The following is a 57,671-nucleotide window of genomic DNA, read 5'->3' as shown; positions in this document are numbered from 1 at the left end:
GGAAAAGGGCTTGCGACGGCTGTACATCTTTTTAATCCGGAGGTGATTATTGTCGGAGGTTTGCTGGCCGAAGCCGGACCGTTTATTTCCAATCCGATTGAACAGGCGATCAATAAATACTGCTTGTCCGATTTCAAGAATTCCCTTTCGATCCATATTTCAAAACTTGGCGCAAAAGCAAGGCTGCTGGGTACGCAGGCTCATTTGTTTGAACATTTGATCAGCAAAGAGTTTTCATAATTTTTACAATCCGAAGCGTACCGGATTTTTCGTAAACAGAAATCCGGTACGCTTAATCCAAAACTTTCCGCACTGCGTTCATGATCGTTTCCGTCGATCCTGTTCCGGCAGCAATGTAGGCTTCATTGATTTTTCCGGCTTTTATTCTTTCCTCGGGACTTTTGATCCACTTCTCGAACACTTCTATTGTCTGCCGGGAGTCGGAAACAGCAACAGCGCCTCCTTTTTGTATCAGATCGGTTGCTTCCTGAAACTTGTGGTATTTTTTATCGCCGAATGCAACCGGCAATCCGAAGGTTGCTGCTTCCAGGATATTGTGCAGGCCGGAACCGAACGAGCCGCCGATGAACGCCATATTTCCGTACTTGTAAAGTGACGACAGCATTCCGATGTTATCGATAAATAGATAATCACAAACTTCAATGGATTGTCTGGTTTTCAGCTCGGAATAGAGAATGGAAGTGCCATGCAGGCTTTTTCGCCAGTTTTCAATCTGCTCGGCATTGATTTCGTGCGGCGCAATAATGGCTTTCAGCGTTCCTCTGAAATGATTTAAAACCGGAACAAGCACCTGCATATCCGCTTCCCAGACAGAACCTGCAACAAGGCAGGGCTTCTGACAAACAAAGAAATTCAATCCCGGCAGGTCTGCCGCATTGGAAGCGATCATTTTTACACGGTCGAAACGGGTATCTCCTGCTATGGAGGAATCAAGGATGCCAGCCTGATGAAGCAAATTCAGGGATTCCCTGTTCTGTACAAAAATATGATCAAAGCAACCGAGCATTTTCCGGAAAAACCCGCCATATGGCTTGAAAAAGATTTGCTGCGGACGGAAAATGGCAGAAAAAGATAAAACATAAGCCCCGCTTTTCCTGAGAAGGCTCAGGTAATTGAACCAGAATTCGTATTTGATAAAAAAAACAATCTGCGGTTTTACCACATGGATAAACCGGCGCGCATTGGACAAAGTATCAACCGGAAGATAGCAGATATAATCTGCTCCGGCGTAATTTTTCCTGATCTCGTAACCCGAAGGTGAAAAGAACGTCAGCAAAATAAAATGCTCAGGATAACGGCTTCTGAAAGATTCCATCACGGGCCTTCCCTGCTCGAATTCGCCAAGCGAGGCGGCATGGAACCAGGCTACGGGCCGGCCATTTACGCGCTGCTGAAATGATTTTTCCAGTTCGTCCAGCAGGCCTTTCCGACCGGCAACACCCCGCTTTACTTTGCTGCTGAACAAGGCCGCAACCTGCATGATAACGGCAAAAAGACCAATTGCAATCTGGTATAGAAATGAAAACAAGGTATTCTGATTAACAGGAGTTTATACAAATAAATTAATATCAAAAATCACCTGGAGCTGGATTTTTGGCGGGCTTTTTTATTTCTTTCTTTAGTTAAAGAACATAAATGTACAAAAAACCGTTAAAGTACTGTAAACATGCAGTGGGCTTAGCTATTTATTTTGTACATTCACTGTTCATACAACACATACAAAACAACCAAGATTTTTTGATATATGATGCGTATAAAATTTCTACTTTCAACACTTGTTCTGTTTACGCTATCAACAGAAATATATGCCCAGCGCCGGGCAAAGGTCGAGGACAATGAAGAGAGTTACCAGTCTTTTACATCCGTAGGTATTACGACCAACACGAATTCCGGCATTCTTGGCGGAGCCGTATTCCGGCAGTCGTCGGCGCTTTCTTCCAAGTTGTTTGGCAAAAACCAGTACCGCTACCTTGCCGTGGAACTTGTAAATGTAAAGCACCCCAAAGAGCTTGCGCAGCAGGATTTTGCAACCGGTGCCCGGCTTGTAATCGGAAAAAGAAATTACCTTTTTGTGCTCAGACCGGAATACGGAAGGGAACTCACGCTTTTCAACAGGCATGAGGATGAAGGGATTTCCATCAGCGCAATTTTGGCAGCCGGACCGTCAATCGGCCTTGAAAAACCTTATATGATTCAGTATCAGTCTGCTGACGGCACCGTTACAGAACCCTTCGATCCGCAGAAACACATGACAAGTACTTCCACTACGGGAATTGTTGGTGCCGGAAGCTTTTTCCAGGGCTTTGGCCAGACCAAAATTGTTCCCGGCGTGCATGTAAAAACGGCCATGAGCTTTGAACTGAGCGCTTTCCGTGATAATGTTACCGGTGTGGAAATCGGTTTCATTGCGGAAGCTTTTTCAAGAAAAGTTAATATCATGGCTTTTGCCGAAAACAGAAGCTTTTATACATCCGGATATTTAACTTTGTATTTCGGAAGTAAAAAACGATAATATAATTTCCAATTGATGAACGGCACGATCTGCGCGGTTTATCATATTTTACACAGATATGATTGAATTACCGGTAATTCCCTCGGAAAGAAAAAAAAGACCTGACTGGCTGAGAGTCAAACTTCCTGCCGGACCTGAGTTCCGCAAAGTCAGACAACTGGTTGATAATTATAAGCTGCATACGATTTGTGAAAGCGGAAGCTGCCCGAACATGGGCGAGTGCTGGGGAGCCGGAACAGCGACTTTTATGATCCTGGGAAATGTGTGTACGAGAAGCTGCAGTTTTTGTGCAGTGGCAACAGGCCGTCCCAATGAATATGACGCAGACGAGCCCCGCCGTGTAGCCGAAGCAATCAAGCTGATGCAGGTTAAACATGCCGTAATTACATCGGTAAACCGGGACGAACTAAAAGACAGAGGTGCTGAAATCTGGTATCAGACTGTAAAACTGGTAAAGGAAAACACACCGGAAACCACGATTGAAACCCTGATCCCGGATGTGAAAAACAACTGGGATGCGCTGGTCCGCATGATTGAAGCCGGTCAGGAAGTTGTGTCTCACAACATGGAAACGGTTGAACGTTTATACCGTGCGGTACGTCCGCAGGCCAAATATGCCAGAAGCCTTGAACAGATAAAAAGGACAAAGGAATTCGGCAAACGTACCAAATCGGGTATTATGCTCGGACTGGGCGAAACGCGTGACGAGGTTTACAAAGCTATGGACGACCTTGCCGCCAACGGACTTGATATTCTTACTTTGGGACAATACCTGCAGCCTACAAAAATGCACCATGAAGTAATTGAATGGGTTACTCCTGAAATGTTTGAAAATTACAAAGAGGAAGGTCTGAAAAGAGGTTTGAAATACGTTGAATCCGGGCCGCTTGTCCGTTCAAGTTACCACGCGGAACGCCATGTAAATGTGCCGATCTGACTAAGAAACTTATCTTCTGAAATGAAAAACCTTGCTTAAAGCTGTTAAGCAGGGTTTTTTATTTTGTCAGAATTCATTTTGTATGTACACCCATTGTACCTGACATGGTTTTTTCCAGCCTTTTTATTTGGTTAATGACTCAAAAAAATTCAATTTTGTTTTTTAATTCATACACTAACAGCATAGTTCCATTCGGAATGAACAATTAACATTTTCAACTTTATGCCATATTTATTCACCTCGGAGTCCGTGTCTGAAGGACATCCTGACAAGGTAGCCGATCAAATATCAGATGCTTTAATCGACAATTTCTTAGCCTGGGATACCAACAGTAAAGTAGCCTGCGAAACCTTGGTAACTACGGGGCAAGTTGTTCTGGCCGGCGAAGTTAAGACCAACACTTATCTGGATGTTCAGAAAATAACGCGTGAAGTAATCAGGAAAATCGGTTATACAAAGAGCGAATACATGTTTGAAGCCAATTCCTGCGGAATTTTGTCAGCCATTCATGATCAGAGCGCGGATATTAATCAGGGAGTGGATAGAGCTGTGGCTTCTGAAAGCTTTGAAGAAAAGGCCAATGCACAGGGCGCCGGCGATCAGGGAATGATGTTTGGCTATGCTACCCGCGAAACGGATAACTACATGCCGCTTGCGCTGGACCTTGCACACAAGATCCTTCAGGAAATGTCGTTCATCCGGAATAATGAGCCGTCTCTGATTCCTTACCTGCGTCCGGATGCAAAGTCACAGGTTACGATTGAGTACAGCGACGAAAACGTTCCCTTGCGCATTGATACGATTGTGGTTTCCACGCAGCACGACGATTTTGATTCGGAAGAAACCATGCTGGCGAAAATCAAAGAAGATGTGATCAACCTTGTGATTCCCCGCGTAAAAGCAAAGCTTAAGCCTGAATTGCAGCATCTGTTTACTGACGACATTACTTTCCATATTAACCCGACCGGCAAGTTTGTAATCGGCGGGCCGCACGGAGATACGGGACTTACGGGCCGCAAGATTATTGTGGATACGTACGGCGGCAAAGGCGCTCATGGCGGCGGTGCATTCTCGGGCAAAGATCCTTCCAAAGTGGACCGCTCGGCAGCATATGCCACGCGCCATATTGCCAAAAATATGGTTGCTTCCGGCCTTTGTGAAGAAGTGCTTGTACAGGTTTCGTATGCGATTGGTGTGGCCGAGCCCTGCGGACTGTATGTGAATACTTACGGAACATCCAAAGTTGCTGATCATGATGGTGAGATTGCCGCCAAAATCGGTGAAATTTTTGACCTTCGCCCTTATGCCATTGAGCAGCGCCTGAAACTGCGCAACCCGATTTATTCGGAAACGGCTGCATACGGACATATGGGCAGAAAAAACGAGATTGTGAAGAAATCCTTCAAAGGTGCAAACGGGGAAGAAAAGGAAGTTGAGGTAGAATTGTTTACCTGGGAAAAGCTTGACTTCGTGGATGCCATCAAGGAAAAGTTTGCGATATAGATTATTTAATTGATAAAAGTCAGGGCCGGCAAATTACCGGCCCTGACTTTTTTATTGCCCAAACATACCCTTAACTCAACAGAAAGGTGCTTTTACTAAACTGGCCCATTACATTTTGATAATCAGGCTAATAAATGCGACTTCCTACCGTTCTTTAATAACGTATATATATGAGCCCCAATACCTTTCTGTTTCCTTTCTTATGCAATACCAAAAAATCAAGTTTGTCAATGTAGAAAAAAGCACCTTTTTTCCAACACTCCGACAACGTGTAGACCAGTACTTTGCTTCCAATGAACTTTGCAAATCGGGAGGAAAAAAGATTTTGTACAAGGCTTTTTTTATGCTCGGTCTTTATCTCATCCCTTATTTGCTGATCCTTTCAGGTTATTTTTCCGGTTTGGGCATGGCTGTGCTGGCTATTATAATGGGCTTTGGCGTTGCCGGCGTTGGTATGTCCGTTATGCACGATGCCATTCACGGATCGCTGGCAACTTCCAATATCCTGAACCGCTTTTTTGGTGCATCCATTTATCTGCTTGGCGGAAATGCCTACAACTGGGAAGTGCAGCACAACAGGCTGCATCATACGTATACCAACATTCATGAAGTGGATGAAGACATAACGGGCAAATTTCTGCTAAGACTTTCTTTTCAGGAAAAGCAGAAGTACATTCACCGCTTTCAGCATATTTATGCATTTTTTCTGTACAGCCTCATGACCATTTCCTTTCTATGGAAAGACTTCAAGGAAATTTCCTTATTTAATAAAATGTCAAAATCAGGAATGACCAAGCCTTTTCCGAAGAAAGAACTGGTGCGGCTGATTTTTACAAAGCTGGCTTATGTTGCTTTCATCTGCGTCATTCCGCTTTGTTTTACAACGCTGACTTTCGGAGAATGGCTGGCAGGTTTTTTCATCATGCACTGCACCGCAGGAATGATCCTGAGCACTGTTTTTCAGATGGCGCACGTTGTGGAAGGCGCCAATCAGCCTGCTCCCGACAACAGCGGCAGCATAGAGAACGCATGGGCCGTTCATCAGTTGCAGACTACATCCAATTTCGCCGGGAAAAACCGGATTTTGTCATGGTATATCGGCGGGCTGGATTATCAGATCGAGCACCATTTGTTTCCGTCAATCTCGCATATTCATTATCATGCCTTATCGCCGATCGTCAGGCAAACGGCGATTGAATTCGGGCTGGATTACAATGCAAAGCGGAATTTCACCAATGCACTCGGCTCGCATGTAAGAATGCTGAAAAGCATGGGCAAAAAGCATATTTAAGCCGGGTCCACAAGTTCACTTTCACTGGCAATCTGTTCGATCATTTTCATTTTTTCAAAATCTTTCGGTCTTGAAAAGAATGTATAAATGGCAGGAATGACGTAAAGCGTCAATACAAGTGAAAACAGCAGCCCGCCCATTATTACGATTCCCATGGACATACGGCTCCTGCCGGCAGAACCAAGCGCCATGGCAATCGGCAAAGCGCCGAGAATGGTTGCCAGACTTGTCATCAGAATGGGCCTGAAACGCAACGTTGCCGCTTCGAGCACAGCCTGATGTTTATCCATTCCTTTTTCACGAAGCTGGTTGGCAAATTCAACAATCAGGATTCCGTTCTTTGTCACCAGTCCAATGAGCATGATCATTCCGATCTGGCTGAAAATATTCAAGGTCTGATCAAAAAACCATAGTGAAAAAACGGCGCCGCCAATAGCCAGCGGAACAGTGAACATGATGATGAAAGGGTCCACAAAGCTTTCAAATTGTGCTGCCAGAATAAAGTAAATCAGCACAAGTGCCAGAAAGAAAGAAAACATCGTATTGGAAGAACTTTCGGCATAATCCCGTGAAGATCCGCTTAACGAAGTTTGTATGGCCTCATCTTTCAGTTTGTCACGGATACGGTCCATGGCTGCAATGCCGTCACCGATTGTCTTTCCCGGTGCCAGTGCGGCCTGTACCGTTGCACTCATGTAACGGTTATAGTGAAAAAGCTGCGGCGGGCTGCTTTCTTCTTCCGCCCTGACGATGTTATCCAGTTGTACAAGGCTGCCCGATCCGGTTTTTACAAACATGCTTTTCAGATCCAAAGGCTCGTCCCGGTTTATACGGTCATATTGCCCGATCACCTGATATTGTCTTCCGTTCATTGTAAAGTATCCGAACCGCTGGCCAGCAAATGCAAACTGCATGGTTTGCGCAACATCCTGAACCGAAACACCGAGCGACTTGGCTTTTTCACGGTCAATAACGATCTGCAGTTCCGGCTTGCTGAATTTCAGGTTTACGTCCGTAATTGCGAAAGTCGGGTCGTTGGATGCTTCTTCCATGAATTTCGGCAGGTACTCGCGCAACTTTTCAAAGTCGGGAGCCTGAATGACGTACTGGATCGGCAATCCGCCGCGCGAGTCCACGGATATGGTTTGCTGCTGAACGACAAAGGATTTTGCATCCGGCATTTGTTTCAGTTTCTGGTTAATGTAATCGGCAATTTCCTGCTGTGATTCTTTCCTCAGCTTTTTATCAACCAGTGCAATCCTGCCGCTTCCGGTATTGGCAGCGCCCAGTCCTGAATTTCCGGGCGAAGTAATCAGCATCAAACCTTTTCTGCCCGGCATGGAATCCATCAGCATCTGACCTACATTTTGCACATAGCGGTCTGTAAATTCAAAAGAAGAACCTTCCGGCGCCGTCATATTGATGCGGAACCAGTTCCGGTCGTCCAGCGGCGCAAGTTCAGACTGCAAGCCTTTGCCGAAAAACCAGATCATGCCCAGCGTCATCGCAACCAATGGAATAGCAACCCAGCGCATTTTCAGGAATTGTGCCAGTGCATTGCCGTAATTGTCTGTAATGCGTTCAAAGAAAGGTTCTGTTTTCTCGTAAAACCAACTTTTCTTATGCGTCTTTCTGACAAGGTAAGCGTTCAGCATCGGTGTCAGTGTCAGCGAAACAAAGGCAGAGATCAGAACCGCAGCTGAAATGACAATACCAAATTCTCTAAACAGCTTCCCGACAAAGCCTTCCATAAAAATCACAGGAAGAAAAACAGAAGCCAGCGTAATGGAAGTGGACAATACGGCAAAAATAATCTCGTTCGCTCCTTTGATGGCCGCCTCGATCGGGCCCATCCCCTGCTCTATTTTCTTGAAAATATTTTCGGTAACTACAATTCCGTCGTCAACAACCAATCCCGTCGCCAGTACAATGGCAAGCAGCGTCAATACATTCACCGAAAATCCCATGATGTACATCACGAAAAAAGTTCCGATCAGCGAAACCGGAATATCGATCAGCGGACGGAAAGCAATGAGCCAGTCACGGAAAAACAGATAAATAATAATCACGACAAGCACAATGGCAATCAGCAGCGTTTCACCGACTTCCTCAATCGATCTTTCTACAAAAATGGTATTGTCAATCAACGTATCCAGCTGATAATCTTTCGGCAATTCCTTTTTGATATCGGCCATGCGCTTGTTCACTTCTTCCGCAATGTTCAGATAATTCGCGCCCGGCATGGGTGAAATGGCAAGTCCGATCATCGGGACATTGTCCAGCCGCAGGATTGTTTCTTCATTTTCCGGCCCGAGCTGCGCATTTCCGATGTCTTTTAAATGAACAGTCTGCGTAGCCGAACTCTTGATGATCATTTCATTGAAATCCTCTTCAGTACGAAACCTTCCGATGGTTTTTACGGTCAGTTCGGTATTGTCTCCGGCCAGCTTTCCGCTTGGCAGTTCCACATTTTCCTTGTCCAGCGCCAGTTTGACATCCTGCGTAGTAATGCCCAGCGAAGCCATTTTCACAGGGTCCATCCAGATGCGCATCGCATACTTTTTCTGGCCGAAAATCCGTATTTCGCTTACGCCTTCTATCGTCTGAAGACGCTGTGCAATCACATTTTCCGCATAATCGCTCACTTCCAGATGTGACCTGGTGTCACTTTTAAAAGTAAGAACAATGATCGGTTCCGAGTTGGCATCGGCTTTACTGACGACAGGCGGGCCGTCGATATCCAGCGGCAATGTTCTGGAAGCGGAACCCACTTTATCGCGCACGTCATTGGCAGCGCGTTCCATATCCACGCCGATATCAAATTCTACGGTAATCTGGCTTGTACCCTGGCTGCTCGTCGAGTTAATGGATTTGATCCCTTCAATGCTGTTCAGCTGTTTTTCGAGCGGCTCCGTTATCTGCGATTCAATAATGTCCGCATTGGCTCCGGTATAACTCGTCCGAATGGAGACCACAGGCGGATCAATGGAAGGAAACTCCCTCATACCAAGAAACTTATACCCTAGAAATCCAAAAAGGATAATCAGCAGGTTCATGACAATGGCAAGAACCGGGCGTTTGATGGAAAGTGTTGAAATACTCATAGTAAAGAGTTAGAACCTGCGGACATGCCGTTGCAGGCAAATATGCTTTCGATATTAATTTACCTTAACTGCGGTATTCGGTTTGATGGCAATGATGCCCGAAGTAATCAGAGAGTCGCCCGGATTCAGTCCTTCAATCACCTGAATCCTTTTATCCGTACGTAAGCCCGTCGTTACCAGTGCTTCCTGTGCCTTTCCATTCTTGACAATAAAAACTTTTTTCCCTTTCAAAACCGGTACAATGGCTTCGGTCGGAATCATCATGGCCGATCGGTTGGCTTCAAGGTCCGCCAGCACTTTCACAAACATGCCGGGCACAAACCTGCCGCCCGGGTTTTTGGCTACGGCCCTTACTCTCAGCGTACGCATGTTTTCGTCCACTTTCGGATCAATAGCAATAATGCTGGCGTTATAAGTTGCCGGGTCGCCGTCCAGACTGAATTTTACAACATTTCCAACCTTTATATTAGGCGTATATTTTTCAGGAACAGTAAAATCTATTTTCACCGGATTACTTTGGACGATCGTCACAATGGAAGTTCCCGGTGCGAGATACGCACCTTCGCTGATGTATTTAAGCCCGATCCTGCCGCTGAAAGGCGCACGGATTTCCGTTTTTTCCAGCTGGGCTTCGATAACTTCCTTTTCAGCTTCCAGTAACCGGATGTTATTGGAAGTAACATCGTATTCTTCCAGGTTTATCGCTTCTACATTCAAAAGTTTTTTCTGACGTTCCTCTATTTTCTTGCTGAGTTCCTGATTGTAAGCGACTTTCTGCAACTGTGCTTTAAGCTCCCGGTCGTTTATTTTGGCAATAAGCTGTCCTTTACTGATCAGAGATCCTTCCTGAATATCGAGTTTTACAAGCCTGCCGGAAATTTCAGACATCAGATTTACTTCTTCATTCGGAAGCACTGTTCCGGAAGCAAATATCTGGTTTTCAATCGATTCCCGACCCACGACAAACACATTCACAGGAATGCCGCTGCCTGCGCCGGAACTGAGGTTCTTGCCATTAGCACCCTTTTTATCATCGGAGATTTTATTCTTTTCGGGTTTGGAAAAAACAAACAGCTTTCCCAAAACGAGCACAATAATGATCCCTGCAACCAGTATTATTGTACGCATAGATTAATTAAGATAAATTTCGTGCAATTGATTGTCAAGTAAATACATTTCTGTAAAACTACTTTTTAAAGATACTTCATATTGCATAAAGTGCCAACGAGTTACTTTTATACTTTCATTTGCGGTATTATCTTCCTTTTGCAGCAGTTTCTTTTTTCCTTTTGATAAAGCACCGCTTCCGTTTATTGATTTACCATAACGCTTCAATGATGTGAAGTATAACTTTGGACAAAAAGGAAAATGTCAACCCATGACAATTCATGACAACAATTGATAATCCATGACAACAAATAACAATTAATGTTTAAGTACAACAAGGCTTCAACAAACCAGCCTTTGTATCTTCAGAATAGCCTGCGCAAATGCTTCCATATCCTGCCTGTCGCCTAACAGGGCGTGCTGTAAAATCCAGACGGCGTCCGTTGTGCATGCCTGCTCGGCAGCAGGGCAGAAAACCTGGCTGTAATCTACCGTTTCCGGAATGGCGTAGCACATGAAGTTTTTGTTCCGGAAAAGTGGCTGCTTGTACAAGGGATGCGGATATCCTTTGAAACATGGAACGCCTTCCGCAGCCAGCATTTCAGCAAACTGGTTCTTTGGAAGATTTCCGAACCTAGAAGCGTCGTATTTGAAAATGTAAATATGATAACAGTGTAGAGTAATTTTAGTACCTCTTTTTAAAGGCAAAATACCACTGATTTCATTAAGCAAAGCATTTAGATAAAGTCCGTTTTCATTTCTTTTGCGCGTTTGTTCATCCAGCCGTTTCAGCTGCTGTGAGAGCAGCACGGCCTGCATTTGCGTAATCCGGTAATTGCAGCCCGGATTGTAATGATCATACCACTGGCCGCCCTCAATGCGCCCGACATTTCGCAGCGAATGCATCATTTTAAATAGTTCGTCATTATTTGTAATGACAATCCCGCCTTCTCCGGAAGTAAGGTTTTTGGAAGACTGAAAACTGAAACTGCCTGCATCGCCGATTGTTCCCAGCTTTTTGCCTTTGTACTCGGCTCCGTGTGCATGCGCGGCATCTTCAATTACTTTCAGATTATAGCGCCGGGCAATAGCCATAATCGCATCCATATCGCAGGCCAAGCCTCCGAAATGCACGGCAATAATTGCCTTTGTTTGCGGTGTAATGGCTTCTTCAATCGCTGCCGGGCTAATATTGTATGTTTCAGGATCAATGTCTGCGAATACGGGCACACAATTGCACTCGATTACGGAAGTGGCCGTTGTAATAAAAGTATAAGGCGGAACGATGACTTCATCGCCCGCCTTTACACCACAAGCCATCAGAGCAATACGTAATGAAACGGAGCCGTTTACACAGGTTACTGCATATTTACTTCCGCAAAATGCCGCAAATTCAATTTCAAATTTCCGGACTTCGTCACCGCAGTCCGGATTTCCCCATTTTCCGCTTTCGACAACAGCAGCTACGGCATTTACTTCCGCGTCGCTGAAAACCGGCCATTGAAAATGTTTGTTCACCGTTTTCGGACCGCCGTTTATTGCCAGTTCCTTATTCGAATAAGCTGACTGCACGTTGTTGAAACCTTTTTATTTTAGTAACCACATTTTGGAAAACTGATCATCCACGGCAGGCGTAAGTGACGAAACGCCCTCGTCGTAAGCCGATTTGTTCTGGCCCAGTTCATTGCCCGGATAACGGTAGCGCTCCGGAAAAGGAAAGCCACTCAGCCGTCCGTTGTTGAAAATATTCGGAAGCCGGGTTCTGCGCAGATCGAGGTATGCTTCGGCGGAAACCATAAAAAGACTGATCCATTTCTGATCCGCAATTTTTGCCAGCTGCCCGGCTTTGTCTGCAGGAAGTGCAATGGCCGGCTGTGCAAGATACTTCGCCACAGCATCCGCGCTTACGCCCCAGCGAAGCAGGGAATTGGTGACTCCTTTACGGTAATAAGCATCTGCACCTCCTGAAATAAGCCCTTTTGCAGCAGCCTCGGCCAATATAAACTGCACTTCATCGCTGTTCATGACCATGGCTTTTAACAACGGATGTTTATCTTCCCGAAACAGTTTGGAAAATTTGGAAACCTTGAAATTGCCAACAGTCCCACCGGCAGCTATATCGTAATGTCCGTTTCCGTTTTTCCAGTCGCTGAGCATTCCGGCTATAAATCCGACATAAACTTTATTGGAATCAATCAGAATGTCTTTTGTGGCATAGGCTGCAATGTCTTTGTTTTTACGGTTGATGTATTCCCACGTTGATGTGTAAGTATAGCCGTTGGGATCGGTTGTTGTAAAACTTACGCCATTTTTTGCAGGATCGCTTGTCCAGGGTTTTTCCACCGGCGCAAACCAGATCTGCATACGCGGATCATTCAGTTCGGTAAGTTTATCGACCAAGGTTTTGGCTGGTCTTCTGGTATCAAAATTATCGATTGTTCCCCAGTTTAAAGGTCCGCCTGTCCAGGAATTGCCATTATCACCGCCAACTGTCCCGATATAGGATATGGATGCATTTTCTGTCGCCTCGGAAAGTACAGGTTCGTTTGCCAGTGCGGAAATCATTGCAGCGGCATCCGGCAACTTGGCCGATGCCCGCATCAATAGTCTTAGCTTCAATGAATTTGAAAATTTCTGCCATTTTGCCTTATCTCCGGCAAACATCAGATCATAGCTGCCGGATATGGTTTCAGTTCCTGCCGCCATCAGGGCATTTGCTTCATCCAGTTCTTTCAGCAATCCGGTATAAATGTCCGTTTGTTTGTCATATTTCGGATAAAGAATGCCTTCGCGTGCTTTAAGCGCCTCAGAGTAATATACGTCTCCGTAAAAATCCGTCATGTAGGAAAAAAGCAGCACCCGGAAAATCTTGAAAATGCCTTGATGCGTTTTGGAATCCCGCGTTTCGGCCAGCCCGATGCCGCCGTCAATGAGTTTGAGAATATCCATGGCCGTGTACATGTCGTTCACGGGCGATTTGAAACCCGAATAAAAGTTGTCGCCGCTTTGGTAATTGCTTTCCATATGCTGCACTGCGCCGGGAAGCATCCGGTTATCAAAGCCCATTTTCTGATAAAAAAGCGCTGTTTTCTTGATTATGGAAGCCAGCAGATACGGATCATTCACGGATTCCACAGCATTCTTTTGCTGCAGAGAATCGTAAGTTCTTAATTCATCGTCACTGCACGAAACAAGCCCGGCAATGGCCATGATGGAAAATATTCTGACGCTCAGTTTCATATTTTTCAAAAGAAAAGTTGTCATTAAAAATCAAGAGAAAGTTTAAAGCCATACGAACGGATGCTCGGCAAAGTAGCCCTCAGCACGCCCTGATTGGCGCCAACGCCGGTGAACGCAGATTCCGGATCTTCATGTCGGCCGGACTTGTTCCATTGAAAAAGGTTTCTGCCGACGAGCGCAAGCGTTACGTTATTCAGCTTGTATGTTCTTGCAAGGCCTGCCGGCAGCGTGTATGCAAGGGAAATTTCCCGCATTTTGAAATTGGTAGCGTCGTAAGTTCTTGTAGAGGTAAAGTTCCATATAATGTCGCCGTAACCGTTATACGGGAAATCGTAAAAGGTATTGTTCGGGTCTGCACCGTTTACAATGTAATCCGAATCCTGCGCATCTTCCGGATTGCCTTCGTAAGCCGGGTTCAGGAAAACGCCTTTAACATAACTTGCATCCTGGAAATCAGAACGTTTATCGTCATTGTTGCTGTTAATGGCATCATACTGGCTTGCGCCGACTGCCGGCCAGACCATTCCGCCGTGTTCCGCATCGCGGCCGCCCTGCCAGAGCGGATTATTGTCGCCCGAGCCCAATGTTGTTACTGCCCTTCCGTTCGATTCCAGATATTGCTGGTTAACAGAAACGTACTTTCCGCCTTTCCGCAGGCTGCCGACCATATTCAGTGTAAACTGTTTGTAACGCAATGTTGTATTCAGTCCCAGTATAAAATCCGGGTTGAAGTTTCCAAGCTGGCCGCGGTCTCTTTCATCGGCGGATTTCTGGATTTTGCCTTCGTCACCGTCCAGCAGCGGCATCCCTGCGTATTTTCCTTTTTTCACCCTTAAAACAGGGTTTTCTTCATAAATATTCCCGATGGTTTCGCCTTCTGCGATTTTCACTTTTGTTTTTCCGTCATAATTGGCAAATACATAGCCGTTCGGCGCAAAGCTGTCTGACAACCGGGTGATTGTTGCCTTGTAATGCGTAAAGCTTCCGGAAACATCCCACGAAAAATCCCGGGTTTTAACCGGTGAAAAAGTCAGGCCCCATTCGTAGCCTTTGCTTTGCACATCGCCGATATTGGTAAGCAATCCCGAATAGCCTGTTCCCTGCACCAGCGGAATGTTATCGATCTGATTTTTCTGTTCTTTTATAAAATAGGTAAAATCAAATTTGATGCGGTTTTGCAGCAGCCAGAGATCAATTCCGGTTTCCTGCGTAATGGAGTGCTGTGCTTTCAGGTTCGGGTCCACAATCGTTGCATTCAGGCTTACGGTATTGATCGGGCCCCACGGATTGGTGTCATAGCTGTATGTATCAATGGATCTTCTTCTGACCAGACCGTTTCCTACGTCGGCAAGCCCCAGCCGGAATTTGACCAGGTTAAATGCTTCCGGAAACTTGAACGTTTCGGATGCGAGCCAGCTCAGTGATGCCGAAGGATAGAAGTAATGGATCTTTTCTTCATCCAGAATTCCTTTCCAGTCATTACGGCCGGTTACATCCAGGAAAATTTTATCGTCCCAGCCAACCGTAGCCGTTCCATATGCGCTGAAAGACTGGGCAGTATTAAAAGGTGTGCCGCCTACGGTCATGGTTCCTGATCTGATGTTTGCCAGAGTAAAAAGTGCGGGCGAATTCAAGTCATTTCCATTGATTTCCATGTCATTGGTATTGGTATAACGGTAATTTCCGCCGCCGGCAACGGTCAACGACATTCTTCCGAAATTCCGGTTATATGTAAGGATTGCATCCGAGTTAGCTTCTATGCTGCTGTTGTTTCCTGACACATACTGGCCGTAAGGATCGCCTTTTTCACCCCACGATTTCCGCAGTTCGTAATTTTCCTTTACATTTTCCATTCCGGTACGGAGAAGCAAAGAAAGATGATCGTTAAACTGCCAGTTGAGCTGTAATTTCCCGAAATAATTGTCGCGGCTGAAACGGTGAATTTTCTCATACGTTGTCCACCACGGATTGTTTTCAGCAACATCCACGCCGTTGTCTTTCATAATGGCTCCGTTTTGCCGGGAACCTTCGAATCCGTCGAGCCAGTAACTTTTCATATCGCCCAGCGGCTGCAGATTGCTCGGCATGTTGAACAGCAGGCTGTTCAGTACGCTGCTGGAACCGGTTGTATTGGCTTTGTTCGGATTGTATGTATTGATGTAACTTGCATTGACCGAAACCGTAATCCGGTTTGTGATGTTATACTGCGAATTGAAATTGACCGATTTCTGCTGCGTTTTGGTATTCGGCATTACGCCTTTGTTCGTCATATTAGACAGCGACAACCGGAAAGATCCCTTGTCATAATTGCCCGTTACACTGATATTGTTGGTAATCGTGCTTCCAGTCTGCAGATAGGCTTTCACACGGTTTTCATTGGAAGAAACCATCGGCCCGTTTTTCCAGCTTTTTGACTTGATATCCCAGTAATCCGACACAAATTTTCCGTCCAGTTTCGGGCCCCACGTATCGGTGTTGTCGTACTGCCATTCATACGCCCTTTCGCCCTGCCCGAATTCCATCTGGCTTTCGATAAACTGATACGGCTTTTCCACGGTTGCCATCGTTGAAAAGGAAACGCCCAATCCTTTTTTGGCACCTTTGCCCGATTTTGTCGTGATCATCACAACGCCGTTGCCGCCTTCGGCTCCGTACAAAGCGCCGGCGCTGCCGCCTTTCAGGATCGTAATGGAAGCGATGTCATTCGGGTTCAGCTGCGAAAGGATGTTCCCGAAATCAACGCCGTCTTTTTGTGTGAATGACTGTGTCCCCACAGGAATTCCGTCGATGACGTACAGCGGCTGTCCTTTTACGGCAACATTCGCGCCGCCGTCGCCGGTTGTAGGAATGGCCGTTGTCCCGCGGATATTTACCAGAACGGATGAAGTCGGATCACTGCTCAGACTGGTCAGGTTGACACCGCTTACTTTTCCGTCCAGTGATTTCATCAGGTTGGGATTTCCGGCCCGTACAAGCTCTTCGCCTTTTACCGCCCCGACGGAATAGGCAAGTGACCTTGTTTCCCTGTTTATACCCAATGCCGTTACCACAACTTCTTTCAGGTTTTCGGCACTGGGTGCAATAGAAACATCAATGATGCTTTTGCCGCCCACCGGTACTTCTTCCTGCTCATATCCTACAAATGAAAATACCAGCACCGCATCGGAGCCGTTTACTTCCAGCGCGTAATCGCCCGAGGCACTGGAAGTTGTTCCTGTCTGCGTACCTTTTACGAGCACATTGACGCCCGGCATTGCTGAACCGTCTTCTTTCGAAGTCACTTTCCCTTTGACGAGGACTTGTGCCACGGCAAACGAGTTCAGCGCGGCGGCAACCAGCACAGCCGCCAGCATTCGCACCGCAAAAAGTTTTAATGTAGAGTTGGAATTCATATTTCGACTGGGTAACGGTTTTGAAACATATATTTACAAGTCAATTTGCGGAGGTAATTACCATATTGTTTATTTCCTTTTACTTAACGGTTAAAAGGTTACATGACAAAGCATCAAAAACTTTCACTCAGCTTTTGTCCGGCGTTCTGCCTTTTTGCACGCTGGATATTTCCTGCAAAACAATGGCGCTTCATAAGTGCATCATTTATTGAAGGATACTGATCCGCTAGTATAAAAGACTACTGCCGGAAGCTGATTTTCGAAAGTTAACATAAGGATAATATTCCGACATTTCGGCCTATAAACGTACTTTTGAAAATATTTTCCTTTATACTTGAAATTACATTCCACACTGAATTCGGCCATGAAGCATGAGGTTTGTCCAGCATTATAAATCAATAGCGCTTCTGCTGTTTTTTATACACCTTCCGGATTTCATTTACGCACAACTCGTTACGCCCGACAGCAGCGGGATTGTCGTGATCGGCGACATCCGGATTGAAGGAAATGCAAGAACGCGTGCCGGCATTATCCTCAGGGAAATGGCCGTAAAAAGCGGAGATACACTGCAGGCTGCACTGCTCAGGGAAAGCCTGGAAACGGATCGGCGTAAAATCATCAATACCAATTTGTTTGTGACTGTGGAAATGCTTCCGGCCAGCAATGCGGATTCCGTCCGGACCGATGTACGCGTGATTGTAAAAGAACGCTGGTATTTCATTGTACTTCCTGTTTTTCAGCTTGCCGACCGCAATTTCAACGAATGGTGGTATGACCGCAAACGGGATTTGTCCCGGACGATTTACGGTGTTTATCTGAGTTACGGAAATGTTTCCGGGCGTGCGGACAAGCTACGTTTTATTGCCGAATTCGGGTTTATCCCAAAATTTGAAGTGGCCTATACCCTTCCGTATCTTGACAAAGCGCAGAAAACCGGCATTACGGTCGGGACTTCCTATTCGGTAAACAAAACGACGGCTTTCAGAACATGGCGCGACAAACTGGATTACCTGAGCAGCGAAAACATTAACCGAAGGCGGTTTTATTCGTATGTAAGCCTTACGCGCCGGAACAAATATTATACGTTTCATTCCGTTGATCTGCGTTACAGTTACAGCCGGATATCGGATACGATTGCCGTGCTCAATCCCAATTATCTGCTCAACGGCCGCAGAAACCAGCGCTATTTTCAGTTAAGCTATACTTTCAGCTACGACCGGCGCGATAATGTACAGTATGCCTTGTCCGGGCAAACGCTCGGCCTGCAGATTTCCAAAACAGGTTTGCTGCATTCAGACGATGTGAATACGCTTTATATGTACGGATCTTACCGGAAGTACGTTCCGCTGGGCAAAAACTGGTATTTCAACTCAGGCGTCCGCGCGCGCGTTTCTTTTCCCAAACGGCAGCCTTATCTGCAGACCGTCGGACTGGGTTACAGAAATGATCTTGTCCGAGGTTATGAACTGTATGTTGTAGACGGGCAGAATTACGCCTTGTTAAAGAACGAACTGAAATACAGGCTTTTTTCAGTACAGAAACATTTTCCTTTTATTCCTGTAAAACAGTTCAATACGATTCCGCTTGCGGCTTACATCAATACGTTTGCGGACGCCGGTTATGTAAAAAATTTCTATCCGGAACTGAGCAATACGAAGCTGGGCAATTCCATGCTTTACGGAGCCGGAGCCGGTCTGGACGTGGTTACTTTTTATAATATTCTGGCCCGGTTCAATCTTACCTACAATGCAAAAGGCGAACGCCGCTTCTTTTTCAACTTCTCGCGGGAATTCTGATTTTTTTACCGGTCATGGAATTATCGCTAAATTGCGCTGTAAATGTTAAGTTCGCATCAAAAAGGCACAACTATTTTATTGTAATCCGTAACTGAATGAAAATAAATTTTACAAGCATGAAATATTCCGGGAATTACTTTGCTGTTCTTCTGACGGCAATTGTTTTAAATGGCTGCGATACGAAAACCAACCAAAAAACAGAAGCTGCTTCTGACTCGGTTGTGGTGACACAACCGCCCGCCGACGCAGAGCTGAACAGCGACCAATCCACTTTGCTGGAAGCAATCCTGGGCTCTTCCGATGAAGAAGCAGGAACGGTAAGAGGCATTGCGTTCGGCGATCCGGTCAGCAAAGTCAAATCGACGGAAAAATTTGAACTGTTTGAAGAAACTGCGGATCACCTCGGCTACACTTCCGAAACAGCCAAGCTGGAAACCATTGATGTACAGTACTTCTTTTCGTCAGACAAGAAAATCAACAGAATTACAGTTGACGTTTACCTCAACAGTCCGGCTGCTACAAAGGAGCTGTGGAATGCCGGCAAAAGTCATTTCAATGAAGCTTATGGAGCCCCGAAAGAAGAGTCGAAAAAAATAACATGGAATAAAAATTCGGTCAGGGTAAATATGGAAGACGTATCTGAAGGAAAAGATTACGGTCTGAAATTCCAGTTTGTTCCGACAGACAAAAATGTGCTTGCAGTAAAATAACGTTTATGAAAATCAGAAAATCAATTCTTCTGGCCTTTGTGTGCCTTTATTCGCTGAGCGTTTCGGCTCAGAAAAAATCAAAAAAAGACGAAGTTGTAACCATTGAAACGGATTTGGGAAGTATGAAACTCATCCTTTTTGATGAAACGCCGAAACATAAAGCCAATTTCCTGAAACTCAGCAATGAAAATTTTTATGACGGTCTGCTTTTTCACCGTGTGATCGATGCGTTCATGATTCAGGGCGGCGATCCGAATTCAAGAAATGCAAAGCCGGATGAAATGCTTGGAAAAGGTGATAACGGCTATAAAATTCCTGCGGAATTCAGTCCGAAACTGTTTCACCAGAAAGGCGCGCTGGCCGCAGCACGTGACAATAATCCGGCAAAAGAATCGAGCGGATGCCAGTTTTACATTGTACAGGGCCGGAAATGGAGCAAAAACGATCTGGACAAACAGGCTGCCCGCGCAGCCCGGAAACTGACCGACGAACAAAGAAAAGTTTACGAGACAATCGGCGGCACTCCGCATCTGGACGGCGCGTATACGGTGTTCGGGCAAGTTATTGACGGCATGGATGTCGTGGATAAGATCGGCGCGGTTTCCAAAGATGAAAGAGACCGTCCGGAAAAAGACATTGCCATGAAGGTTTCGGTCAAAAAGATGAAAAAGAAGAAAATTACACGCAAGTACGGCTGGAATTACGAAGCTTAATATCGTTCGGGATTGAAAAAGAAACGCATTCTTGTAACCGGCTCAAACGGTCTTCTGGGTCAGAAGCTGATTGAATTGCTGGTTTCTGAAAATACCTGTGAAACCATCGCTACTGCAAAAGGTAAAAACCGGCTGAATTCCAGCGAAGGCTATGAATTCCTTGAAATGGATGTAACCGATCCCGTTCAGGTTGATCATGTTATTGGCTCTGCAAAGCCGGATGTCATTATTCATACCGCTGCCATGACCAATGTGGATCAATGCGAAATGGAAAAAGAGGCATGCTGGAAACTGAATGTCACCGCTGTTGAAATCCTGGTCGGAGCATGCCGGAAATATGATGTATTTCTGGAACATGTTTCTACGGATTTTATTTTTGACGGAACTGCGGGACCGTATAAAGAAGAAGACTTGCCGAACCCGGTCAGTTTTTACGGATGGAGCAAATATGCAGCGGAGAAAGCGGTTATGCATTCAGGTATAAAGTGGGCAATCGCCAGAACGGTGCTCGTATACGGCATCGCGCATGATATGAGCCGGAGCAACATTATCCTTTGGGTAAAAAAATCGCTGGAAGAAGGAAAAGCCATAAAGGTTGTAACGGATCAGTTCCGTACGCCGACGCTGGCAGAAGACCTTGCAAAAGGCTGCTTTCTGATTGCAGACCGGGAAGAACAGGGCATTTTCAATATTTCAGGAAGCGATTTCATGACGCCGTATGAAATGGCCATGATGGCCGCTGATTACTTTTCACTCGACAAATCACTGATTTCCCCGACCGATGCTTCCACTTTTACGCAGCCGGCCAGACGTCCGCCGCGTACAGGCTTCGACATAACAAAATCCCGGAATGTACTGGGTTATGAACCGCATACATTCCGGGAAGGCATTGCATTACTGGCAAAACAAATCAGTATTTAAAACTGACCGGCTTAATAAAGCTTTTCATAATATTCACGCGCCATACGATCCGAATTGAAATCGGCATTGACGTCGTTCAAGCTGTTCAGGACCATTTGCCGCCATTTCTGCTGATCGGCGTAGTAAGTCGGAATGACGGTTGTTTCCAGTTTATCCAGCAAATTGTCGCAATCCTGCTTGTTGATATCGTCTCCTTTTGCAACCGGCAGAATAAAGGCGTTTTCACCATCTTTGGCAAATTCACAGATCCAGCCGTCGTAAGTAGACAAATTCAGTGAGCCGTTCATGGCCGCTGTCATTCCGCTTGTTCCAGAAGCTTCTCTCGTTACAACCGGCGTGTTGAGCCATATGTCCGACCCGTCTTTCAGCAGCTTGGAAAGTGCCAGTTCATAGCCCGTCAGTACGGCCATATTCGGAAATAAATGGCTGAGATAAAACAAATGATTGAATGTATCCACCGCGCCCTGATCTTTCGGATAAGGTTTTCCCGCCCAGATTATCTGTACAGGCTGCTCTTTGTTCGCCATCATTTTTTCAAACCTGTTGCCGTCCCAGACGAGCATATCCGGTCTTTTATAAGCCGCAAACCTGCGTGCCCATACGATTGTAAGCACATTCGGGTCAAAAATCTTCCCGCACTGATCGGCAACCGTTTTGAACAAAAGCTTTTTCAGCTCCTTTTTTCTGGCTGCAATTTTATCCGTATCGCCGCTGATCCTTGCCTGCTCAAATTCTTTATCAATCCAGTACGTATTGTTCTGTGCATTGGTGATATGATCAATTTCGGCTATTCCGGGATAAACTTTCCACATATTTCTGGAAACTTCTCCATGCAGTTTCGAAACGCCGTTAGCTTTTCGGCTCAGGCTGAGTGCAGCAAGCGAATGATTGAAGATGTTGTCCTTTGTGCCACTGATTTTACGCACCGTTTCCAGATCCAGACCTGAAAAGAATCCGAGGCTGTTCAGGAAATCAATATCGTGCTTTTCATTGCCTGCTTCTTCCGGCGTATGCGTTGTAAATACGATCCGTTTTTTGAGCTCGTCAACACTTTTGTATTTATTATACAAATGAAAAATAGCCGAAACGGCATGCGCTTCATTGAAATGGTAAACCTGCGGTTCATACTGCAGTTCTTCCAGCAGCCTTGCACCGCCGATGCCGAGCACCATGCATTGCGCTACTTTATACGTAACGTCAGCGTCATACAATGAATAACTGATGGCGCGCGTGGTTTCGTCGTTTCCGTCTGTATCCGTTGTAAGCAGGAACACCGGTGCCGACTGAAATACATCGGGCGGAAGATAATAGGCCGCCACCCAAACCTCTTTTCCGAGTATCGGGATCTGGAAACGGATTTTGGTATCCATCAGATAAGAATACATTTTTTCACGAAATGCAGGCTGCATGCTTCCGTCCTGTTTTCTGTCCTGATCGTAATAACCGTGTTTCCACAGCATGCCGATGCCGATCAGGTTTTGTTTGAGCGCATAAACGCTGCGCATGTGCGAACCGGCCAGAAAACCCAGTCCGCCGGAGTAGATCTTCAATGCCTGATCGATGGCAAATTCCATTGAAAAATAAACAACTGATTTTTTGTATCGTTCATCCGGGGTAAATGGATGCTGGTATGGGAGAGAAAAAGTTTGCTGTGACATTAAACAGGGAATTTTGAAATTACAATAAGTTCGTTAAAGCAAAAAACTGACATTCTTTGTCATTCAGATTCAATTGAATTTATAACAATTATAAAACCATGCCATAAACGTATATATAAACGTTTTCTACATACCGACATTAAAAACGCCTGCCCGACTTGCGTCAGACAGGCGTCATCAATCCATACCATTAATCTTATTTTCCGAACAGCCTTGACCAGAAACCTTTGGCTTTCACTTTCGTTTCTTCGTATTTTTCAGAAGCGGTTTCTTTCAGTTCTTCAAGTTCTTCGGTTGCTTTTACTTTCAGTTCGGCGGCTTTTACCTGCGCTTCGGCGATTTTCTGTGAAGCAATGATTTTTGCATCTTCAAATGCTTCTGCGGCATCTTCTTTGATATCTTCAAACTTTTCGGCAGCCGCTTCTTTCAGGTCTTCCGCTTTTTCAGTAAGGTCGGATACGATTTCCTGCGCTTTTACCCTGCCGGCAGCAATGTTCAGCTCCACTTCATTCTGCAGTTGCTCCGTTTTTACGGCAAATCCCGATTTTACTTCCTGCGCCGTTTCAGTAGCCTCTTCTTTGGCTACTTCTGCCTTTGCAGCAGCTTCTTCTTTTATGTTTGCAACAATTTCCTTTGCTTCTTCCGTTTTGTCTTCAACAGCTATTTTCAGGTTTTCCGCTTTTTCCTCTGCGGCAGTCCCGATTTCTGCGACCGTATCTTTTGTGTCCTCAGCTTTAACTTCCGCCGTGGCTTTCAGGTCTTCCAATTTATCAGCAGCCTTTTCTTCTGCTTCCAGCGCTGCATCTTTGGCCTCGTCCCACTTTGTATCTGCTTCTGCTTTCAGGTCATCTGCTGTTTCATAAACTTCTGACCGGATACCGTCGGCGGCTGTTTTTGCATCTTCTGCTTTTTCTTCTGCATTCACTTCAAGTGCTTCCAGTTCTGCAGTCGCATTGTCTTTGGCTTCTTCATTCAGTTCCTTAACCTCTTCCTCTACGCCGTTTGTGGCACTGTTTGCTGTGACATTCAAATCTTCTGCTTTCTTATCCAGTTCTTCAGAATATTCCGGGGTTAATTTCACATTGTCTGCCATAAGTTTCAAGGTTTGGTTGGATTAATATACGTTAAAACCAAATCTACAAAGGACTTATCAACGTTGCAACAATTGTATACGCTTTTCTCTACTCTAACCTTCTTATCATCAATTTTTTAACTAATTCATAGAATGGCTCCGGCTGCAAAGTGCGCCAGTTCGCGATCTGGAGTGTGCCTCCGAAATTGATATAGTAATCCAGCCTGAAACGCTTCCATTGTTCCTCCACATGTTCCCTGAAGTTGACCGCCGCGATCCAGCCGTCTTCAATATCGTCAAACCATTCTGCGTAATAATCGTCATCGCCGCCATGAAAGTCCAGCACATTTTCACCCAGAAGAATAAACTGGTTGATTCCTTCTTCAATCAGCATATCCGCAACCTGGCGCTTGAAAAACATGATATCGTTATGCAGCGCATCATTCCATTCCCCAAACATTTCGATAATGGCAAAATGCTTGTTATAATCGGCATAAATGATTTTTACATAAAGCGTTTCCGATCCGATTTCATCCCATAAAGGATGTATGTAATAACCGTATATCGCATTTTCGTAGTAATCTAAGTTGTAAGTTCTCCCGTAAAAAGGTGAACGTTCGTCGTGACTGGCAACGTAATGTTTTTCCCAGTTGTAATAGGGTTCTATTTCCTGCATGACCACAATTCCTTTCGAACGAATAAATAATTAATTTCTAAAGTATTGAAAAAAGAAAAGGCTTAAACGATTTTTTCAAACCGTTTAAGCCTCTAAAATATTGTACCCGTACCGAAATACGGTGTCTTACAATTCTCTGATCCAGATATTTCTGAAACTCGTTGTATTGTTGTGATCCTGCAGTTTGATCGGGCCGCGGCCATGCGGTTCAATCGTAGGCTGTCCTACGTAAGGCGTTGTTCCCTGGATCATCGTATGGTTCTGAACCAGTACGCCGTTATGGATTACCGTAATGTAAGGCGGGATCGTCATTTGGCCGTCTTTGTTGAAATGCGGTGCAGTATAAACCACATCGTAAGTCTGCCATTCGCCCGGGCCTACGGATGCATTTACGAGCGGCATGGTTTGTTTGTAGATAGAACCGGCCTGTCCGTTGGAGTAAGTCGGGTTATTGTAGCTGTCCAGCACCTGAAGTTCGTAAACACCCTGCATGAATATACCGCTGTTTCCTCTTCCCTGGCTGCTTCCTTCTACTTTTGCCGGCGTACGCCATTCGATATGCAGCTGATAATCGCCGAAAGTCTGCTTGGTCTGAATGTCGCCGGATTTTGGGGCTACGGTCATAATTCCATCAGCAACAGTCCAGGGCGCAGCCGCTTTTCCGTCTTTTCCGGAAACCCACGCATCCAGATTTTTACCGTCAAACAACACGATTGCATCAGAAGGAGCAGTAAATCCGGAAACTGTAGTAGAATTTTTTCCTGGCGTTACAACACGTGGAACCGGGCTCCACAATTCACTGGATTCCGGCGTTTGCTTGGCAGGTTGCAATTGTGCATGTGCAGCAAATGCCGTTGCAAGGCTGAACGCGGTAAGAATTAATTTTTTCATTTTAACAAAAAACTGTTTAGTCTAATAACTCATTGAAATAACAAAAAATACAACATTAAGCAAAAAGCATTAACAATTGCGATTCTCATCTAATTAAATGCAATTTTCCTAATTCTTCACGTTATTTGCACCGCCCGCCGAATCGGTGCTTAATTCCAAACCAATAAGTTTTTTTCCTGTATGTTTAAACACAATACTTTTTTATGGCGACTGCTTGCCTGTTGCATGGCAGCGCTTGTTACGCAATCCGTTCATGCTCAGCAAACTGTTCCTCTCAACGACCTCAGTGCATTCACTACAAAATCGGACAACTGGAAAATTGTAGGCAATGCAACGGCTGACATTTCCAAAGAAAACGCCATGACAACAACGCCCGGCAAAGGCGTTCTCGCATGTACGCATGAAAAGGGCAAGTATGGCAATCAGTACGAGCTGATCTCCAATTTCAAGCACGGAGATCTGGACATTGAACTGGATTTCATGCTTTCCAAAGGATCGAATTCCGGCATTTACCTGCAGGGAAATTACGAAGTCCAGCTTTTCGACAGCTGGGGCAAAAAAACAGCCAAGTACAACGACTGCGGCGGTATTTACGAACGCTGGAATGATACCAAGCCGGAAGGTGAAAAAGGATACGAAGGCTATGCGCCGCGTTTCAATGTGGCAAAAGCGCCCGGCTTGTGGCAAAACATCAAAATCTCCTATCAGGCACCGCGCTTTGATGCAAACGGCAAGAAAATCTCCAATGCGGTGTTCCTTTCTGTCGTGCTGAACGGCGTAACGATCCATGAAAATGTGGAAGTAAGCGGCCCTACGCGCGGTTCACTGACGGCCGAAGACGTTCCAATGGGTCCGCTCCGTTTTCAGGGTGACCACGGTTCGCTGGCGATCAAAAATATTGTGATCAATAATTTTGATAAAAAGCCCGGAACGTTGTCCGATCTGAGCTACAAAACGTATTACGGAAATATCCTGGAAACAGACGACCTTGGCAAACTGACTCCTGCCGAAACGGGCAAAACAGAAGTGCTGACCTGGGAAATCCTGAAAGAGAACAACAATTACTCTTACGTGTACACGGGCACATACACTGCACCGACTGCCGGAGAATATAATTTCAGATTACAGGCGCCGGGTAATTCCTATTTAAGAGTTGACGGCAAGTATGTTATTGATGCACAATGGAAAGCTGACAACGAATTCCGCGAAGCAAAGACAAACCTTACTGCCGGCGATCACAAAATCGAGATTTTCAATAACAAAAGAGACGGCTGGCTGCGTCCTGCGCTGGGTCTGTGGATCAGCGGCCCGGGATTCAGGGAAGTTGCGCATCATGCCAAAAGCTCTGCCATGTCCGGAAGAATTAACGATCCGATTCTGATCTCAGCCGGAACCAATACGGTTACGCGCAGTTTCATGGATTTCAAAAAGGACGAAAAGGCGAAAAGACAACGTGTAGTGCATGCAGTTTCGGTGGGAAGCCCGGCCAACCTGCATTATACTTACGATATGGACAAAGGAAACGTACTGCAGGTTTGGCGCGGCGAGTTTCTGGATGCAACCCCGATGTGGCACGATCGCGGCGACGGTTCTTCCCGCCCGCGCGGAAGCGTTACGCTTTTGAACGATGATATGCTGCTTGGCAAAACCAAAGGAAACTCCAAATGGCAATCCGATACAACCGGCAGCCGCTACCGCCCGAAAGGCTATGTACTCGATGAAACAGACGTTCCGACGTTCCAGTATCAGGCATTTGGCTCCACGGTAACAGATTATATTTCGGTTGTGAATAATCAGTATCTTGAACGGATTGTAAAAGTAAATAACCCTGTAACGGACCTGGTTGCAAGACTTGCCGACGGATCGCTTATTGAAAAAGTAGCGGACGGACTTTATGCCGTAGACAACAAATCCTACTATATTCAGCTGGCCGACAAAACGGTGAAGCCTGAAATAAGAAGCGCAAACGGTCAGCAGGAGCTGCTTGTTCCGGTACGCAACGGCGAAGTAAAGTACTCGATCCTATTCTGATTTTAATCTTTTTGATATTCCATTGATAATGAAAAAAATTGCTCACATAGCATTTGCGCTGCTGGCAACTCTTACAATGCTTAAAGCGCAGGAGTCACCTAAAGAAGAAGACTTCTATAAAATTTTAACGCCGCCGATTCCGGAAGGAATTATCCTTGAAGTCGGCGGACTGACCACCATGCCGAACGGTTCGCTGGCAATTTCAACCAGAAGAGGTGAAGTTTGGATTGTGGACAACCCGACAAGCCGCACGCCTTATTTCCGGAAATTCGCGACCGGATTGCATGAAATTCTGGGTCTTGCCTATAAAGAAGGCGCTTTGTACTGCGCGCAGCGCGGCGAACTGACCAAACTGGTGGACAAAAACGGCGACGGCAAAGCGGATGTTTACGAAACGGTATATGCATGGCCGTTGTCCGGACATTATCATGAATATTCATTTGGCCCCAAACTGGCGCCGGACGGAAGTTTCTTTGTAAGCGGCAACGTGGCATTTGGCGATGAGGAATGGTGGAGAGGCGAAAGCCGTGTGCCGGGCCGCGGATGGATTTTTCATATTACCAACGAAGGAAAATACGAGCCGTATGCAACCGGCGTTCGTTCCCCTGCGGGTATCAGCATGCTGAACGGCGAACTTTTTTATACCGACAACCAGGGCGACTGGATGGGAACCGGCGCTATTTTCCAGGTTAAAAAAGGAGGCTTTATGGGCCATCCGGCCGGATTGAGATGGGCCGGTTTGCCGGACTCGCCGGTTAAACTTACCGAAAAGCAGTTTTTTGCAGAACGTGACAACCGTCAGCACAAAGACGATCAGGGACGCGCCATCAAGCCTGAAAACACAGGAAATGAAGCGCCGCAGTTTCTTTATCAGCTGAAAGAAAAATACAATATGGTTCAGTTGCCGGCTGTGTGGCTGCCATATGGCGTTCATGGCGTGTCTACTTCGGAGCTTATTCTGGATGATACAAAGGGTGGCTTCGGACCGTTTACAGGACAGGTTTTTGTTGGCGATCAGGGACAAAGCAACATCATGCGCATTGTTCTGGAAAAAGTAAAAGGTGAATATCAGGGCGCGAGCATCGGTTTCCGCAGCGGATTCCAGTCGGGCGTGCTGCGTATGGCTTTTGACAAGGACGGCTCCATGTTTGTGGGAGAAACAAACCGTGGCTGGGGTTCTGCCGGCGATGCCAATCAGGGTTTGCAGCGTCTGGTCTGGAACGGAAAAATGCCTTTTGAAATGTATACGGTAAAAGCAATGCCGGACGGTTTTGAAGTGGAATTTACAATGCCAGTTGACCGCAAGTCTGCCGAAGATCTTGATTCTTATAAAGTAAGCAGCTACTTGTACAAGCATTACCCGGTGTACGGAAGTCCTCAGATCAATCTGGAAGATGTAAAGGTAAAAGGCGTAAAAGTATCTGACGACAACAAAAGGGTACGGATTGTTCTGGACGGCATGCGTCAGTATTATGTACACAAAATTCAGCTGGACGGCGTACGTGCTGCCACGAACAGCTGGTCGCTTGTGCATCCGGAAGCATATTATACGCTGAACAACATTCCGGACGGTGAAAAGCTGAAAGTTTCGGAACTGAAAACAACAAGATCCGGCAATACGGCTACTGCGGCTGCAACAACTTCTGTGAAAGAACACGTTTCGCCGGACGGCAAAGGCAAAACGACTGCAACTGCGTCGGCTTCAAAAACGCCGACCTGGGATGAAGTAAAACCATTGCTTCAGAAGAATACGTGTCTTGCATGTCATGCCACGGATAAAAAAGTAGTTGGACCGTCTTATACGGACGTTGCAAAACGCAAGTACAGCAATGAAAAAATCATGGATCTGATCTATAATCCGAAGCCGGAAAACTGGCCGGATTTTGCTACGCCAATGCCTCCGATGCCTCAGGTCCCGAAAGAGGAAGCTGCAAAAATCGCATCATGGATTAATTCGCTTGGCAAGTAAAACCGGTTTTTCAACCGGACGAAAAAGTAAAAAAGAACAGAAAAGGAGATGTCCGGAAAGTGGGCATCTCCTTTTCTGTTTTGTGAAAGAGTTGGAAAAGTATTTGCCAAATGCATTATCTTCACCTTGCAAATGCATAGCAATGAATGGATTTACAACTTTCGCCGCTCGAAATGCGTTTATTGATACTGTATAATTCCGGAACGTTATGTCAGCTTTACGCAAACTACATTTTTTGAAATCAGTGACCGGAAAAGTGTTGCTGGGTTTTTTTCTGACTTCACTGGCACTTGGCTTATCCTGGTTTATCAGTAAAAGGACATTTGAGGACATGCTGAACAAAGTTGAGGCTTTGTCCACGCCCAACGATCAGCTGAGGCTGGTTAATCAGATTTTTAAAAACATTCTTCAGCTTGATCATTTGCAGAACGCCCGTACGCTTAAAAATGAAGACCGGGATAAACAGGTTCTGGCACAATCCAAGGAACTGCTGCTACTGCTGGATTCTCTGAGTGCCATGAGCTTTGATACGCCTGCCCAGATTGTACGGATAGATTCCATGAGATCCATTCTTGAGCAGCGTGAAAAGATTTACAGCAAGTATATCAAAGTCAGATCCAAACTGGTCAGCAACAAGGCGCTTTCCGACGAAGTAAAGTCCATTTCCGGATTGATCACCACGCAGCTGAAACCCGAAAGCACTGTTGTTAAAACGGAGAAAAAAACGACGACAACCACCGTTTACACCGAACTGCCGGATACTTCCACTTACAGGGAGGAAAAAAAAGGATTCCTGAACCGCGTTTTCAGCGGGAAAAAGAACAAGAAGAATCAGGTGGCGGAAGCGCCTAAAACGTATCAGAAGCAGGAAATCAATGTGGAAGTAGACACGCTGAAAGTTGCGCAGGAAGACAGCACGATTGAAAAAGTGGGCGAAGCGGTCCATGCGATTGAGAAATCACAGAAAATAAGAACTACCCATTTTGTAGACCGTGAACAAGAACTGGCGATTGCCGGCAATACACTTGTAAGGCAGCTCCTGAAAGTAATGCAGGGTGTGGAAAGTGAAGTGCTCAAAGATTCAAATATACAAACCCGAATTTCCAAAAACCTCGTCGCCAAAAGCATAGACGGACTGGAATGGGTTATGCTCGGATTTTTTCTTCTTACGGCTTTGCTTGCCTATTTGATTTTTACAGATATAGCAAGAAGCAACGAGTACAGGAGCCAGCTGGAAGAAGCCAAAGAGGAAGCGGAATATCACAGCCTGGCCAAACAGCGCTTTCTGTCGAACATGAGCCATGAAATACGGACGCCGCTGCAATCCATTATCGGCTACACGGAAGCGCTTAAAAACAGCAAAAAGCCTCAACGGCAGGATCTGGAAATACTGCATTCGGCATCGGAACATTTGCTTTACCTTGTTAATGAAGTACTGGATTACAGCCGCATTATTTCAGACCGGTTTACTTTTGAAGAACGGACTTTTGCCATTACGCCGTTCCTGAACGAAGTAATCCAGATGCTGCGTCCGACTGCTGTTTCGAAAGGACTGACATTAAAACTGGAAAATAATCTGCCGCCACAGCTGTATCTCAGCGGCGACCCTTTCCGACTCAGACAGATTCTATACAATCTGCTCAATAATGCCATTAAATTCACCAACAGCGGCGATGTAACTTTAAGAGTAAACGGCTTTGAATCGGAAAAGGAATACAGCATTGAATATCAGATTTCGGATACCGGAATCGGATTGTCGGAGGAACAGCTGCAGCGTGTTTTCAACCAGTTTGAACAGGCCGATCCTTCCATTTCACGCAAATACGGCGGAACCGGGCTAGGACTGAGCATTGTAAAAGCGCTTGTTGAAGGAATGAACGGCAGCATCAAAGTAAAAAGCACGCCAAATAAAGGCACTACTTTTTTTGTAACCACCCTCATTAAAAAAGCTGAAACAACCGAAATCGCACCGGACGAATCGGACCAAAAAGAGTATCAGGTTACCGGAAAAGTCTGGCTGGTGGATGACGATGCTTTTATTCTGAAATGGTGTTCATCGGTTCTGGAAATGAACGGTATTCCGCATACTTCGTTTTCCTCTGCCGAAGAAGTACTGAGCAGGCCGTGGGATAATCAGGTTAAATTTGTCCTGACGGACATGCGTATGTCGGGCATGAACGGTGCAGAACTGTGCAAACGTCTTCGCAGGAATGCAGCCCCTGACGTAAAATTCTTTGTACTGACTGCGCAGGCGATGCCGGAAGAAAGACAGGATCTTCTGAACATGGGATTTGACGGATTTCTGATGAAGCCTTTCCATTCCAACGAACTGCTGGAACTGCTGGAATTATTTTCAGAGACACCGCAGAAGCAGGAAAACATGAACGCGCATGATTTTGATCTCAGCACATTGAACGAAATGACCTTTGGCGATGAAGCCCTGCTGCGCGAAATCCTGCATCAGTTTGTTATGGACTGCCGCAAAGATGTTGATTCCCTTTTTCTGCTGATTGACGACGGCGACTTTGAAAAAGTACCTGAACTCATTCACAGAATGGCAGGAAGAACGGGTCAGATCGGCGCTAAGGAACTTTCAGCTCAGTTCAGAAATCTGGAAGTTGCATTGAGAGAAGATGCCGCGCAGGTATCTGCGGAAGAAATCACGCAGGTACTGGAATATGCCGAATCCATTATTGAGCAAGTGGAGGAAATAGCTCCGGCTCACTCAATATGATATTTTTCAATTTTGTAGTAAAGCGTTTTTCTGTCAATATTAAGCAGTTTTGCAGCTTTGCTCTTGTTATAGCGCACTTCCTGCAGTACTTTCTCGATCATTTCCTTTTCATGCGATTCCTGAATGGCTTTCAGGTCGGAACCGGCTGGCTTCTGCGGATCTTCCATGGCCGTGATCATTTCTGCCGGCAAGGCGCTCAATGTGGCAACTTCTTCTTTTGAAAGCAGCACGAGCCGCTTGATGACATTGTTCAGCTCGCGCAGGTTTCCCGGCCAGTCGTATTTGCGGAAAACATCCATTACTTCTTTGGAAAGTTCACGGACATTTCTTTCCAGCTCCTGATTGGCTTTATCTACAAAATACTGGACAAATATTTCAAGGTCTTCACCACGTTTGCGTAGCGGCGGCACTTCAATCTTGAATTCATTCAGACGGTGATAAAGATCTTCCCTGAAATCGCCTTTTGCAGCACTGGTCATCAGATCTTCATTGGTGGCTGCGATCAGCCGGACATCTACCCTGACAGGCTGCGTACTGCCGATCGGCACAATGATTCTTTCCTGCAGTGCCCTGAGCAGCTTGATCTGAACGTCATAGCCCAGATTTCCGATTTCATCCAGGAACAGAGTTCCGCCGTCTGCTGCTTCAAACTGACCGATCTTATCTTGTAAAGCGCCGGTAAAAGCGCCTTTTTTATGCCCGAAAAGCTCACTTGCTGCGAGTTCTTTGGATAATGAGCCGCAATCAATGGCTACAAACGGCCCGCTGCTCCGCTTGCTGAGCCGGTGAATGGATTTGGCAACGTGTTCTTTTCCGGTTCCGCTTTCGCCCTGTATGATTACGGACATATCCGTTGGAGATACCAGCCGCACGTACTCGTATAGTTGTTTGGAAATTTTGCTCTTCCCTTCAATGAAGTCAAGCGACGGCTTTTCCGCTTTTACATTTGCCTTGGACCTTGGCACTGCCGTAACCGTAATATCGCCTTTGCTGAGGGCCTCCCGCAGAACCATAAGGAGCTCTTCCGGATTGACAGGCTTTGTAATGTAGTCAAATGCGCCGATCTGCATGGCCGTAACTGCGGTGCGGACGTCATGAAAACTGGTCATAATGAATGCAGCTGTACGATTGCCTTCACTTCTCAGCGTTTTGAGAAAATCAATGGAGTTTCCGTCGGGCAGACGATAATCCAGCATCAGCACATCGTAAGATACCTGTTTTTCGCCGCTTCCCAGCGCTTCTCTGGCTTCTCTGATACTTGAACAAACCTGAACCTGATGACCGTGCTTGCCAAGAAAGTTGCTGAGCAGTTTTGAGAATGTGGTGTCGTCTTCTACAAGTAGCAGGTTAGCCATGGGTTATTCAATTATCAAAAATAAATACTAGTTAACGAGAAGGCAAAGTGTAAAATTATAAAAACAAATATCAAAATGCCGGACAAATATCCTGCTTTTCCTGATAAACCCTATAAAATGCGTCTATATGAAGGATAATCAACTTTTTGATCCGGGCCATTAACATTTATTACAAAAGTTATGCATGATTATTCCTGCTGCCGATTACAATCATCATTAAATGTGCATAGGTAAAGCAGATGCCCGTACGATGTTTTCCGAAGCAGAAGGTTCTGAACAACAGGAGTGTATTTTACACCCAAAAATTATTTAGATATTTTTTTTGTATTGCAAGTTATTCTCATATATTTGCCTTAGAAGTTATTTGAAAATAACAGTAGTAATAAAACTACGCTTCACGAGATCATAACGCTATACATACATATATAGTAAGTACCTGCGCCACTATTTGCTCAACGTTATTATCCATTAGTCTGAAAGCATCAGGAGTCTAGCAATAGACTCTTTTTGTTTTTTAAGGGTTCCGGCAAAAACCAATTGCATTTTTATAAAAAAACATTTGATCTAAAGCAGTTTTCGCGGCGTAAGTATTTCAAAAGTCTTTCGACGGACGAAAGGAATCTAACAACCTTTAATTGCTATGAACAAAATCATTAAAACCAAAAGCAACTCCGAAAATAAGGAAGAAGAAATTACGTCAGTAGTAAACAGGCGGTTATTTCTGCGTTCTGCCGGATTGGCAACTTCGCTGGGTACGATCGTAATCAGCGCATGTACTACAGACGATCATGATCCGGATCCGCAGATTCCGGGAACAGGTGACACGGTTGAGCTGGGCTCGGGAGATGTAGGTGTTTTAAATTATGCATACGCACTGGAACAGCTGGAAGCTGCATTTTATACACAGGTAATTGCTACGCCATACGCCGGTATGACGGATGCCGAAAGAACAATCCTTACCGATATCCGCGACCACGAAATTATTCACCGCGATTTCTTTAAAGCTGCATTGGGCAACGGTGCCATCAAAGGGCTGACGCCGAATTTCTCGGCCATTGATTTCAACAGCAGAACGGCTGTTCTGGGCGCTGCGAAACTGTTTGAAGATACGGGCGTTGCCGCTTACAACGGAGCCGGAAAACTGATCAAGAACGGCGATTATTTACTGCTTGCCGGAAAAATCGTTTCCGTAGAAGCACGTCATGCATCCGTGATCCGCGATTTGCTGAACCCGAAATCTGCTGATTTTGCTGGTGACGACATTGTAGACAATAACGGATTTGACAAGGCAGTTGCACCTGCTGACATCCTTACTGCTGTAAAAGGTTACGTAAAAGATACCATTTCAGGAGCCAACGTAGGTAAATAATTCTAAACTTTAATCTGAACGAGAAATAATGGATATTTTCAAAATTATAGATGATTTTCAAAAAATTGACGGAGACGCAGCTGGCCGTCTGGAGTATGCTACCCGCCGTCATTTTATGAACAGGATCGGCAGTAAAATTGCTTCTGCTGCCATTCCGACTGCATTTGCTTCTATTGTAAATAAAGCTTATGCGCAGTCTGCCGCAGCTGTTGACGTGCTTAACTATGCACTTACACTCGAATATCTGGAAGACGAATTCTACAAAGCAGGAAATGCTGCCGCAAACCTGATTCCGGCATCCGACAAAGCAATATTCACTCAAATAGGCAAACACGAAACGCAGCACGTTGCATTTCTTGTAAAAGCCCTTGGAACCAAAGCCATTGCAAAACCTACATTTGATTTCCAGTATGGCGGTGCATTTGGAGATGTATTCACCAATTACAAGACTTTCGTAACCGTTTCCAGCGCACTGGAAGATACCGGCGTACGTGCATACAAAGGACAAGCCGGCGCATTGCTTGCCGATCCGCAGATTCTGGAATACGCCCTTCAGGTGCATTCGGTGGAAGCAAGACACGCAGCTGTTGTACGCAGACTAGGTGCAACGGTACTTGCCAATGCCGCTATGAAAGGTTGGATTACAGGTAATGCAGGCGCAGTTCCGGCCATTTATGCAGGTGAAGACAACATGACGCAAGGCGGTGTAAACCTGAAAGGACTTGCTTCCAAATCGGATGCAGCAGTAACGGAAGCATTTGACGAGCCATTGACGAAAGAAGCGGTTCTTGCTATTGCCGGGCCGTTCATCAAAAAATAACCGATTGTAAATTCTCCATCAGGAACGTTGATTTTGCTTGATAAGTGAAGTAAAATTTTAAATTGAGAGCACACACCATGTGTAGGGAAAAGGAGCTGCCGGAAGGCGGCTTCTTTTTTTATAAATATGGTTTCGAAGTAGCATTGTTAAATGGATAACTAATATGGTTTATGTAAATTTGACCGTTATAGTTTTACAAACTTCCCGAACCCGTTCATGAATTCTGAATTTAACAGAAGAGGTTTTCTGAAAAAAAGCAGCCTTGCTGCACTCACCGCCGCGCTGGGCAGCAATATTGTATTTGCCGGCAAAATGCCCAAAGGTTACATTCCGCTTCTGCTTGATGAAAAAGATGCTTTGAAAGGCAAAAGTCCTGATATGATCGTACAGGGCGATAAACCCTGGAACGTGGAAACGCCTGTTCATTTGCTCGACGACCGCATTACGCCGGTAGAAAAAATGTTTATCCGCAATAACGGGCTCGTACCTGAAAAAATTGATGTAAGCAACTGGACCTTAACCATTGACGGTGAATCTGTAAAAACGAAGAAAACCTATACGCTTGAAGAGTTGAAAAAGCGCTTCAAACACTATACTTATCAGCTTGTACTGGAATGCGGCGGCAACGGCCGTTCCGGGTTTCAGCCGCAGACTTCCGGCAACCAGTGGGGCCAGGGCGCCGTGCATTGTGCAGAATGGACGGGTGTCCGCCTGAAAGACGTGCTTGCAGATGCAGGTTTGAAAGATGATGCCGTTTACATCGGTTATCACGGAAAAGATATTCACCTCAGCCGCGACCCGAAAAAAGAATCGATTTCCAGAGGAGTTCCGATGGCCAAAGCACTGGAAAATGAAACGTTGCTTGCATGGCAGCTGAACGGGAAAGACATTCCCGAATTTCATGGTTATCCGTTAAGACTTGTGATCGGCGGCTGGCCGGCTTCGGTTTCAGGCAAATGGATCAGCGGCATCTCAGTCAGGAATAAAGTACACGACGGTGCTAAAATGGACGGGCACAGTTACAAAACGCCGAAAAGCCCGATTGCTCCGGGTGAAGACGTTCCGCAAACGGACGAATATTTCCGCATTATTGAATCCATGCCGGTAAAATCCCTGATTACTTATCCGAAATCCGGCGCCATCATTGCTTCGGATGCCGAACTTGCATTGCGCGGACATGCGTGGGCCGGCGATCATGCGGTCAAAAAAGTAGAGGTTTCCATTGATTTCGGTACGACCTGGAAAGACTGCAAGCTGGAAGCGCCGGCAAACCGGCTGGCCTGGCAGCACTGGAATACCAAAGTGAAATTTCCGGTAAAAGGCTATTACGAAGTATGGGTACGAGCAACGGACGATAAGGGAAATGCGCAGCCCATGGTTATTCCTGCCTGGAACCCGGGCGGTTATCTGAACAATGCATGCGAAAGGATTGCTGTCAAAGTGAGTTAATGATTTTAAAACTTCCGCATTGCCTGAAGAATAAATAAAATGATAAAAATACTAGTGACGCTGTTTGCCGGATTCAGTCTCGCAACGCAAATATTCAAAGAAAACACCATTGTCCCGAAACCCGAATCTGCCGCAATGGTACGGATGGATACGGTAAAGAAGGATTCGGAAACAGGATTGGTAACGGACAAGAATCTGTATATGGTCAAGGCGCAGTGTACAAGCTGTCATTCTTCCAAACTGATCCTGCAGAACAGGTTTACGCGGGATGGCTGGAAGCAAAAAATACGCTGGATGCAGGCCAATCATAATTTATGGGACCTTGGAGAAACTGAAAAACAGGTTCTGGATTATCTGGAAAAATACTACGCGCCGGAAGCAACCGTAGCCCGCCGCGAACCGCTGAAAAACATCAAGTGGTATAAATTGGAAGAAAAGCGTTGAAAACAATGCTTATATTTATCGCCTCAACAATCCTGAAAAAGTTCGCGTGCATAATTTAAAATTCCCGATTTCACGGCAAATGGCCGTTTATCTGCTTGTCCTGATTTTTACTTTCGGATTAACCTCCTTTAAAAACAGCGCATTAGCCCAAAGTAACAAAAAGCCCATTGAAAGAAGCAGTGATTTGCCCAGTCCGCTGAAAGCCGAGGTAGTCGGTATTCAGGATGGCGATACGATTGAAATGAAGTTTGTATACAACGGCAAAAAAGCGGGTTTCCGGAAGGGAAAAGCCGTTCGTATCCGTTTTTTACATATTAATACACCGGAACGCGGCAGGCCGTATTACAAAGTTGCCAAACAATTTACAAGCGACAGATGCTTTCATAAAATTGTCAGTATTAAACATTCGGGCGAATTTGATAAGTATGGCCGTTTGCTGGGCGAAGTAGTGCTTCCTGATGGCAAAATATTGAATAAAGAACTGGTCAAGAACGGACTTGCTGTTCATTTTAAAAAATATTCCAGCAGTCAGGAATATTCCGACCTTGAAATACAGGCAAAGAAACGAAAGATCGGGATATGGAGCCCGCAAGGACAGGTTTCTGCGGCAGTAAAATAATTCAGTAAAACCATGAGTCTGTCAGCTGCATTTTATCAGGTTTTTTATCAGAACGAGCAATTGTTTCAGGTTGAAGAAGCTTTTGAAACAAAAGAAAAAACCGGAACAATTGTTCAAAATCTGCCTCAGCCGGAACCGCAGCCGGAACACAAACCAGAAGTATTGCCGCCGGCAACACAGGCACCCGCAGCATCATTGCCGGCAACTCCGGCGATTCCTGTAAAACCTGCTGAAAGTTTCCCTGCATTAAAGCATAAAATCCTGATCCTGATCGACGAGCCGAAACGGAAGGAAATGATTGCTTCAGAAGCGATTTTCTTAGACAATATTCTCAAAGCGGTCGGCAATTCGGTTGAAAACTCGGATATTCTCAATTTCAGCTTTCTTCCCGGCCAGGATGCAGGCAAAGTGCTTACAGAAAAACGCACCAATTATTTTCTGACTTTCGGGGTTCCGCTTATCAAACTGAATCTTGATCTGTTGCTGGTGCCTTATACGCCCAAAAACGTGGACGGGATCTGGTTTCTTCTAACCGACCCGCTGGCTGTGATTGAAGCCGACCGCAATCTTAAGAAAAAACTGTGGCAGGCATTGCAGCAAATGTTCTGAACAAGCCACAAAAAGCACCTTAACTTTATTAACTGCCGATTGTCACAATAATGTTGTGAATTTCTCTGTTTTCATGGATAATCGCAGGCTAATCCCTGAAAATATATGGCCAGATGGACTGAATATATTGCTAATTGGTTCCGCCCGAGAGAATCGGACGAAAATGAATATTATGATGACGAACCGGAAGCGGCGCAAATGTCTTCTCCTGCGAATGAAATAATTTCACAAAACAGCTATTCTGAAACAACGGTGAAACCGCAAGCCGGTATTTCGGCCGATACGGAAAAGCGTTATGATTCAGGGATTTCTGATAACAGCAATGCAGAAGTTGCCATTCCGTACTGGATTGAGGACGAAGATGCACTGCGCGATGAAGGCGTATTGTTCGGGCTTTCGGAATCGGATCCGGAAGAAAAAACGGACATTATCCACAGGTATTTTTCCAATCTGACCGCCGGGTGCATTGCTGAAATTGAGCAGCATAACGAACAGATTCAGGAACTGAATCTGTTTATCGGACAAAAAAACAACAGGATTGAAGAACTGAGCGACAAATTGAAAAATCCTCCGGTCCAGTTTGAGCGCGAGCATCAGCTGCCGAGAACGCTGATCGGTATTTCGCTGTGCGTAGCCATGTGCATCGGCAATTTTTTTCTGATCAGAGAATCTTTAAAGCCTGCATTTGCGGATAATTCCTGGATTGCACTCGGTGTGTTTCTGGCCGGAATGTTTAGTTTGTTCGGGCGGATTTCCTTGTTTCACGATGAGGAATCGCGCATAAGCTGGAAATCACTGCTGGAAGAAATCGGTTTGCCTTTCGCCGCCGCCTTGTTTGTGTTTGCCAATGTGATTTCTTATCAGAAATGGTGGCAGGCATTTGCGCTTTTCGTGTTTGTTTTCTTTCTTTTTTTGTTTGCGGGAAAACTGCTTCTCAGCAACATAACCGTCTTGCGGAATGATCTTCAGGCTTGGCTGAAAGTACAAAACGAACGTAAAGACGCCATTGAAAATACTGAGAACTGGGAATCTGAATGCCAGACTTTACAACAGGAAATTGATGAGCTAAGGGTAAAAAAATGGCAGGTTCTGAGAGAACAAAGTGCTGCTGAAACGGAACGCGACCGCCTGTATGCCAAACGGGATATGCTGATCAAACTTTTTGAAAGCGAGTTTTTTCTTGCAAGACGAATGAAAAACGAACTGACCGGAAAGCAGCTGAACATGATCCGGAAAGGCGGAAGTTAGTTTCCTTCCGTACCTCCAAATTCTGACTAATCCTACATCATTTTAAAAACAAGGTCATGAACGAGCAGAATCCAAACCAGAACGGTGATTATCAGCACGGTTATTTCAGCGGTATTGAAGGCATTGACCGGCAGGTTTATGAAGCTTATTTATCCAGCAATGTCAATCATGACTGGGTTATGGAAAGACTTGAGGCAAAAAAAGAAGACCTTGATGCGGTCCGGAATAAATACCAGTCTACAATACAGCAGCATAAAACCGCTTACGACAAGCTTCAGAATGAGACCATGAGTCTGGACAATGTTTCCAGACAAATAAAATACATCCAGAATACGGTTTCCGAAATTGATTTCTTTTCTGAAAAGCTACGGGAAAAACGTGCAGACAATGCGCCTACTTATTCCCTCATTGCCGGGCTGATATTTCTGGCTGCGGGAATATCCTTTATTGCCGGCGACCTCATCATTTCGCATGAAATCGTAGCTTATGCGCTCAATATCCGAAATTCCAATGAAGCGTGGGCCTTTGCCATCGGGCTTGCCATGCTTTCTATCTTGCTGAAGCCTGCTTACGACCGGCTTGTAGAAGAACCGTATCATCAGGACGAATCGCCGAAAGCCAAAACGCGGTATGCACGTTTCAAACTGATTTTGTCGGTTTTTGCAATTGTTACGCTCGTCGTGCTGGGCTGGTTCCGGTATGAAGCGTACAGAACCGACAAACTGAAGGAAGCAATCAACAAATCGGTAAAAAATCTTCAGCTGAACGCCGTGGACCCAATGACCGGCGCTCCGATAAGCAGCCCTGAACTGACCAACAAAATTGAAGCAGCACTGCGCAATTCTGATCAGCTGAACCTTGACCTTGTAAACAGTCCGTGGGCATTGCTTTCCTTTGTACTCAGCGGTGTACTGTTCGCTATTGCAGGCGCCGTTTCGCTCGGCATGGCGCTTCCTATTCTGCAGGGATTCTGGTTCCGCTGGCTTCAGGCCGACCCAAAACTGTGGAGTATGAAACGCAGAAAAAACAAACTTATAAAGCAACTGGAACCTTTGCAGAAAACACAGGCACAGCATCTCATTCAAAAGAACATCCTTGAAAATGAAATTGCCAGCATGCCTGTACTGCAGGAACTGAAACAGGAAGAAACGCGGATTCGGACTGAGATTGACAATCTGGAAGAAGAGCGTAAACTTGCGCTGACAGACAGCCGTATACAATCATTTGGCGACGGCTATGCGCATGGACAGATCAGCCGGGATGTGATGAGCGAAGAAGAATATGATTCCTGGCGCAACAGTCATTTATCCGTTCTGAACCTTGCGCTTCGTGCCCGTTCCAACGCCAGCGCAGACCGGGCCATTCCGCGTACGCGCAGTACGGGAATGCGGCCTCACCAGGCCATCCGCAAAGCAATAACGGATCGTTTTGACGAAAACAACTCATAATAGTTTCTTAAATTGGAGGCTAAATTTAGATTATGATTGAAACCCCTCATTTAAGAATCATTCCCTGCGACGATACATTGTACGATGCAATCCGCATGGGCAACAACATCCTTGCACGCGTAATGGGCGTGAATGTACCCAGGAAATGGACCGAGTTCCGCGATACGTTTACACCGTCGTACGAGCGCTGGAAAGCGCATCCGCCGTTAAGAGAATGGTGGGTATATTTGATCGTGCACAAGCCTGACAACCAGCTTATCGGATCGTGCGGCTATAAAGGCGAGCCGGATTCCAGCGGTATGGTGGAAATAGGTTATGAAATCACGCCTTCGCACCGGTTGAGAGGCCTCGGCACCGAAATCGCACAGGGACTTGTTGATCACGCATTCAGGCAAAGCGGCGTGCATAAGATTATTGCGCATACATTGGCAGAAGAAAATGCGTCCGCCCACATCCTCGAAAAAATCGGATTTGTACAGACCGAAGACGTAAACGATCCCGAAGAAGGACTATTATGGCGTTGGGAACTGGCGCGTAAATAACGTTCCTTTTTTTGCACTTGCCGGCTTTTTACCAGACTTACAGGGTTAAATTTATTGCACTCAATTAATAATGTTTTGTGTTAATTGATAACTTTAATTCCTGAATGCATTTCTAAATTCCCTGTCGTTTTTAATTATGGTTGAGATATCAAAAGATACATATCCCTGGCTTAAAAATTATCCTGAAGGAATTCCCTACGAAATCAATCCGGACGCCTATTCCTCTTTGCTGGAAATGATGGAAATCAGCTTTAAGGACAATGCAGAAAAGCCGGCGTACACCAATATGGGAAAGTCGCTCAGCTTTGGTGAACTGGATAAGTTATCAAAGCATTTTGCGGCTTATCTTCAAAGCATCGGTTTACGCCATGGAGACAAGATTGCCATTCAGATGCCCAACCTGCTGCAGTACCCAGTTGCCATGATGGGCGGACTCCGCGCCGGACTGACCATTGTAAATACGAACCCGCTTTATACGCCCAGGGAAATGCAGCATCAGTTCAGGGATTCCGGTGCCAAAGCCATTGTTATTCTTGCGAATTTTGCATCAAATCTCGAAAGGATTGTGGCCAATACCGGCATTCAGCATATTATCATTACCGAAATCGGCGATATGCTTGGCTTTCCTAAAAAGCTGATTGTCAATGCAGCGGTAAAGTATGTAAAAAAGATGGTTCCCAAATACAGTCTGAAAGGAGCCGTTACTTTTACGAATGCACTTGCAACCGGTTCGGGCTTGACGTACAAGCGCCCGCATGTTTCAGGGCTTGACATTGCATTTATCCAGTATACCGGAGGCACAACCGGGATTTCCAAAGGTGCCATGCTGACGCACCGCAACCTGATCGCCAATGTTGAAGGAATTAACGAATGGCTCATGTCCAAAATGAGAAAGTCGGAGCCTTCCGGGCAGCTTACGATGGTCGGTGCATTGCCTTTATATCATGTATTTGCATTGACGATCAACAGTCTTTGCGGAATCAAATGGGGCGCACTGAATATACTGATTACAAATCCCAAGGATATTCCGGCTTTTATCAAAGAGCTCAAAAAATTCAGATTTCATATCTTTCCGGGACTGAACACGCTTTTCAACGGACTGATGAATCATCCCGATTTTGCAACGATTGATTTCAGCGATCTTAAAATTACCATAGCCGGAGGAATGGCTTTGCAGAAAGTTGTGGCCGAAAGATGGGAAAAAATCACGGGCTGCGTGCTTGTGGAAGGCTACGGACTTTCTGAAACTTCACCGGTCCTATCGGTTAATCCGCTGGACGGCCATCATAAAAACGGAACCATCGGCCTGCCGTTCCCGAGTACGGAACTGCGTATACTCCGTGAAGATGAAACCTGGGCGAGCCCGGGCGAAAGAGGCGAAATATGCGCAAAAGGCCCGCAGATTATGCTTGGCTACTACAACCGGCCTGATGAAACTGTAAAAGTGATTTTCGAAGACAGAAACGGCAGATGGTTTAAAACCGGCGATATCGGAATTGAGGATACAGACGGATTTTTCAAGATTGTGGACCGGAAAAAGGATATGATCCTCGTTTCCGGGTTCAATGTTTATCCCAATGAAATTGAAGACGTAGTCGCGCAATGTCCGGGCGTGCTGGAAGTGGCGTGCGTAGGCATACCGGATGAGAGGTCGGGCGAAATGGTAAAAATATACGTTGTAAAAAAAGATCCTGGACTGACTGAAGACAAGGTAAAGGCATTCTGCAGAGAAAACCTGACGGGTTACAAATGCCCCAGGAAAATAGAATTCAGGAATGAACTGCCCAAAACCAATGTAGGAAAAATTCTCAGAAGGGCTTTGCGTGAGGAAGAAATGGCCAAAGTCGGCAAATAGTGCCGGTCTGGAACAAGGTTTGTATACATTAGCCAAAAAAGTTCTCAATACTGAAAATCATATGCATTATGAATTTACACCGGAAAACTTTGGTCCTTTTGCACGGACATGGCATAGACGATTCCATCTGGGATAAACTTGACGCCGAAGTCAACGATACTTATACGGTTATAAGGCCCAATATTTCTCTGTTTACTTCGTGCCAGTCTGTGGAGGAATATGCCGATGAACTATACCGTTTTCTCACCAATGCAAATATTCAGAAATGCTGCCTGATCGGGCACTCCATGGGCGGCTACATTGCGCTGGCTTTTGCCGAAAAATATCCGGAAATGCTGATCGGACTGGGACTTTTTCATTCCACCGCATATGCTGACGATGAAGCCAAGAAGCATCAGCGCAATCAGACAATCGAATTACTTAAAAACCACGGAACAGAAGCTTTTGTAAAGAATTCTGCTCCGAATATGTTTGGCGAAAGATACAAGGAACAATATCCTGAAAGAGTCAAAAGCCATATTGAGTATTTCAAAAAACTGCCGGCAGAAGCATTGATCGCAGGGCTTGTTGCCATGCGGAAACGACCCGACAGAACCGCCGTTCTGGCTTCCGTTCCTTTCCCTGTTTTGTTCATTATCGGCGTTCAGGACAAACTGATCCCGTTTGAAAGCGCGCTGAACTTATCGGAGTACCCGAAAAAAAGCTATCCGTTCATCCTCGGCGAAGCCGCTCACATGGGTATGGTTGAATCTCCGGATGCCACAGCCAGGATTGTAAACTGGTACATGGACAAAATTTAAGCGGTAAAAAATATTAATCAATGATCAAAAATGGTTCAGCGTTCGTTATACTTTCAAAACGCTGAACTATTTAATTAACCTTATGCGAAAATTTACATCAATACTTCATCTCAACAAATTTACTGTGCTCCTGTTCTGGAGTCTTCTGCTTCTTAATTCCTGTAAAAACGACGACAATACGCCTGCTACACCGGAAGAACCAAACAGCGTTCTTGTAGAAAGCAGAGTCATTACGGAACTTTCCAGGACGCAGATTATTCAAAAAGCCAATATGCTGAGTCCACTGCTTGCTGTTTATGTCAAAAACGGAATAAAAGTTTACAAGATAACTTACAAAACAAAAAACACGGACGGTACTGAAATCACCGCTTCCGGCGCGCTGGTTTTCCCGGATATAGACCAGCCTGCTTCAATGATCAGTGTTCAGCACGGAACGATCCGTGACGATGCTTCTGCACCTTCCAATTTCAATGACGGAGCGGAGGCGGCCTCTTTCGGTTCATTGTTCGGATCGATGGGCTATATCATTGCTTATCCGGACTATATCGGTTATGGCGCTTCCAAGGATTACCCGCATCCGTATGAACACCGGGAAAGTCTGGCTTCGGCTTCACTGGACATGCTTCGCGCTGCCAAGGAATTCCTGAAAAAGCAGAATGAAGTAAAATGGGATGAGAAATTGTACCTGGCAGGATATTCGGAAGGCGGCTATGCAACCATGGCGCTGCAAAAGAAAATAGAAGAAGAAGCCCCGACAGAATTCAATCTGGTCGCATCCAGCTGCGGAGCCGGCGCATATGACAAGACTGCTTTTATGAAGTATGTGATCAATACGGCCACACAGGGAAATGCTTCGTATAACTCGCTTTATTTGTGGGTTATGCTGACTTATGACCGTATTTACAAGCTGAACCGGCCTGCAACCTATTATTTCAAGGAACCATTTGCAACCCAGATTGCGACTTCCGGAATAAATACTTCCATTAATCAGAGCTTCAGTACCATTCTAACAGATTCGTTTAAGAAAAATCTGAACGACGGTTCGGATGTCGGTTTTATCAATGCAATCAGCGATAATGATGTTTATAACTGGAAACCGAAAACACCGACACAATTGTATCACGGAAATGCGGACAAACTGGTTTTTTATTTTAATTCGGAAAAGGCTTACAACACCATGAAGGCACTAGGCGCAAACGTGGAACTGAAAACGATTCCAAATGGAGATCATGCTTCTTCCATTACAAGCTATCTTGCCGGAACGCTGGCATTCTTTACATCTACGAAATAAAATATAACGGCGCCGTTTTTAACCATAGTTATACTTTTCAGATTATCGAAGTATAACTATGGTTTTTTGATTCTGGAATTTTTGTGATTCTGTTCAGGTTTAAGGATTACCTTTGTTTGAATACATCACGAATTTCTAAAATAATGTCCTCACTTCTTGAACTTGTAGGCAACACCCCGCTTGTAGAACTCAACCGAATTAACCCAAACCCGGATGTAAAGATTTACGGAAAACTGGAAGGGAACAATCCGGGCGGCAGCGTAAAAGACCGCGCGGCTTTCAGTATGATAAAGGGTGCGCTGGATCGTGGTGAAATCAGGTCGGGAATGAAGCTTATTGAGGCAACCAGCGGGAACACAGGCATTGCACTGGCCATGATCGCACGTTTGTTTGATCTGGAAATCGAACTCATCATGCCGCAGAATTCAACCAAAGAGCGCGTGCTGACGATGGAAGCATACGGTGCAAAGGTTGTTCTTACCGAAACGATGGAAAGTGCACGCGACTATGCCGAAGAAAAAGCGGCAGGCAATGAATATTTTCTGCTGAACCAGTTTGCAAACCAGGATAACTGGAAAGCGCACTACAACACTACCGGGCCGGAAATTTACAAAGACACAAACGGCAGAGTAACTCATTTTGTATCGTCCATGGGAACAACCGGTACCATTATGGGTGTATCGCGCTATATGAAAGAAAAAAATCAGGATATCCAGATTGTCGGCTGCCAGCCCACAGATGGTTCCAGCATTCCGGGTATACGCAAATGGCCGGAGGCATATCTTCCGAAAATATTTGAAAAAGAACGTGTTGACCGGGTTATGGAAGTAACGCAGGAGAATGCAGTTCAGATGACGCGGAGGCTGGCCAGAGAAGAAGCGGTTTTTGCAGGAATGAGCAGCGGAGGCGCAGCCTGGGCAGCTGTGGAACTTGCCGGAGAACTGAAAGAAGGAATTATAGTCTGCATTATATGTGACCGCGGAGACCGTTACCTTTCCAGCGATTTGTTCGGTTAAGCGGATTAAGAAAATTCCGGCACGAAGCAGTAAAATGCCTGTGCCGGAATTCAAAAATTTTTAGAACCAGCCCACACCCAGATTCCTGAACGGCCACGGAATAGCTACAATAATGATAATCAGTGCCATTGCATAGAAGTACAGAATCGTGCGGTGCTTGTCGCTGCCGAAGGCTTTTCTTGAACGTACTCTTCCATAAGTAATCAGCACAATGGCAATCAGCATCATGAAAACGTGTTCGATGGAATAAAAACGAAACAGCTTCTCTCCGATCTGATCAAAATTGACCTTTGGGCTTATAAAATAAAGCGCCAGTCCGATCAGAAGCTGAATGTGCGTGGCGATCAGCGCGAAAGAGTAGATTTTACTGTCGCCTTCTTTCGACTTCTGCCAGTTGGAATAGGCAGTGAAAACAGCGGCAATCAAAAGTGCCAGTACCACATAGCGAAGGCCGGAATGGGCACGTATAAGAATATTCATGATAAAAACCTGGTTTTGGTTAAGTAAGTATAAGTTTGCAAATGTAACGACGAGTATTAAATTATTATACAATGATCATATATAACATCACAGTCAATATCAGTTATCAGGCGGAAAAGGATTGGCTTCATTACATGAAAACAATTCATATACCCGAAATCATTGCAACGGGTATTCCGCTTGAATGCAAATTGCTCAGACTGCTTACAGAGATAGAAAATGAAGGTTCCACCTATACTTCACAGTTTTCGTTCAGGACAATGGAGGATTTTCTAGCGTATCAGACGCACCATCAGGCGGATTTTCAGGAAAGGCACCATGCGCTTTTTAACGGACAGTACGTTTCATTCAGAACCCTTCTTGAGGAAGCTTAAAAGCGCATTTTGTCCGTTTCGCTGCAAAAGTAAATATAATTAAACGTACTGTTTACTTGACATTAAGTGATTATTTAGCTTATTTAATATATCGTTAGTTCCGGTTTTTGCACGGAAGTAAATGACTTGTAATTATTTTTCCATGATAATCAAAGTCTGATTTATCCTCCGGGCATAGTATTATTATTAACGGTTATAAAATATGTTTTACCTTAAAATAAAGTGCTTATGAGACTGCAGATGCAAGCCATTCATTTTGACGCCGATCCCAAACTGTTGAACTTCATTCAACAAAAACTAGATAAACTTGATACCTTTTATGATCGTATCACCAGCGGAGAGGTATTCCTTAAGCTCAAAAAAGGCGATAATGCCAAAACACAAACCAAACTGCTGGAAGTTAAATTATACGTTCCGGGCGGTACCATGTTTGTCAGAGAAGAGGGAACGACATTTGAAGAAGCGACTGATTTGGCAATAGACACTTTAAAAATGCAAGTAAAAAAATTCAAGGATAAACGGACAAATGCAAGAGCGCCCAAAGTTGCTGACGACATTGCAGCTGAAACACTGACAGTCACGACTGAAGAAACGGAGGATTAAAAATCCATATAAGTGAACAAACAAAAGAAGTCGCCCTGATCAGGACGGCTTCTTTTGTTTGAACTGCAATCAAAAATATTTTGCAGTAAGCTTGTAAATTAATTTCTTTGAAAGAAAATGTAACCCCAGTAACATGAATATTGAACCGGTTGTTGATACCAAATTTGAACATTTATTTAAATTTACCCAGGAGGAAGTTGAACGGTTTGCCGAGCTGACAGGAGATAACAATCCGATTCATCTTGATGCGGAATATGCGGCAACGACAAATTTTAAAAAACCCATCATACACGGTATGCTGGGTGCAACTGTTTTTACCAAAGTTCTGGGCACGCAATACCCCGGATTCGGCTCCATTTACCTGAAACAGACACTTGAATTTCTGCGGCCTATGTACGTTGAAACGGATTACAGGGTTGTTTTTACGATCAAATCCATTGACAAGGCCAAACACATTGCAGAAATTGGTGCTGAAATTTTTGACGCCCGCACCAAAAAGGTCGTGACAAGAGGCGTGGCAACCATGATCAATGAGGAGAAATTCTAAAAAATAAGCCCGGATCATTTTGTTGATCCGGGCTGGAAATCTATTGTGTGCTGTTAAACTATTCCTCGGTCGTATTCTTTTTGTTCTGAACTTCTGAACGAATATCCTGAGCCAATGTCTTTAGGTCCTGCATGCCTTTGCGAACACGCGTTCCAGCTGCCTGGTTACCTTTGTTATAGAACTTATCGAAATCGCCCTCAAGCGAAAGGATCAATTCTTTTACTTCATCAAACCTTGCCATGTGTTTCTTTGTTTTTTAGTTTAAAAATGCCTCAAACACGCTAAAAACGCATGTTTAGACCGAAATTTAGTAATTAAATGCATTTTCACAATCCAAAAAACAAAAAAAAACACTTCTAAAATACAATTAATTACTTGCAAATACTTACTTATTTGATTATCAGATAATTAACTCATAACCAAATTGATTTTCCAGAAAATAAAAAAAGGGCTTTTTTTTGAAAAAAGCCCTTTGAAAGCGAAAAACGCACTTTTTGTTATTCTACAACTTCCTGAACGTCTTCTATTTGATATACCCGGTTTTTTAATTTGTCAGCCAATGTGGTAAAGGCATTGAGGGTATATTCAACATCTTCCAGGGTATGCGCTGCCGTTGGAATAATACGCAGCATGATTTGTCCTTTCGGGACAACCGGATACACAACAATAGAGCAGAACACGCCCATGTTTTCACGCAGGTCGCGAACCATTCTTGTAACTTCCGGAACACCGCCTTCGCTGTGCAGAAACACAGGAGTAACCGGCGATTCTGTTTCACCGATATTGAATCCGCGCCCGCGCAGACCGTCCTGCATTGCTTTTACATTTTCCCAGAGCTTTGCACGCAGTTCCGGCATGGCCTTTACCATCTGCAAACGCTTGCGGCATCCTTCCACATACGGCATCGGAAGCGCTTTCGCGTAAGTCTGAGAACGCATGTTATATTTCAGGAACATAATGATTTCAGGATCATCCGAAGCGATGAAAGCACCGATGGCGGCCATTGATTTGGCAAAGGTGGAAAAATAAAGGTCCACTTCTTTTTGTACGCCCAGCAGCTCTCCTACTCCGGCACCGGTTTCGCCCATGGTACCAAATCCGTGTGCATCATCAACAAGCAGCCTGAAATCGTATTTTTTCTTTAACTCAACGATGGCCTTAAGATCACCGACTTTCCCTGACATTCCAAATACACCCTCAGTAATGACCAGAACACCTCCACCCTTTTCATTGGCAAGTTTGGTCGCACGGATCAGGTTTTTCTCAAGGCTGGCCATGTCGTTATGGTTGAACTTGTAGTATTCGCCCAGCTTGGCTTTATGCAGGCGGATTCCGTCGATCAGACAGGCATGTGACTCTGCGTCGTAAACGATTACATCCCGGTGATCACAAAGGCATTCGATGGCAGACATTACGCCCTGATAACCGTAATTAAGAAGAAATGCATCTTTTTTCCCTACAAACTCGGCCAGCTCTTTTTCAAACGTCTCGTGCAGGGTAGAATTTCCGGACATCATACGGGCGCCCATCGGATAGGCAAGTCCCCATTTCGCAGCAGCATCGGCGTCTGCTTTTCTTATTTCCGGATGATTGGCCAGACCCAAATAATTGTTAAGACTCCAGTTAAGTACCTCACGTCCCATAAATTTCATGCGCGGTCCCAATTCTCCTTCCAGCATCGGAAAAGAAAAATAATGATGGCTATTCAGCATTTTTGCCGGATTCCCGATCGGGCCTGAATTGTTGCGCAATTTCTCGAAAATATCCACTCGCTTTTATTTTATGTGGGTAATCAGTTACTGTAATGTTAGATAAATGCAAAATTAAAAAAAATACGCTTACTTTAATGCAAAGCTAACATTCCCATAGCGTGTAAGTTAGTAAAATAATAGAATACACTACATTTACTTCAGGGCTTCTTTTTGATACTTTACCACGAATTCAGACCATTCCGATGCATCAGATAAAAAAAATACTGGTTGCCAACCGCGGGGAAATTGCTTTGAGAATCATGCGGACTGCGCGTGAAATGAATATTTCCACCGTCGCTATATTCAGTGAAACCGACAGGAAATCGCCGCATGTACGCTTTGCCGACGAAGCCGTTTGCATCGGGCCTGCGCCTTCTTCCGAGTCTTACCTGAATGCTGAAAAGATTATCAATGTCTGCAAGGCACTGCATGTAGACGCCATTCATCCGGGATATGGTTTTTTGTCCGAAAACGCAGCATTTGCAAGTCTTGTACAAAAGGAAGGACTGATCTTCATTGGCCCTTCGCCGGAATCCATTGAGATTATGGGGAACAAGCTTGCTGCCAAGCAGGCCGCCGCACGTTACAACATCCCGATGGTTCCCGGTACGGATACGGCCATCAGCGACCGCCATGCTGCGAAACAGAAAGCACTGGAAATAGGTTATCCGATCCTCATCAAGGCAAGCGCGGGCGGTGGCGGAAAAGGAATGCGGATTGTTGATAATGAATTTGATTTTGATGAACAAATGGACCGTGCAGCCAGCGAAGCGCTGGCATCTTTCGGCGACAGCTCCGTTTTCATTGAAAAATACATTACTTCTCCAAAGCACATTGAAATACAGGTTCTGGGCGATCAGCACGGCAATATTGTTCATTTGTTTGAGCGCGAATGTTCTGTGCAGCGGCGTCATCAGAAAGTCATAGAAGAAGCACCTTCCGTTTCGATTACGCCGGAAATAAGAACAGAAATGGGCCTTTGTGCCATTAACGTGGCAAAATCCTGCGGTTATTACGGTGCAGGAACAGTCGAGTTCATTGTGGATGAGCAATCCCGTTTTTACTTTCTGGAAATGAACACGCGCTTACAGGTTGAGCATCCGGTTACCGAGCTGATTACTGGCATTGATCTTGTCAAGCAGATGATCCTGATTGCCGAAGGAAAACAACTGACGTTCACGCAAGATAAAATTACTTTGAAAGGCCACGCGATTGAAGCAAGAGTATATGCAGAAGACGTCTTCAATAATTTTCTTCCGGATGTAGGAACGCTGCATACTTACGTGAAACCGGACGGAAACGGGATTCGGGTCGACGATGGTTTTGAACAGGGAATGGAAATCCCGATCTATTATGATCCGATGATTGCCAAACTGATCGCATACGGAGAAAACCGAGAAGAAGCGATCCGGAAAATGACGCGTGCGATTGATGAATACCAAATTTCGGGCGTTCAGACGACACTTCCTTTCTGCCGGTTTGTAATGATGCATGCGGCCTTTATCAATGGCAGTTATGATACCAATTTTGTTTCTGCATTTTTCAAACCGGAAATGCTGAAAACAGCACTCAATACCGAAGCTTCCGAACTGGCTGCACTTCTTTCCGCAGTTATTTTAACCGGTTCGGAATCAAAAAAAGAGTTTCCGGAAACAATCCATTCCGATTCCGGTTCAAAGTGGAAATCACGGCTGTATCCGAGGAGTTTGAAATGAAAATTTCTGTTGTATTTCAAAGGATAATTGCCTACTTTTGCGGTCTTAATTTTTTGTAAAGTTGTTTACAGAGAATTTATGCAATTTGGAATACTTGTGCAAGTTACCTGAATGAAAAAGTTTCTTCATAAAGGAATGCTTAGCCTGTTTTGACTGCCACATTGTCGTACGACTAAAAGAAATTCACAGATTATCCAGCTATGAAGCTATCCGAATTTAAATTTGATCTTCCTCAGAGTTTAATTGCACTTCATCCTTCCGACCGCGGCGAATCCCGACTGATGGTTGTACATCGTAAAACAGGAGAAATAGAACATAAAACATTTGCCGACCTTATCAATTACTTTGATGACGGCGATGTAATGGCAATTAATGATACCAAAGTTTTCCCGGCACGTCTTTTTGGCCAAAAAGAAAAAACAGGAGCAAAAATCGAAGTTTTCCTTTTGCGGGAACTGAACCGTGAAATGCGTTTATGGGATGTTCTGGTTGATCCCGCGCGGAAAATCCGGGTTGGAAACAAGTTATATTTCGGAGACAGTGATCTTGTAGCAGAGGTAATTGACAATACAACTTCCCGCGGACGTACGATCCGTTTTCTTTATGACGGTGATAATGATGCTTTTATGAAGCTTGTGGATGAACTGGGAGAAACGCCGCTGCCTCCTGAAATCATTTCCCGCCGTAAAGTTGAAACTGCCGACCGTGACCGCTTCCAGACTATTTTTGCTGAACACATCGGAGCAGTTGCTGCGCCGACGGCCGGAATGCACTTTACAAAAGCCATTATGAAAAGACTGGAAATCAAAGGTGTGAACTTTGCTCCGGTAACGCTTCATGTCGGCCTCGGAACTTTCCGTACCGTAGACGTGGAAGATCTGACAAAGCATAAAACGGATTCTGAAAATTACAGGATTACGCAAGGCAGCGCGGATATAGTCAATACCGCCATTGATGCAAAGAAACGCATTTGTGCCGTCGGAACTACTTCCTTGAAAGCCATTGAATCTTCGGTTTCTGCCAGCGGGCACCTTAAAGCGGTGGAAGGCTGGACGGACAAGTTTGTTTTTCCTCCGTACGACTTTAAAATTGCAACTGCACTGCTTTCCAATTTTCAGCTACCGGAATCTATTTTGCTGATGTCTGCCTGTGCATTCGGAGGCTTTGATCTGGTTATGAAAGCATATGAAATCGCTATCAAAGAAAAATACAAGTTCTTTACTTACGGCGATGCAATGCTGATTATATAGTTTTAAATAATTATGAATTAAAGGTCATTTATGGTCAGGCAATTGTAAAATCCTGATTCGTAAATGACCTTTTTTATTGTCTTTCATTGATGCAGGAGTTTGTAATCATTGTTGCCGGCGGAAAAGGGACCCGCATGAAAAGTGAAGTTCCAAAGCAGTTTCTTTCTATAAATGGAATGCCGGTATTGATGCACACGATTCTGGCATTTCGTAAATACTCGGCTGAAATCAATATCATTCTCGTTCTACCTGAAGATCAGTTTGATTTCTGGAACCGTTTATGCCAGGAACATTCATTTGACATCGAATACAACCTTGTTAAAGGCGGAGAAACACGCTTTCATTCCGTTAAAAATGGTCTTGATTCGATTTCCGTTATGGACGGAATTGTTGCGGTTCACGACGGCGTCAGGCCGGTAATCAATAAAGAAATTATAAAGAATGGCTTTGTGGCAGCACAAGAATTCGGGACAGCGGTTACTTGTGTGAATTTAAAGGATTCCATACGTTTTGCTGACCGGAATGGAAATAACAAAGCAATGGAACGTACGGATTTCAGATTGATACAAACCCCTCAGACATTCAGACTGGAATGGATGCGCAAAGCTTTTTCTGTGGATTATAATGCTGGTTTTACCGATTGTGCAAGCGTACTGGAAGCATCGGGCTATTCCATTCACCTGATGGAAGGTGCCTATGAAAATATAAAGATCACAACGCCGGAAGATCTGGCTTGGGCAGAAATATTTTTAAAATAAAAACTGAAAGTAATTGCTGGAAATCAGTTTAGGTTATGAGTTTTTGCAATTTGCTTTGTACGCAATATATATCAGTCTAAAAGCTGTAAGTTAATTTTCAAAATAAATTTAAATACGAAATACCAAGGTTTTATAACCATTTATCAAACCATTCAAATGCATCCTTTTGCATTTCCAGATCAAATTTATGCGGCCCGTCGTAATATCCGGATGCATATTTGTCAGAAGCTTGGGCTTTCGCATATATGTCTTTTAAAATCTGATCTGCTTTCTTCATTTCCGGCAATGTGTAAAGTTCATCCTGATTGTTATTCTGGACCATTACAGGAAGCGGAACCCTTAATCCCAGAATCTCGGGAAAGTCAAGAAACTTCGGCAGTAAAGGCGTGTAAGTCATCCATGTATGCGTAAATGATTTATTTAAAATAAGATCGTTCCAGGTTGTCATAAATCCAACACACACGGCACATTTGATCCTGTGGTCAAGACCTGCAAGATAAACTGTACGCAAACCACCGCCGGACAAACCGCCGCATCCCATCCGATTTGGATCAACATCATTCCTTTTGCTCAGAATATCCAGTGCAACCTGATCCTCAGACAGGAAAACGCCGGGCCAGGTTGTTCCTGCACAAAATAAGGACTTGGACATAACGTGCTCATGTTCAGACGCCCATCTGTTATATGTTGCAATATGCTCTGGCTTTTCCGGATCATTTTCACTTTTATTGGAAACATCCAGCTCACCCCAGTTCAATCCGTTTACATCCTCATAGAAAACCCTCCGGCTGCCGAAAGTAAAAGTATCATGAACCAGCACAACATACCCGCGCTTCGCTATTTCATTTGCCCAGGCTTTACCGCCATAATCCGACTTTTGATGTTCTGTTAATACAGGATGCTGGTCATCAGAAGTTTTGACAATTTTCCGGTATCCGAAATACTTCATTCCTGCATGATCATGCAATGCTAGAATAGCCGGAAGCGGTTTTGTAACGCCTTTTGGTTTTAAAAGAATGGCTTTTGTAGATCTTCCGTAAGGCAATTGCCATGAAAGCTCTTCTATTTCCAAACCGTCATAAACGTATTTTTTCTCAACAACAACCTTTGGCTCTGCCTTTAAAGGACTGGATAATAATTCCTGTGTTTTGGTGACTGCCTTTTCTCGCCATACATTCAGATCCGATATCTGCGGGTTTCGGAAAGATAATGAAGGTATATCGCCAATTAAAGATGATGCCCAGCCTCCATATCCACCTATTATACTTTTATCTGTTGCCATTGCTATATTCGGATCAGCTTGATCATTGGAATCGCTATGAATAAAATCCATTAAAGGGAATGTAAATGGCATGACCGCAAGGGAAATGGAAGTTTTAATAAATTCTCTACGGAATTTACATTGCTTTTCATTATGCCTGTCGTCATGCTTGAATTTCATTTCTTAAAAGGCTTAAACTTTTATGAAAATTTTATTGCGATACAAAAAATATAAAAACAGCCAAACAAGAACAAATCCGCCAAGTGCATTATATACTTCATGCCATGGTTCCGGCGCATACTTGTAAATGCCGCCAAACAAAAGTTCGGATGAATAATTGAAATTGACAAATCGTACAGCCAGATAAATTACAAGTGAATTTACTCCAATAACGCGGAAGAAAAACGCCCATTTTTTATAACCTTTTACATCAATAATCCAGTAAAAAACAGCCAGAAAAATAAAAGCCATTCCGCTGGTGAGCATGATAAAAGAGCTTGACCATAAATGCTTGTTAATTGGAAATGTCAGATTCCATATAAGGCCGGCAATTACCCCTGTAATCCCGAATAAGAAAAGGTATTGAAGCTTTTGTAAAGAAGTATACTTGCGCAAAAGAATATCTCCGGCAATGGTACCAAATATAGTGAGACAAATAGCCGGGAATTGAGTTAATAAAGCAAGTTCATCGTATGTTCCCTGCTTTAATTTGCCGGGCATGAAGTTGCGGTCGAACCAGCCGACCAGATTTCCTTCAAAGGTTAAATCCCCGGCTCCATACTCCGGAACAGGAATGAAAATAAGACATAAGTAATATGTAATGAGCGTAATTAGACTTATATAAATTCTCTGAGTAAATGCAAAATTCAGGTATAAAATTGCCCCGATAAAAGTAGCCAGGCCAATACGTCCCAGTACACTTCCGTAACGGATGTGAGCCGGATCAAAAATGTCAATTGGCGCATTTTTATCCAATATTCCCAAGGCAATCAGGATTAACATTCTTTTAAATATCTTGCTGATCAGTTCTGAATCTTTAAGACCTTTTGAAACTCCGCCTGTAACACTGAATGCCAGGGAAGTGCCTGCCAAGAACAAGAACAGCGGGAAAATAAAGTCAAAGAAAGTAAATCCGTTCCATTCCGGGTGCTCAAACTGAGCTGAAACAGAATCAATTAGCTGAAAACCTGTTTTACCTCCAAGTAAGTAAATGAATGCACCTCCTCCGGAGATCATAAGCATGTCAAACCCGCGCAATGCATCAATTGAAGCCAGCCTTACGGATGAAGGAGCTTTACCAATCTTTATTTGGCTTATAACAGAAGGTGCCTCCATATATATGTATTTATATGTTTGCACTATAAGGGATCTATCTCATATTTTTTACTTAACTAAATTGAATAAGTTAAAGATAGGCCTCAATCATGTTGGAGATAGGCTGGTATTTTTGGTATGATGAAAATCAATTTACGCTGTACAAGTCAAGTATATACAAATTTTGTATCCTGATTTACAAACTTGTTATTTACTTTTCTGATGCTACTTAATTCTTGTTTTTGGATCTATGACTCTCGTTTATTTTGCAACTTGTACAAATATTTTATTCGGTCTGTTAACGCACGAAGCCCATCTGTACGGATGGGCTTCGTGATGTAATGCAAAAAAAAGACCATCTGATTGGGATGGTCTTTTTGTAATGGTATTGTGGCGGCTACCTACTTTACCGGGTTTGATCCAAGTATCATCGGCGGTTCCGGGCTTAACTTCTCTGTTCGGAATGGGAAGAGGT

Annotated in this window: 48 protein-coding genes and 1 rRNA gene (1 of these 49 running past the window's edge); 31 read left to right on the top strand and 18 right to left on the bottom strand. The window is 44.8% G+C overall.

Annotated features, from left to right (window positions below):
* Window positions 1–240: the end of an ROK family transcriptional regulator gene (locus FEM33_RS20855; protein ID WP_139013920.1), read on the top strand. 984 nt of this gene lie to the left of the window's left edge; 240 of the gene's 1,224 nt are visible here — the last part of the coding sequence; the start codon falls outside the window, past its left edge; the stop codon is at window positions 238–240.
* Between the two features lie 52 nt (window positions 241–292).
* Here the strand turns inward: FEM33_RS20855 and FEM33_RS20850 are convergent, their stop codons facing one another.
* A complete protein-coding gene (locus FEM33_RS20850; RefSeq protein WP_139013919.1) occupies window positions 293–1,549 on the bottom strand; it encodes a 3-deoxy-D-manno-octulosonic acid transferase in 1,257 nt (418 codons plus the stop codon).
* Between the two features lie 216 nt (window positions 1,550–1,765).
* On the opposite strand from FEM33_RS20850, the gene FEM33_RS20845 reads away from it, so the two are divergent.
* The 4 genes from FEM33_RS20845 (at window position 1,766) to FEM33_RS20830 (ending at window position 6,264) form a co-directional block, all read left to right on the top strand.
* On the top strand, window positions 1,766–2,533 hold the full coding sequence (locus FEM33_RS20845) for a hypothetical protein (protein ID WP_139013918.1): 768 nt from the start codon (window positions 1,766–1,768) through the stop codon (window positions 2,531–2,533).
* Window positions 2,534–2,591: 58 nt separating this feature from the next.
* Window positions 2,592–3,470: a lipoyl synthase gene (gene lipA / locus FEM33_RS20840; RefSeq protein WP_139013917.1), complete on the top strand. Its 879-nt coding sequence runs from the start codon at window positions 2,592–2,594 to the stop codon at window positions 3,468–3,470.
* A 222-nt stretch (window positions 3,471–3,692) separates the two neighbouring features.
* The gene (gene metK / locus FEM33_RS20835) at window positions 3,693–4,973 is read left to right on the top strand and encodes a methionine adenosyltransferase (protein WP_139013916.1); all 1,281 of its coding nucleotides are present in this window, start codon (window positions 3,693–3,695) and stop codon (window positions 4,971–4,973) included.
* Between the two features lie 202 nt (window positions 4,974–5,175).
* Window positions 5,176–6,264, top strand: coding sequence for a fatty acid desaturase family protein (locus tag FEM33_RS20830; RefSeq protein WP_139013915.1), 1,089 nt, complete (start codon window positions 5,176–5,178; stop codon window positions 6,262–6,264).
* Here the strand turns inward: FEM33_RS20830 and FEM33_RS20825 are convergent.
* The 6 genes from FEM33_RS20825 to FEM33_RS20800 all read right to left on the bottom strand — a co-directional run bounded on the left by FEM33_RS20825 (window position 6,261) and on the right by FEM33_RS20800 (window position 17,107).
* A complete protein-coding gene (locus FEM33_RS20825) occupies window positions 6,261–9,368 on the bottom strand; it encodes an efflux RND transporter permease subunit (protein ID WP_139013914.1) in 3,108 nt (1,035 codons plus the stop codon). The two genes, FEM33_RS20830 and FEM33_RS20825, sit on opposite strands and share 4 nt — an antisense overlap.
* Before the next feature lie 54 nt (window positions 9,369–9,422).
* Entirely contained in the window at window positions 9,423–10,496 is a 1,074-nt protein-coding gene (locus FEM33_RS20820; RefSeq protein WP_139013913.1) for an efflux RND transporter periplasmic adaptor subunit, read from the bottom strand.
* Between the two features lie 3 nt (window positions 10,497–10,499).
* Window positions 10,500–10,703 (bottom strand): hypothetical protein, encoded by a 204-nt coding sequence (locus FEM33_RS20815; RefSeq protein WP_139013912.1) that lies wholly within the window; start codon window positions 10,701–10,703, stop codon window positions 10,500–10,502.
* 114 nt (window positions 10,704–10,817) lie between these two features.
* A complete protein-coding gene (locus FEM33_RS20810) occupies window positions 10,818–12,047 on the bottom strand; it encodes a DegT/DnrJ/EryC1/StrS family aminotransferase (RefSeq protein WP_139013911.1) in 1,230 nt (409 codons plus the stop codon).
* 15 nt (window positions 12,048–12,062) lie between these two features.
* Complete coding sequence (locus tag FEM33_RS20805; protein WP_229214336.1) at window positions 12,063–13,739, bottom strand: SusD/RagB family nutrient-binding outer membrane lipoprotein; 1,677 nt, start codon at window positions 13,737–13,739, stop codon at window positions 12,063–12,065.
* On the bottom strand, window positions 13,739–17,107 hold the full coding sequence (locus tag FEM33_RS20800; RefSeq protein WP_139013910.1) for a SusC/RagA family TonB-linked outer membrane protein: 3,369 nt from the start codon (window positions 17,105–17,107) through the stop codon (window positions 13,739–13,741). The genes FEM33_RS20805 and FEM33_RS20800 overlap by 1 nt, the downstream gene beginning before the upstream one ends.
* Window positions 17,108–17,478: 371 nt before the next feature.
* Here FEM33_RS20800 and FEM33_RS20795 point away from each other — a divergent pair, with 371 nt between their 5' ends.
* The 4 genes from FEM33_RS20795 to FEM33_RS20780 all read left to right on the top strand — a co-directional run bounded on the left by FEM33_RS20795 (window position 17,479) and on the right by FEM33_RS20780 (window position 21,247).
* The gene (locus FEM33_RS20795) at window positions 17,479–18,903 is read left to right on the top strand and encodes a BamA/TamA family outer membrane protein (protein WP_139013909.1); all 1,425 of its coding nucleotides are present in this window, start codon (window positions 17,479–17,481) and stop codon (window positions 18,901–18,903) included.
* Between the two features lie 95 nt (window positions 18,904–18,998).
* Window positions 18,999–19,613, top strand: coding sequence for a hypothetical protein (locus tag FEM33_RS20790; protein ID WP_229214335.1), 615 nt, complete (start codon window positions 18,999–19,001; stop codon window positions 19,611–19,613).
* A 5-nt stretch (window positions 19,614–19,618) separates the two neighbouring features.
* Window positions 19,619–20,326, top strand: a complete 708-nt coding sequence (locus FEM33_RS20785; RefSeq protein ID WP_139013908.1) for a peptidylprolyl isomerase — start codon at window positions 19,619–19,621, stop codon at window positions 20,324–20,326.
* Window positions 20,327–20,338: 12 nt separating this feature from the next.
* Window positions 20,339–21,247, top strand: coding sequence for an SDR family oxidoreductase (locus FEM33_RS20780; protein ID WP_139013907.1), 909 nt, complete (start codon window positions 20,339–20,341; stop codon window positions 21,245–21,247).
* 11 nt (window positions 21,248–21,258) lie between these two features.
* Here FEM33_RS20780 and glgP read toward each other — a convergent pair whose 3' ends face one another.
* The 4 genes from glgP to FEM33_RS20760 all read right to left on the bottom strand — a co-directional run bounded on the left by glgP (window position 21,259) and on the right by FEM33_RS20760 (window position 25,544).
* Window positions 21,259–22,905: an alpha-glucan family phosphorylase gene (gene glgP, locus FEM33_RS20775; RefSeq protein WP_139013906.1), complete on the bottom strand. Its 1,647-nt coding sequence runs from the start codon at window positions 22,903–22,905 to the stop codon at window positions 21,259–21,261.
* Between the two features lie 196 nt (window positions 22,906–23,101).
* A complete protein-coding gene (locus FEM33_RS20770; RefSeq protein ID WP_139013905.1) occupies window positions 23,102–23,998 on the bottom strand; it encodes a hypothetical protein in 897 nt (298 codons plus the stop codon).
* 88 nt (window positions 23,999–24,086) lie between these two features.
* The gene (locus FEM33_RS20765) at window positions 24,087–24,653 is read right to left on the bottom strand and encodes a hypothetical protein (RefSeq protein WP_139013904.1); all 567 of its coding nucleotides are present in this window, start codon (window positions 24,651–24,653) and stop codon (window positions 24,087–24,089) included.
* A gap of 126 nt (window positions 24,654–24,779) precedes the next feature.
* The gene (locus FEM33_RS20760) at window positions 24,780–25,544 is read right to left on the bottom strand and encodes a 3-keto-disaccharide hydrolase (protein WP_139013903.1); all 765 of its coding nucleotides are present in this window, start codon (window positions 25,542–25,544) and stop codon (window positions 24,780–24,782) included.
* Window positions 25,545–25,769: 225 nt separating this feature from the next.
* Between FEM33_RS20760 and FEM33_RS20755 the strand changes: the two genes are divergently transcribed.
* The 3 genes from FEM33_RS20755 (at window position 25,770) to FEM33_RS20745 (ending at window position 32,278) form a co-directional block, all read left to right on the top strand.
* Window positions 25,770–27,575: a 3-keto-alpha-glucoside-1,2-lyase-like domain-containing protein gene (locus FEM33_RS20755; RefSeq protein WP_139014099.1), complete on the top strand. Its 1,806-nt coding sequence runs from the start codon at window positions 25,770–25,772 to the stop codon at window positions 27,573–27,575.
* A 28-nt stretch (window positions 27,576–27,603) separates the two neighbouring features.
* Window positions 27,604–29,544, top strand: a complete 1,941-nt coding sequence (locus tag FEM33_RS20750; RefSeq protein WP_139013902.1) for a c-type cytochrome — start codon at window positions 27,604–27,606, stop codon at window positions 29,542–29,544.
* Window positions 29,545–29,788: 244 nt separating this feature from the next.
* Window positions 29,789–32,278 carry a hybrid sensor histidine kinase/response regulator gene (locus FEM33_RS20745; protein ID WP_229214357.1) on the top strand — a complete coding sequence of 830 codons (2,490 nt, stop codon included), beginning with the start codon at window positions 29,789–29,791 and terminating at the stop codon, window positions 32,276–32,278.
* On the opposite strand, the gene FEM33_RS20740 is transcribed toward FEM33_RS20745, so the two are convergent.
* Complete coding sequence (locus FEM33_RS20740) at window positions 32,266–33,633, bottom strand: sigma-54-dependent transcriptional regulator (RefSeq protein ID WP_139013900.1); 1,368 nt, start codon at window positions 33,631–33,633, stop codon at window positions 32,266–32,268. The genes FEM33_RS20745 and FEM33_RS20740 overlap by 13 nt on opposite strands.
* A 640-nt stretch (window positions 33,634–34,273) precedes the next feature.
* Between FEM33_RS20740 and FEM33_RS20735 the strand changes: the two genes are divergently transcribed.
* The 13 genes from FEM33_RS20735 (at window position 34,274) to cysM (ending at window position 47,143) form a co-directional block, all read left to right on the top strand.
* Window positions 34,274–35,002: a ferritin-like domain-containing protein gene (locus FEM33_RS20735; protein ID WP_139013899.1), complete on the top strand. Its 729-nt coding sequence runs from the start codon at window positions 34,274–34,276 to the stop codon at window positions 35,000–35,002.
* A gap of 28 nt (window positions 35,003–35,030) precedes the next feature.
* The gene (locus tag FEM33_RS20730; protein ID WP_139013898.1) at window positions 35,031–35,822 is read left to right on the top strand and encodes a ferritin-like domain-containing protein; all 792 of its coding nucleotides are present in this window, start codon (window positions 35,031–35,033) and stop codon (window positions 35,820–35,822) included.
* Between the two features lie 216 nt (window positions 35,823–36,038).
* Window positions 36,039–37,271 carry a sulfite oxidase gene (locus FEM33_RS20725; protein ID WP_139013897.1) on the top strand — a complete coding sequence of 411 codons (1,233 nt, stop codon included), beginning with the start codon at window positions 36,039–36,041 and terminating at the stop codon, window positions 37,269–37,271.
* Window positions 37,272–37,310: 39 nt separating this feature from the next.
* Window positions 37,311–37,715, top strand: a complete 405-nt coding sequence (locus tag FEM33_RS20720; protein ID WP_229214334.1) for a hypothetical protein — start codon at window positions 37,311–37,313, stop codon at window positions 37,713–37,715.
* Between the two features lie 46 nt (window positions 37,716–37,761).
* Window positions 37,762–38,334 (top strand): thermonuclease family protein, encoded by a 573-nt coding sequence (locus tag FEM33_RS20715; RefSeq protein WP_229214333.1) that lies wholly within the window; start codon window positions 37,762–37,764, stop codon window positions 38,332–38,334.
* A 12-nt stretch (window positions 38,335–38,346) separates the two neighbouring features.
* Window positions 38,347–38,943, top strand: coding sequence for a hypothetical protein (locus FEM33_RS20710; protein ID WP_139013896.1), 597 nt, complete (start codon window positions 38,347–38,349; stop codon window positions 38,941–38,943).
* A 105-nt stretch (window positions 38,944–39,048) separates the two neighbouring features.
* Window positions 39,049–40,191 carry a hypothetical protein gene (locus FEM33_RS20705; protein ID WP_139013895.1) on the top strand — a complete coding sequence of 381 codons (1,143 nt, stop codon included), beginning with the start codon at window positions 39,049–39,051 and terminating at the stop codon, window positions 40,189–40,191.
* Window positions 40,192–40,247: 56 nt separating this feature from the next.
* Window positions 40,248–41,639: a hypothetical protein gene (locus FEM33_RS20700; protein WP_139013894.1), complete on the top strand. Its 1,392-nt coding sequence runs from the start codon at window positions 40,248–40,250 to the stop codon at window positions 41,637–41,639.
* Between the two features lie 32 nt (window positions 41,640–41,671).
* Window positions 41,672–42,181, top strand: coding sequence for a GNAT family N-acetyltransferase (locus tag FEM33_RS20695; RefSeq protein WP_139013893.1), 510 nt, complete (start codon window positions 41,672–41,674; stop codon window positions 42,179–42,181).
* 136 nt (window positions 42,182–42,317) lie between these two features.
* Complete coding sequence (locus FEM33_RS20690) at window positions 42,318–44,036, top strand: AMP-binding protein (RefSeq protein WP_201747819.1); 1,719 nt, start codon at window positions 42,318–42,320, stop codon at window positions 44,034–44,036.
* A 68-nt stretch (window positions 44,037–44,104) separates the two neighbouring features.
* Complete coding sequence (locus FEM33_RS20685; protein WP_229214332.1) at window positions 44,105–44,836, top strand: alpha/beta fold hydrolase; 732 nt, start codon at window positions 44,105–44,107, stop codon at window positions 44,834–44,836.
* 82 nt (window positions 44,837–44,918) lie between these two features.
* Window positions 44,919–46,127: an alpha/beta hydrolase family protein gene (locus FEM33_RS20680; RefSeq protein WP_139013890.1), complete on the top strand. Its 1,209-nt coding sequence runs from the start codon at window positions 44,919–44,921 to the stop codon at window positions 46,125–46,127.
* Window positions 46,128–46,270: 143 nt separating this feature from the next.
* Window positions 46,271–47,143 (top strand): cysteine synthase CysM, encoded by an 873-nt coding sequence (gene cysM, locus FEM33_RS20675; RefSeq protein ID WP_139013889.1) that lies wholly within the window; start codon window positions 46,271–46,273, stop codon window positions 47,141–47,143.
* A gap of 60 nt (window positions 47,144–47,203) precedes the next feature.
* Here the strand turns inward: cysM and FEM33_RS20670 are convergent, their stop codons facing one another.
* On the bottom strand, window positions 47,204–47,623 hold the full coding sequence (locus FEM33_RS20670) for a cytochrome B (protein WP_139013888.1): 420 nt from the start codon (window positions 47,621–47,623) through the stop codon (window positions 47,204–47,206).
* Window positions 47,624–47,694: 71 nt separating this feature from the next.
* On the opposite strand from FEM33_RS20670, the gene FEM33_RS20665 reads away from it, so the two are divergent.
* The 3 genes from FEM33_RS20665 to FEM33_RS20655 all read left to right on the top strand — a co-directional run bounded on the left by FEM33_RS20665 (window position 47,695) and on the right by FEM33_RS20655 (window position 49,147).
* The gene (locus FEM33_RS20665) at window positions 47,695–47,997 is read left to right on the top strand and encodes a DUF4286 family protein (RefSeq protein ID WP_139013887.1); all 303 of its coding nucleotides are present in this window, start codon (window positions 47,695–47,697) and stop codon (window positions 47,995–47,997) included.
* Between the two features lie 240 nt (window positions 47,998–48,237).
* Window positions 48,238–48,600 carry an HPF/RaiA family ribosome-associated protein gene (locus FEM33_RS20660; RefSeq protein ID WP_374756445.1) on the top strand — a complete coding sequence of 121 codons (363 nt, stop codon included), beginning with the start codon at window positions 48,238–48,240 and terminating at the stop codon, window positions 48,598–48,600.
* Window positions 48,601–48,733: 133 nt separating this feature from the next.
* Window positions 48,734–49,147: a MaoC family dehydratase gene (locus tag FEM33_RS20655; protein ID WP_139013885.1), complete on the top strand. Its 414-nt coding sequence runs from the start codon at window positions 48,734–48,736 to the stop codon at window positions 49,145–49,147.
* A 58-nt stretch (window positions 49,148–49,205) separates the two neighbouring features.
* Here the strand turns inward: FEM33_RS20655 and FEM33_RS20650 are convergent, their stop codons facing one another.
* Entirely contained in the window at window positions 49,206–49,388 is a 183-nt protein-coding gene (locus FEM33_RS20650) for a BF3379 family histone-like protein (protein WP_139013884.1), read from the bottom strand.
* A gap of 256 nt (window positions 49,389–49,644) precedes the next feature.
* The gene (locus FEM33_RS20645; RefSeq protein ID WP_139013883.1) at window positions 49,645–50,916 is read right to left on the bottom strand and encodes an aminotransferase class I/II-fold pyridoxal phosphate-dependent enzyme; all 1,272 of its coding nucleotides are present in this window, start codon (window positions 50,914–50,916) and stop codon (window positions 49,645–49,647) included.
* Window positions 50,917–51,101: 185 nt separating this feature from the next.
* On the opposite strand from FEM33_RS20645, the gene FEM33_RS20640 reads away from it, so the two are divergent.
* The 3 genes from FEM33_RS20640 to FEM33_RS20630 all read left to right on the top strand — a co-directional run bounded on the left by FEM33_RS20640 (window position 51,102) and on the right by FEM33_RS20630 (window position 54,621).
* Entirely contained in the window at window positions 51,102–52,613 is a 1,512-nt protein-coding gene (locus tag FEM33_RS20640; protein WP_139013882.1) for an acetyl-CoA carboxylase biotin carboxylase subunit, read from the top strand.
* Between the two features lie 200 nt (window positions 52,614–52,813).
* Window positions 52,814–53,863: a tRNA preQ1(34) S-adenosylmethionine ribosyltransferase-isomerase QueA gene (queA, locus tag FEM33_RS20635; RefSeq protein WP_139013881.1), complete on the top strand. Its 1,050-nt coding sequence runs from the start codon at window positions 52,814–52,816 to the stop codon at window positions 53,861–53,863.
* An 89-nt stretch (window positions 53,864–53,952) separates the two neighbouring features.
* Complete coding sequence (locus FEM33_RS20630; RefSeq protein ID WP_139013880.1) at window positions 53,953–54,621, top strand: 2-C-methyl-D-erythritol 4-phosphate cytidylyltransferase; 669 nt, start codon at window positions 53,953–53,955, stop codon at window positions 54,619–54,621.
* Window positions 54,622–54,751: 130 nt separating this feature from the next.
* Here FEM33_RS20630 and FEM33_RS20625 read toward each other — a convergent pair whose 3' ends face one another.
* From FEM33_RS20625 to rrf, 3 genes are all read right to left on the bottom strand, one after another.
* Window positions 54,752–55,954, bottom strand: a complete 1,203-nt coding sequence (locus FEM33_RS20625; protein WP_229214330.1) for a prolyl oligopeptidase family serine peptidase — start codon at window positions 55,952–55,954, stop codon at window positions 54,752–54,754.
* Window positions 55,955–56,074: 120 nt separating this feature from the next.
* Window positions 56,075–57,217 (bottom strand): acyltransferase family protein, encoded by a 1,143-nt coding sequence (locus tag FEM33_RS20620; protein WP_139013879.1) that lies wholly within the window; start codon window positions 57,215–57,217, stop codon window positions 56,075–56,077.
* Window positions 57,218–57,584: 367 nt separating this feature from the next.
* Window positions 57,585–57,671: ribosomal RNA gene (gene rrf, locus FEM33_RS20615) — 5S ribosomal RNA — on the bottom strand; the annotation flags it as partial.

Source organism: Dyadobacter flavalbus, from assembly GCF_006149045.1.
GTDB classification, from domain to species: Bacteria; Bacteroidota; Bacteroidia; order Cytophagales; family Spirosomataceae; genus Dyadobacter; species Dyadobacter flavalbus.
The sequence above is the reverse complement of the archived record's forward strand: the minus strand, read 5'-3'. Positions and strand labels throughout refer to the sequence as shown.

Bases quoted from the DNA above. Each gene is read 5' to 3' on its own strand.
- FEM33_RS20845 (WP_139013918.1), top strand. From the start codon at position 1,766: ATGATGCGTATAAAATTTCTACTTTCAACACTTGTTCTGTTTACGCTA.
- lipA (WP_139013917.1), top strand. From the start codon at position 2,592: ATGATTGAATTACCGGTAATTCCCTCGGAAAGAAAAAAAAGACCTGAC.
- metK (WP_139013916.1), top strand. From the start codon at position 3,693: ATGCCATATTTATTCACCTCGGAGTCCGTGTCTGAAGGACATCCTGAC.
- FEM33_RS20830 (WP_139013915.1), top strand. From the start codon at position 5,176: ATGCAATACCAAAAAATCAAGTTTGTCAATGTAGAAAAAAGCACCTTT.
- FEM33_RS20825 (WP_139013914.1), bottom strand. From the start codon at position 9,368: ATGAGTATTTCAACACTTTCCATCAAACGCCCGGTTCTTGCCATTGTC.
- FEM33_RS20820 (WP_139013913.1), bottom strand. From the start codon at position 10,496: ATGCGTACAATAATACTGGTTGCAGGGATCATTATTGTGCTCGTTTTG.
- FEM33_RS20805 (WP_229214336.1), bottom strand. From the start codon at position 13,739: ATGACAACTTTTCTTTTGAAAAATATGAAACTGAGCGTCAGAATATTT.
- FEM33_RS20800 (WP_139013910.1), bottom strand. From the start codon at position 17,107: ATGAATTCCAACTCTACATTAAAACTTTTTGCGGTGCGAATGCTGGCG.
- FEM33_RS20795 (WP_139013909.1), top strand. From the start codon at position 17,479: ATGAGGTTTGTCCAGCATTATAAATCAATAGCGCTTCTGCTGTTTTTT.
- FEM33_RS20790 (WP_229214335.1), top strand. From the start codon at position 18,999: ATGAAAATAAATTTTACAAGCATGAAATATTCCGGGAATTACTTTGCT.
- FEM33_RS20785 (WP_139013908.1), top strand. From the start codon at position 19,619: ATGAAAATCAGAAAATCAATTCTTCTGGCCTTTGTGTGCCTTTATTCG.
- glgP (WP_139013906.1), bottom strand. From the start codon at position 22,905: ATGTCACAGCAAACTTTTTCTCTCCCATACCAGCATCCATTTACCCCG.
- FEM33_RS20770 (WP_139013905.1), bottom strand. From the start codon at position 23,998: ATGGCAGACAATGTGAAATTAACCCCGGAATATTCTGAAGAACTGGAT.
- FEM33_RS20765 (WP_139013904.1), bottom strand. From the start codon at position 24,653: ATGCAGGAAATAGAACCCTATTACAACTGGGAAAAACATTACGTTGCC.
- FEM33_RS20760 (WP_139013903.1), bottom strand. From the start codon at position 25,544: ATGAAAAAATTAATTCTTACCGCGTTCAGCCTTGCAACGGCATTTGCT.
- FEM33_RS20755 (WP_139014099.1), top strand. From the start codon at position 25,770: ATGGCAGCGCTTGTTACGCAATCCGTTCATGCTCAGCAAACTGTTCCT.
- FEM33_RS20750 (WP_139013902.1), top strand. From the start codon at position 27,604: ATGAAAAAAATTGCTCACATAGCATTTGCGCTGCTGGCAACTCTTACA.
- FEM33_RS20740 (WP_139013900.1), bottom strand. From the start codon at position 33,633: ATGGCTAACCTGCTACTTGTAGAAGACGACACCACATTCTCAAAACTG.
- FEM33_RS20735 (WP_139013899.1), top strand. From the start codon at position 34,274: ATGAACAAAATCATTAAAACCAAAAGCAACTCCGAAAATAAGGAAGAA.
- FEM33_RS20730 (WP_139013898.1), top strand. From the start codon at position 35,031: ATGGATATTTTCAAAATTATAGATGATTTTCAAAAAATTGACGGAGAC.
- FEM33_RS20725 (WP_139013897.1), top strand. From the start codon at position 36,039: ATGAATTCTGAATTTAACAGAAGAGGTTTTCTGAAAAAAAGCAGCCTT.
- FEM33_RS20720 (WP_229214334.1), top strand. From the start codon at position 37,311: ATGATAAAAATACTAGTGACGCTGTTTGCCGGATTCAGTCTCGCAACG.
- FEM33_RS20710 (WP_139013896.1), top strand. From the start codon at position 38,347: ATGAGTCTGTCAGCTGCATTTTATCAGGTTTTTTATCAGAACGAGCAA.
- FEM33_RS20705 (WP_139013895.1), top strand. From the start codon at position 39,049: ATGGCCAGATGGACTGAATATATTGCTAATTGGTTCCGCCCGAGAGAA.
- FEM33_RS20700 (WP_139013894.1), top strand. From the start codon at position 40,248: ATGAACGAGCAGAATCCAAACCAGAACGGTGATTATCAGCACGGTTAT.
- FEM33_RS20695 (WP_139013893.1), top strand. From the start codon at position 41,672: ATGATTGAAACCCCTCATTTAAGAATCATTCCCTGCGACGATACATTG.
- FEM33_RS20690 (WP_201747819.1), top strand. From the start codon at position 42,318: ATGGTTGAGATATCAAAAGATACATATCCCTGGCTTAAAAATTATCCT.
- FEM33_RS20685 (WP_229214332.1), top strand. From the start codon at position 44,105: ATGAATTTACACCGGAAAACTTTGGTCCTTTTGCACGGACATGGCATA.
- FEM33_RS20680 (WP_139013890.1), top strand. From the start codon at position 44,919: ATGCGAAAATTTACATCAATACTTCATCTCAACAAATTTACTGTGCTC.
- cysM (WP_139013889.1), top strand. From the start codon at position 46,271: ATGTCCTCACTTCTTGAACTTGTAGGCAACACCCCGCTTGTAGAACTC.
- FEM33_RS20670 (WP_139013888.1), bottom strand. From the start codon at position 47,623: ATGAATATTCTTATACGTGCCCATTCCGGCCTTCGCTATGTGGTACTG.
- FEM33_RS20665 (WP_139013887.1), top strand. From the start codon at position 47,695: ATGATCATATATAACATCACAGTCAATATCAGTTATCAGGCGGAAAAG.
- FEM33_RS20660 (WP_374756445.1), top strand. From the start codon at position 48,238: ATGCAAGCCATTCATTTTGACGCCGATCCCAAACTGTTGAACTTCATT.
- FEM33_RS20655 (WP_139013885.1), top strand. From the start codon at position 48,734: ATGAATATTGAACCGGTTGTTGATACCAAATTTGAACATTTATTTAAA.
- FEM33_RS20650 (WP_139013884.1), bottom strand. From the start codon at position 49,388: ATGGCAAGGTTTGATGAAGTAAAAGAATTGATCCTTTCGCTTGAGGGC.
- FEM33_RS20640 (WP_139013882.1), top strand. From the start codon at position 51,102: ATGCATCAGATAAAAAAAATACTGGTTGCCAACCGCGGGGAAATTGCT.
- queA (WP_139013881.1), top strand. From the start codon at position 52,814: ATGAAGCTATCCGAATTTAAATTTGATCTTCCTCAGAGTTTAATTGCA.
- FEM33_RS20630 (WP_139013880.1), top strand. From the start codon at position 53,953: ATGCAGGAGTTTGTAATCATTGTTGCCGGCGGAAAAGGGACCCGCATG.
- FEM33_RS20625 (WP_229214330.1), bottom strand. From the start codon at position 55,954: ATGGATTTTATTCATAGCGATTCCAATGATCAAGCTGATCCGAATATA.
- FEM33_RS20620 (WP_139013879.1), bottom strand. From the start codon at position 57,217: ATGGAGGCACCTTCTGTTATAAGCCAAATAAAGATTGGTAAAGCTCCT.